Source organism: Caballeronia novacaledonica, assembly GCF_900258035.1.
GTDB lineage: Bacteria > Pseudomonadota > Gammaproteobacteria > Burkholderiales > Burkholderiaceae > Caballeronia > Caballeronia novacaledonica.
Window position 1 is genome coordinate 1 of record NZ_OGTP01000005.1, and the last position, 57671, is coordinate 57671.

At 63.6% G+C, this 57671-nt stretch carries 43 protein-coding genes and 1 pseudogene (1 of these 44 running past the window's edge); 23 read left to right on the top strand and 21 right to left on the bottom strand.

All coding sequences use genetic code 11. The features are described from left to right. From sdhB to gltA, 3 genes and pseudogenes are all read left to right on the top strand, one after another. Positions 1-77, top strand: a pseudogene (gene sdhB / locus NOV72_RS09670) (succinate dehydrogenase iron-sulfur subunit); the annotation flags it as partial. Between the two features lies 1 nt (position 78). Next, positions 79-372, top strand: coding sequence for an FAD assembly factor SdhE (locus NOV72_RS09675; protein ID WP_106854383.1), 294 nt, complete (start codon positions 79-81; stop codon positions 370-372). A gap of 136 nt (positions 373-508) precedes the next feature. Then, positions 509-1810, top strand: a complete 1302-nt coding sequence (gltA, locus tag NOV72_RS09680) for a citrate synthase (RefSeq protein WP_106854384.1) — start codon at positions 509-511, stop codon at positions 1808-1810. Between the two features lie 80 nt (positions 1811-1890). On the opposite strand, the gene NOV72_RS09685 is transcribed toward gltA, so the two are convergent. Both NOV72_RS09685 and NOV72_RS09690 read right to left on the bottom strand, forming a co-directional pair. Beyond that, entirely contained in the window at positions 1891-2211 is a 321-nt protein-coding gene (locus tag NOV72_RS09685) for a type II toxin-antitoxin system PemK/MazF family toxin (RefSeq protein WP_106854385.1), read from the bottom strand. Beyond that, on the bottom strand, positions 2205-2453 hold the full coding sequence (locus NOV72_RS09690; protein WP_106854598.1) for an AbrB/MazE/SpoVT family DNA-binding domain-containing protein: 249 nt from the start codon (positions 2451-2453) through the stop codon (positions 2205-2207). The genes NOV72_RS09685 and NOV72_RS09690 overlap by 7 nt, the downstream gene beginning before the upstream one ends. A gap of 295 nt (positions 2454-2748) precedes the next feature. On the opposite strand from NOV72_RS09690, the gene leuC reads away from it, so the two are divergent. The 16 genes from leuC (at position 2749) to purF (ending at position 19475) form a co-directional block, all read left to right on the top strand. Beyond that, a complete protein-coding gene (gene leuC / locus NOV72_RS09695; RefSeq protein WP_106854386.1) occupies positions 2749-4158 on the top strand; it encodes a 3-isopropylmalate dehydratase large subunit in 1410 nt (469 codons plus the stop codon). Between the two features lie 24 nt (positions 4159-4182). Further along, positions 4183-4833 (top strand): 3-isopropylmalate dehydratase small subunit, encoded by a 651-nt coding sequence (leuD, locus tag NOV72_RS09700; protein ID WP_106854387.1) that lies wholly within the window; start codon positions 4183-4185, stop codon positions 4831-4833. A 29-nt stretch (positions 4834-4862) separates the two neighbouring features. After that, the gene (leuB, locus tag NOV72_RS09705) at positions 4863-5930 is read left to right on the top strand and encodes a 3-isopropylmalate dehydrogenase (protein WP_106854388.1); all 1068 of its coding nucleotides are present in this window, start codon (positions 4863-4865) and stop codon (positions 5928-5930) included. A 145-nt stretch (positions 5931-6075) separates the two neighbouring features. Continuing rightward, complete coding sequence (locus NOV72_RS32225; RefSeq protein ID WP_181290955.1) at positions 6076-6231, top strand: hypothetical protein; 156 nt, start codon at positions 6076-6078, stop codon at positions 6229-6231. A gap of 82 nt (positions 6232-6313) precedes the next feature. Next, complete coding sequence (asd, locus tag NOV72_RS09710; protein WP_106854389.1) at positions 6314-7435, top strand: aspartate-semialdehyde dehydrogenase; 1122 nt, start codon at positions 6314-6316, stop codon at positions 7433-7435. 143 nt (positions 7436-7578) lie between these two features. Further along, positions 7579-9576, top strand: coding sequence for a FimV/HubP family polar landmark protein (locus NOV72_RS09715; RefSeq protein WP_106854390.1), 1998 nt, complete (start codon positions 7579-7581; stop codon positions 9574-9576). A gap of 1 nt (position 9577) precedes the next feature. Continuing rightward, positions 9578-10381 carry a tRNA pseudouridine(38-40) synthase TruA gene (gene truA, locus NOV72_RS09720; protein ID WP_106854391.1) on the top strand — a complete coding sequence of 268 codons (804 nt, stop codon included), beginning with the start codon at positions 9578-9580 and terminating at the stop codon, positions 10379-10381. Next, positions 10378-11046 (top strand): phosphoribosylanthranilate isomerase, encoded by a 669-nt coding sequence (locus NOV72_RS09725; protein WP_106854392.1) that lies wholly within the window; start codon positions 10378-10380, stop codon positions 11044-11046. The genes truA and NOV72_RS09725 overlap by 4 nt, the downstream gene beginning before the upstream one ends. Before the next feature lie 48 nt (positions 11047-11094). Then, positions 11095-12288 (top strand): tryptophan synthase subunit beta, encoded by a 1194-nt coding sequence (gene trpB, locus NOV72_RS09730; protein WP_106854393.1) that lies wholly within the window; start codon positions 11095-11097, stop codon positions 12286-12288. Between the two features lie 11 nt (positions 12289-12299). Then, the gene (locus NOV72_RS09735; RefSeq protein WP_106854394.1) at positions 12300-13178 is read left to right on the top strand and encodes a DNA-methyltransferase; all 879 of its coding nucleotides are present in this window, start codon (positions 12300-12302) and stop codon (positions 13176-13178) included. A 78-nt stretch (positions 13179-13256) separates the two neighbouring features. Beyond that, positions 13257-14060, top strand: a complete 804-nt coding sequence (gene trpA / locus NOV72_RS09740) for a tryptophan synthase subunit alpha (RefSeq protein ID WP_106854395.1) — start codon at positions 13257-13259, stop codon at positions 14058-14060. 70 nt (positions 14061-14130) lie between these two features. Next, positions 14131-15003: an acetyl-CoA carboxylase, carboxyltransferase subunit beta gene (accD, locus tag NOV72_RS09745; RefSeq protein WP_106854396.1), complete on the top strand. Its 873-nt coding sequence runs from the start codon at positions 14131-14133 to the stop codon at positions 15001-15003. Positions 15004-15077: 74 nt separating this feature from the next. Beyond that, a complete protein-coding gene (gene folC / locus NOV72_RS09750; RefSeq protein ID WP_106854397.1) occupies positions 15078-16388 on the top strand; it encodes a bifunctional tetrahydrofolate synthase/dihydrofolate synthase in 1311 nt (436 codons plus the stop codon). Between the two features lie 41 nt (positions 16389-16429). Beyond that, on the top strand, positions 16430-17242 hold the full coding sequence (locus NOV72_RS09755; RefSeq protein WP_106854398.1) for an SPOR domain-containing protein: 813 nt from the start codon (positions 16430-16432) through the stop codon (positions 17240-17242). 9 nt (positions 17243-17251) lie between these two features. Then, positions 17252-17785: a CvpA family protein gene (locus NOV72_RS09760; RefSeq protein ID WP_106854399.1), complete on the top strand. Its 534-nt coding sequence runs from the start codon at positions 17252-17254 to the stop codon at positions 17783-17785. Positions 17786-17927: 142 nt separating this feature from the next. Further along, the gene (gene purF / locus NOV72_RS09765; protein WP_106854400.1) at positions 17928-19475 is read left to right on the top strand and encodes an amidophosphoribosyltransferase; all 1548 of its coding nucleotides are present in this window, start codon (positions 17928-17930) and stop codon (positions 19473-19475) included. A gap of 75 nt (positions 19476-19550) precedes the next feature. On the opposite strand, the gene NOV72_RS09770 is transcribed toward purF, so the two are convergent. The 10 genes from NOV72_RS09770 to NOV72_RS09810 all read right to left on the bottom strand — a co-directional run bounded on the left by NOV72_RS09770 (position 19551) and on the right by NOV72_RS09810 (position 31927). Next, positions 19551-20312: a helix-turn-helix transcriptional regulator gene (locus NOV72_RS09770; RefSeq protein WP_106854401.1), complete on the bottom strand. Its 762-nt coding sequence runs from the start codon at positions 20310-20312 to the stop codon at positions 19551-19553. Between the two features lie 11 nt (positions 20313-20323). Continuing rightward, positions 20324-20665, bottom strand: a complete 342-nt coding sequence (locus NOV72_RS09775) for an FKBP-type peptidyl-prolyl cis-trans isomerase (protein WP_035502329.1) — start codon at positions 20663-20665, stop codon at positions 20324-20326. A gap of 96 nt (positions 20666-20761) precedes the next feature. After that, a complete protein-coding gene (locus NOV72_RS09780; protein WP_106854402.1) occupies positions 20762-22177 on the bottom strand; it encodes a hypothetical protein in 1416 nt (471 codons plus the stop codon). 106 nt (positions 22178-22283) lie between these two features. Beyond that, the gene (locus NOV72_RS09785) at positions 22284-24635 is read right to left on the bottom strand and encodes a polysaccharide biosynthesis tyrosine autokinase (RefSeq protein ID WP_106854403.1); all 2352 of its coding nucleotides are present in this window, start codon (positions 24633-24635) and stop codon (positions 22284-22286) included. A 507-nt stretch (positions 24636-25142) separates the two neighbouring features. Then, positions 25143-26207 carry a glycosyl hydrolase gene (locus NOV72_RS09790; RefSeq protein ID WP_245932970.1) on the bottom strand — a complete coding sequence of 355 codons (1065 nt, stop codon included), beginning with the start codon at positions 26205-26207 and terminating at the stop codon, positions 25143-25145. Between the two features lie 25 nt (positions 26208-26232). Continuing rightward, entirely contained in the window at positions 26233-27318 is a 1086-nt protein-coding gene (locus tag NOV72_RS09795; protein ID WP_245932971.1) for a glycosyltransferase, read from the bottom strand. 98 nt (positions 27319-27416) lie between these two features. After that, positions 27417-28496 (bottom strand): glycosyltransferase family 4 protein, encoded by a 1080-nt coding sequence (locus NOV72_RS09800; protein WP_106854406.1) that lies wholly within the window; start codon positions 28494-28496, stop codon positions 27417-27419. A gap of 12 nt (positions 28497-28508) precedes the next feature. Next, on the bottom strand, positions 28509-29672 hold the full coding sequence (locus NOV72_RS09805; RefSeq protein WP_181290956.1) for a glycosyltransferase: 1164 nt from the start codon (positions 29670-29672) through the stop codon (positions 28509-28511). A gap of 515 nt (positions 29673-30187) precedes the next feature. Next, positions 30188-30349 (bottom strand): hypothetical protein, encoded by a 162-nt coding sequence (locus tag NOV72_RS32230; RefSeq protein ID WP_181290958.1) that lies wholly within the window; start codon positions 30347-30349, stop codon positions 30188-30190. Positions 30350-30646: 297 nt separating this feature from the next. Further along, the gene (locus NOV72_RS09810; RefSeq protein ID WP_106854407.1) at positions 30647-31927 is read right to left on the bottom strand and encodes a flippase; all 1281 of its coding nucleotides are present in this window, start codon (positions 31925-31927) and stop codon (positions 30647-30649) included. 801 nt (positions 31928-32728) lie between these two features. Between NOV72_RS09810 and NOV72_RS09815 the strand changes: the two genes are divergently transcribed. Beyond that, positions 32729-33853 carry a sensor histidine kinase gene (locus NOV72_RS09815; protein ID WP_342753384.1) on the top strand — a complete coding sequence of 375 codons (1125 nt, stop codon included), beginning with the start codon at positions 32729-32731 and terminating at the stop codon, positions 33851-33853. Positions 33854-33914: 61 nt separating this feature from the next. Further along, entirely contained in the window at positions 33915-35279 is a 1365-nt protein-coding gene (locus NOV72_RS09820; protein ID WP_106854408.1) for a hemolysin family protein, read from the top strand. Positions 35280-35310: 31 nt separating this feature from the next. On the opposite strand, the gene treY is transcribed toward NOV72_RS09820, so the two are convergent. The 8 genes from treY to glgA form a co-directional block, all read right to left on the bottom strand. Next, entirely contained in the window at positions 35311-38223 is a 2913-nt protein-coding gene (gene treY, locus NOV72_RS09825) for a malto-oligosyltrehalose synthase (protein ID WP_106854409.1), read from the bottom strand. Then, entirely contained in the window at positions 38220-40427 is a 2208-nt protein-coding gene (malQ, locus tag NOV72_RS09830; protein ID WP_106854410.1) for a 4-alpha-glucanotransferase, read from the bottom strand. Before malQ ends, treY begins: the two co-directional genes overlap by 4 nt. Beyond that, on the bottom strand, positions 40424-42322 hold the full coding sequence (treZ, locus tag NOV72_RS09835; RefSeq protein WP_106854411.1) for a malto-oligosyltrehalose trehalohydrolase: 1899 nt from the start codon (positions 42320-42322) through the stop codon (positions 40424-40426). The genes malQ and treZ overlap by 4 nt, the downstream gene beginning before the upstream one ends. A 37-nt stretch (positions 42323-42359) precedes the next feature. Next, positions 42360-44585 carry a glycogen debranching protein GlgX gene (glgX, locus tag NOV72_RS09840; RefSeq protein ID WP_106854412.1) on the bottom strand — a complete coding sequence of 742 codons (2226 nt, stop codon included), beginning with the start codon at positions 44583-44585 and terminating at the stop codon, positions 42360-42362. Positions 44586-45296: 711 nt separating this feature from the next. Further along, positions 45297-47522, bottom strand: coding sequence for a 1,4-alpha-glucan branching protein GlgB (gene glgB / locus NOV72_RS09850; protein ID WP_106854414.1), 2226 nt, complete (start codon positions 47520-47522; stop codon positions 45297-45299). Next, positions 47509-50895, bottom strand: a complete 3387-nt coding sequence (gene treS, locus NOV72_RS09855) for a maltose alpha-D-glucosyltransferase (RefSeq protein WP_106854415.1) — start codon at positions 50893-50895, stop codon at positions 47509-47511. Before treS ends, glgB begins: the two co-directional genes overlap by 14 nt. Before the next feature lie 79 nt (positions 50896-50974). Then, positions 50975-54376, bottom strand: coding sequence for a maltotransferase domain-containing protein (locus NOV72_RS09860; RefSeq protein WP_106854416.1), 3402 nt, complete (start codon positions 54374-54376; stop codon positions 50975-50977). 362 nt (positions 54377-54738) lie between these two features. After that, positions 54739-56397 carry a glycogen synthase GlgA gene (glgA, locus tag NOV72_RS09865; protein ID WP_106854601.1) on the bottom strand — a complete coding sequence of 553 codons (1659 nt, stop codon included), beginning with the start codon at positions 56395-56397 and terminating at the stop codon, positions 54739-54741. A gap of 42 nt (positions 56398-56439) precedes the next feature. Here glgA and NOV72_RS09870 point away from each other — a divergent pair, with 42 nt between their 5' ends. Beyond that, complete coding sequence (locus NOV72_RS09870) at positions 56440-56679, top strand: hypothetical protein (protein WP_146149972.1); 240 nt, start codon at positions 56440-56442, stop codon at positions 56677-56679. A gap of 10 nt (positions 56680-56689) precedes the next feature. Here NOV72_RS09870 and NOV72_RS09875 read toward each other — a convergent pair whose 3' ends face one another. Beyond that, a complete protein-coding gene (locus NOV72_RS09875; protein ID WP_106854418.1) occupies positions 56690-57346 on the bottom strand; it encodes a DUF1345 domain-containing protein in 657 nt (218 codons plus the stop codon). 274 nt (positions 57347-57620) lie between these two features. On the opposite strand from NOV72_RS09875, the gene NOV72_RS09880 reads away from it, so the two are divergent. After that, positions 57621-57671: the 5' end (the start) of a metallophosphoesterase gene (locus tag NOV72_RS09880; protein WP_106854419.1), read on the top strand. It continues 687 nt past the right edge of the window; 51 of the gene's 738 nt are visible here — the first part of the coding sequence; the start codon lies at positions 57621-57623; the stop codon falls past the right edge of the window.

The following is a 57671-nucleotide window of genomic DNA, read 5'->3' on the forward strand; positions in this document are numbered from 1 at the left end:
ACGTGTGCCCCAAGGGGCTCAATCCGACCAAGGCGATCGGCAAGATCAAGGAATTGATGGTGCGCCGCGCTGTCTGAGATGGACTATGTGATGGTCGACAACCAAGACAACTCGCATCAGTCCGACCCCCTTCGCCGGGCACGCCTTCGGTGGCGCGCGCGGCGCGGCCTGCTGGAAAACGATCTGATCTTCGATCGCTTCTTCAGCCGATATGAGCATGACCTCAGTGACGCCGACGTGGCCGCTTTGACCCGCCTGCTGGAACTGAGCGACAACGAACTGATGGACTTGCTGCTGGCGCGCACGGAGCCGGAAGGCGACCTGGCGACGCCGGATGTGATCCGCTTGCTGGAAGTGCTGCGCACCGTGTGATTTCGGCAGGAATTCGCGGAATTTAGCAAAATAGGCCTGTTGCAATGCACACAGGCCGATCGAACAGTTTTGCAGCGCAGCTTCCGTCGTGCAAATTATCGAAAACCTGTATCCATACTTCGATTGAGGATGTGCTATGACCCCGTCAGATGTTAAAGCCACGCTATCGTTCAGCGACAATTCGCCGAGCGTCGAAATGCCGATCTACAAGGGCACGATGGGCCCGGACGTGATCGACATCCGCAAGTTGTACGGTCAGACCGGCAAGTTCACGTATGACCCGGGCTTCATGTCGACGGCGGCGTGCAATTCCGCGATCACGTACATCGACGGCGACAAGGGTGAGCTGCTGTATCGCGGCTACCCGATCGAGCAACTGGCCGTGAACGCCGACTTCCTCGAAACCTGCTATCTGCTGCTGAAGGGCGAACTGCCGAACGACGCGCAGAACAAGGAATTCGTGGACACGGTCACGCGTCACACGATGGTGCACGAGCAGATGCACTTCTTCTTCCGCGGCTTCCGTCGCGACGCGCACCCGATGGCGGTGTTGACGGCTGCGGTCGGCGCGCTGTCGGCGTTCTATCACGACTCGCTGAACATCAACGATCCGCGTCACCGTGAGGTGTCGGCCATTCGCATGATCGCGAAGCTGCCGACGCTCGTCGCGATGGCATACAAGTTCAGCATCGGCCAGCCGTTCGTGTATCCGAAGAACGAGCTGTCGTACAGCGCGAACTTCATGCACATGATGTTCTCGAACCCGTGCGAAGAGTACAAGGTCAACGACGTGCTCGTGCGCGCGCTCGACCGCATCCTGATCCTGCACGCGGACCACGAGCAGAACGCGTCGACCTCGACGGTGCGGCTCGCGGGTTCGTCGGGCGCGAATCCGTTCGCGTGTATCGCGGCCGGTATCGCGTGTCTGTGGGGTCCGGCGCACGGCGGCGCGAACGAAGCCGCGCTGAACATGCTGGAAGAGATCGGCTCGGTCGACCACATCCCCGAGTTCATCAAGCAGGTGAAGGACAAGAACTCGGGCGTGAAGCTGATGGGCTTCGGTCACCGCGTGTACAAGAACTACGACCCGCGCGCGAAGCTGATGCGCGAGACGTGCCACGAAGTGCTGAACGAACTCGGCCTGCACGACGACCCGCTCTTCAAGCTCGCGATGGAACTCGAAAAGATCGCGCTGGAAGACGAATACTTCGTGTCGCGCAAGCTGTACCCGAACGTCGATTTCTACTCGGGCATCGTGCAGCGCGCGCTGGGCATCCCGACGTCGATGTTCACGTGTATCTTCGCGATGGCGCGTACGGTCGGCTGGATTGCGCAGTGGAACGAGATGATTGCAGATCCGGAGCAGAAGATCGGCCGTCCGCGTCAGTTGTTCATCGGTCAGACGCCGCGTGAAGTGAAGCCGCTGGCGAAGCGTTAAGCTGGATTACGGTTGCAGGTAGTACGTTCGAAGGCCCCGGCGGGTGACTGCCGGGGCTTTTTGCGTTTTGGTGATCGTTCCTAATCCGCGAACACTTCTCGCAGCGTGAGGAGCGCGCCCGACAGCGCGTTATCCGCAACGGCGCCTTCTTTTCTGACCAGTCGAGCCTTGTCGACCGTGCGAAGCTGATCCAGAAGAATGAGCCCCTGCTTCCGCTTGAATAACACCGGAATGCGAAAGGGCGCCGACGTGCCTTTCGACGTCATCGGCGCCACGATGACCGTTCGCAAATGGTCGTGCATCTCCGGAGGCGAAACCACGACGCACGGACGCGTCTTCTGTATTTCGCTCCCCAGCGTCGGATCGAGCGCGACGAGCCAGATATCGCCGCGCGCTACCATTCGAGTTCCGCGTCGTCTTCGTTGGCGAAATCGCCCAGTACGAGCGCATCCTCATTTTTCTTCGCGATCAGCTTGCTGGCTTCGGCCCAGCCTTCACGCGTGCTGTTTCGCGGCCGACGCAGCACGATCGCGTCACCTTCGACATTCATCTCGACTTCGTTCTCCAGGCCGAGCTGCGTGAGAAACGGCTTGGGGATCAGGACGCCTTGAGAGTTTCCTATCTTTCGGAGGGTCGCTTTCATGAAATCAAACATGAGTGGCTTTACTGATAACAATGTTATAACCTCCTTCGGAATCGTGTCAATGCGCAAGCATTCAGGCGCACACTGAGCGTAAGACGCGATCACACGGCCGACCAGTCGACCGGATGGCATAGCCGGGTACTCCCCGTCCAGGTACCGACACCACCACCTTAACTATCTGTTTTTACGAGGTTTTTTCTCGGAGCCTAGTATCCACGCCGCGTACGATGGTGGCATAATCGATCGGACAAGCTGCATATCCAAATCCCCGCAGTCACATACGAAAGCGCTCACCATGGCACAGACTCTCTACGACAAACTGTGGAACACGCACGTGATCCACACGGAAGAGGACGGCACCTCGATCCTCTACATCGACCGTCACCTGCTGCATGAAGTGACGAGCCCGCAGGCGTTCGAAGGCCTGAAGCTGGCCGAGCGCCCGGTGTGGCGCATCAGCGCGAATCTGGCCGTGTCCGATCACAACGTGCCGACGACCGACCGCTCGCACGGCATCGCCGATCCGGTTTCGAAGCTGCAAGTCGATACGCTCGACCAGAACTGCGATAGCTACGGCATCACGCAGTTCAAGATGAACGATCTGCGCCAGGGCATCGTGCACATCATCGGGCCGGAGCAGGGCGCGACGCTGCCCGGCATGACCATCGTCTGCGGCGATTCGCACACGTCCACGCACGGCGCGTTCGGCGCGCTCGCGCACGGCATCGGCACGTCGGAAGTGGAACACGTGCTCGCCACGCAGACGCTGCTGCAGAAGAAGAGCAAGAACATGCTCGTCAAGGTCGAAGGCGCGCTGCCGCGCGGCTGCACCGCGAAGGACATCGTGCTGGCGATCATCGGCAAGATCGGCACGGCGGGCGGCACGGGTTACGCGATCGAGTTCGGCGGCTCGACCATCCGCGCATTGACGATGGAAGGCCGCATGACCGTCTGCAACATGGCGATCGAAGCAGGCGCGCGCGCCGGCATGGTCGCCGTGGACGATACGACCATCAATTATCTGAAGGACCGTCCGTTCTCGCCGCAGGGCGTCGAATGGAATCAGGCGGTCGAATACTGGCGCCAGTTCAGGTCGGACGACGGCGCGCAGTTCGATCGCGTCGTCGAATTGAATGCGGCCGAAATCGTGCCGCAAGTGACGTGGGGCACGTCGCCGGAAATGGTCACGTCGATCGACGGCCGCGTGCCCGATCCCGAGAAGGAAAAGGACCCGGTCAAGCGCGACGCGATGGAACGCGCGCTGACCTACATGGCATTGCAGCCGAACACGCCGATCGAATCGATCAAGCCGGACAAGATCTTCATCGGCTCGTGCACGAATGCGCGCATCGAAGACTTGCGCGCGGCCGCGTATGTCGTGAAGTCGCTGGGCAAGCGCGTCGCGTCGAACATTCGTCTCGCGATGGTCGTGCCGGGCTCGGGACTCGTGAAGGCGCAGGCCGAGCGCGAAGGCCTCGACAAGATCTTCACGAACGCCGGTTTCGAATGGCGCGAGCCGGGCTGCTCGATGTGCCTCGCGATGAACGCGGACCGGCTGGATGCGGGCGAACGTTGCGCATCGACGTCGAACCGCAACTTCGAGGGCCGTCAGGGCGCGGGCGGTCGCACGCATCTCGTGAGCCCCGCGATGGCCGCCGCCGCGGCGATCGAAGGCCACTTCGTCGACGTTCGCAAGCTCGCGTGATCAAACGGGATACAGAGAAAGATCATGGAAAAATTCATTGTGCATAGCGGCCTCGTCGCGCCGCTCGATCGCGACAACGTCGATACGGACGCGATCATCCCGAAGCAGTTTCTGAAGTCGATCAAGCGCACCGGTTTCGGCCCGAACGCGTTCGACGAATGGCGTTATCTCGATGTCGGCCAGCCCGGCCAGGACAACGGCAAGCGTCCGCTCAATCCGGACTTCGTGCTGAATCAGCCGCGTTATCAGGGCGCGTCGATCCTGCTCACACGCAAGAACTTCGGCTGCGGCAGCTCACGCGAGCACGCGCCGTGGGCGCTGGATCAGTATGGCTTTCGCGCGATCATCGCGCCGAGCTTCGCGGACATCTTCTATAACAACTGCTTCAAGAACGGCCTGTTGCCGGTCGTGCTGACCGAGCAGCAGGTCGACAAGCTGTTCAACGAGACCTATGCGTTCGTCGGCTTTCAGTTGACGATCGATCTCGAAGCGCAAGTCGTGCGCACCGGCGACGGCACCGAGTACGCGTTCGAGGTGCCCGGCTTTCGCAAGTACTGCCTGCTGAACGGCTTCGATGACATCGGTCTCACGCTGCGTCATGCGGACAAGATCAAGCAATACGAAGCCGAGCGCCTAACGAAGCAGCCGTGGCTGAATAACCGGCTCGTTGGATAAATCGAAACGCGATCAAGAAGGAAGAGACGATGAAAATCGCAGTATTGCCCGGCGACGGGATCGGTCCGGAAATCATGGCCGAAGCGGTCAAGGTGCTGAACGCGCTCGGCGAAAAGTTCGAACTGGAAGAAGCGCCGGTCGGCGGCGCGGGCTACGAGGCGAAGGGCCATCCGCTGCCCGACTCCACGCTGGCGCTCGCGAAGGACGCCGACGCGATCCTGTTCGGCGCGGTCGGTGACTGGAAGTACGACAAGCTCGAACGCGCGCTGCGTCCCGAACAGGCGATTCTCGGTCTGCGCAAGCATCTGCAACTCTTTGCGAACTTCCGTCCGGCGATCTGCTATCCGCAACTGACGGGCGCGTCGTCGTTGAAGCCGGAGATCGTGTCGGGCCTCGACATTCTGATCGTGCGCGAGCTGAACGGCGACATCTATTTCGGCGCGCCGCGCGGCCTGCGCGACGCCCCGGACGGCCCGTTCGCCGGCGCGAAGGAAGGCTTCGACACGATGCGCTATTCCGAGCCCGAAGTGCGCCGCATCGCGCACGTCGCGTTTCAGGCCGCGCAGAAGCGCCAGAAGAAGCTGACGAGCGTCGACAAGGCCAACGTGCTGGAAACGTCGCAACTGTGGCGCGACACGATGATCGACGTCGCTCGCGAATATTCGGACGTTGAGTTGTCGCACATGTACGTCGACAATGCCGCGATGCAGCTCGTGAAAGCGCCCAAGGCGTTCGACGTCGTCGTGACCGGCAACATGTTCGGCGACATTCTCTCCGACGAAGCCGCGATGCTGACCGGCTCCATCGGCATGTTGCCGTCGGCGTCGCTCGACAAGAACAACAAGGGCCTGTACGAGCCCTCGCACGGCTCGGCGCCGGACATCGCGGGCAAGGGCGTCGCCAATCCGCTCGCGACCATCCTCTCGGCCGCAATGATGCTGCGCTACTCGCTCGGCCTGACTGCGCAGGCGGAGCGCATCGAAAGCGCGGTGAAGAAGGTGCTGGAGCAGGGCTACCGCACCGGCGATATCGCGACGCAAGACGGCAAGGTCGTGGGCACGAAGGAAATGGGCGATGCGGTGCTGAAGGCGCTGTAATTGCCGAAAAGACGATCGGCGGTTGCGGGCAAAAGAGCGCCGATCGTCTCGTTTTACCGATGTTCACGCACAATCCGCACGATTTTCATACGCGTGCCACGCGCGCGTGACGAAAACATCGGGTTATCGTGTATATTCTTTGGTCATGGCGAAGAACTCTCAATTCTCTCTGGTTTCCATCGGACGCGGCTCGTTTGCCGCCGTGACGGAACTCGCCATCGGCACGCGCATCGCCACCATTATTGGCGGCGTCAAAACGCGCATTACGAAAACCTCCATCAAAGCGATCACGATTCGCTGATCGTCCCTCGTGTCCGAGCGTCTTCCCCGCGCGGCCACGCCGGGTAAAGATGCGGGGAAGCTTTCACAGTCAAGGGTTAGTCATGAACGTAGGTCTCGTTGGTTGGCGCGGTATGGTCGGCAGCGTCCTGATGCAACGCATGCAGCAGGAAGGCGATTTCGACTTGATCGAACCGGTGTTTTTCAGCACCAGCAATGCGGGCGGCAACGCGCCGTCGTTCGCCAAAAACGAGACGAAGCTCAAAGACGCGACGAGCATCGACGACCTGAAGAAGTGCGACGCCATCATCACGTGCCAGGGCGGCGACTACACCAACGAGGTGTATCCGAAGCTGCGCGCGGCGGGCTGGAAAGGTTACTGGATCGACGCGGCCTCGGCGCTGCGCATGAAGGACGACGCGGTCATCATCCTCGATCCGGTCAATCTGAACGTCATCAAGGATTCGCTCGTGAAGGGCGGGCGTGACTTCATCGGCGGCAACTGCACGGTCAGCCTCATGCTGATGGCGCTCGGCGGGCTGTTCCGCGAGAACCTCGTCGAATGGACGACCGCGATGACGTATCAGGCCGCCTCGGGCGCGGGCGCGCAGAACATGCGCGAACTGCTCCAGCAGATGGGCGTGCTCTACGGTTCCGCGAAGGAAGATCTGGCCGATCCGTCTTCGGCCATTCTCGACATCGACCGTCGCGTGCTCGCCGCGATGAACGGCGAGCGCATGCCCGTCGACAACTTCGGCGCGCCGCTCGCGGGCTCGCTGATTCCGTGGATCGACAAGGATCTCGGCAACGGCATGTCGAAGGAAGAATGGAAGGGCGGCGCCGAAACCAACAAGATTCTCGGCAAGCCGGCCGTGGGCACGCCGGGCTCGATTCCCGTCGACGGTCTGTGCGTGCGGATTGGCGCGATGCGCTGCCACTCGCAGGCGCTGACCATCAAACTCACGAAGGATGTGCCGCTGGACGAAGTGCACGGCATCCTCGCGTCGGCGAACGACTGGGTGAAGGTCGTGCCGAACGAGCGCGAAGCATCGATTCGCGATCTGTCGCCGGCCGTCGTGACGGGCACGCTGACGGTGCCGGTCGGTCGTCTGCGCAAGCTGGCGATGGGCGGCGAGTATCTGTCGGCATTCACGGTCGGCGACCAATTGTTGTGGGGCGCGGCCGAACCGCTGCGTCGGATGCTGCGCATTCTGCTCGACAAGTAAAGTAAACTACGCGGCTGGAAGCGCGTGCCAAACTCGAAAGCGTCGCGGTTCTCGCGACGCTTTTGTCGTTTTTGTGCAGCTTTATTGCAGAACTGGGTCTGTTGAACGGTTTTGCGCCAATTTTTGCCGTACCCGGAGCCTCAATGATCCATCGACCACGCCGGTCTCTTCTTTCGTCATCGCGTGCGGCGTGCGCCGCGGCTACTTTCGCGGCATGCGCGATGTTCTGGGCGAATCCCGGCGATGCGCTCGCCCAGGCGAGCGGCGCCGCCCCCGCCGTGACGGGGCAGACGTACGCGGTCAAGCCGGGCCAGTCGCTGAACGACGTCGTCAGCGAGATCACCGGATCGAAAGACCGTGACGTTCGCGCCAAGGCGGCGCGCGCGCTGTTCGACGCCAATCCGAACGCGTTTGGAAATCACGATATCAACAAGCTGAAGCTCGGCGCGGTGCTGAATGTGCCTGCCGAATTGAGCGGTGCGGCGGCGTCGGGCGCTGCTTCGGCGCCCGAGACGCAGCAGAACGCGCCCGCCGAGACGCCTCCGCCGGCGTCCGAGAGCGCGGACACGATGGCATCGGCGACGCCGCCCGCTTCGGCCGTCGAGCCGCAGGCCAGCGCAACGACGGCGCAGGAGCCGGCGGCGTCCGAGCCCGCATCGGCGGCGATCGCCATGCCCGCCAGCGAACCTGCGCAGGTGGCGTCAACGCCCGCTAGCGGCAGCGGAAGCAAGGGCAGCGGCGTGACGGCGGCGACCATCGGCCTCTCGCCGATCGTCATCGCCATCGTGATCGCGGCGGTCGCATTCCTGCTGCTCAGAGTGCGTCGCGGCAAGAAGCGGCGCGTTGCAGCAAGCAACGAGGACGTCGATCGCACGCCGCAGGCGTTTTCGAGTCCGGACGAAGCCCAATCCGACGCCGCCGCACGCAACGGCGCGGCGAGCAATGCGTCCGATCGCACGGGACTGGCTGCGGCCGCCGCGAGCATCGGCGAAGCGGACGCAACTCAGGCGCCCGCCGTCCCGTCCGACGATGAACTCCCGCCGACGACCGAGGCGACCAGAGCGCCCGTCGAGGCGGACCGCGCTGCGCAAGAGGCGCCGTTCGTCCCGGCGGCGCCGGCGGCCCGTCATTCTGATTTCGTGCCACCGCAAGGCGCAGCCGAAACCCGCGACCAGCACGAGCAGCATGCGCGCGAGATCGCGGCGGGCGAGGCGGCGCGTCGCGAAGCCGAGAAATGGGAAGCCGAGGAGCGTGAAGCCGCCGCGCGCCAGGCCGCCATGCGGGAAGCTGAAGAGCGTGAGACTCGCGCCCGCGAAGCCGCCGCGCGGGAAGCGCTCACACGCGGGCCGGCCGATCACCCATCCGGGCAACAAGAGGACGAGCTGCGTCAAGTGACCGAGCGCGAAGAACAGGCGCGCGAGGCAGCCGCCCGCGAGATCATCTCGCGCGAGGCCGAGTTGCGCGAGTTGCAGGCGCGTGCCGCCGAAGAGCAGGCCGCCGAGCAACGCGCCGCCGAGCAGCGCGACATCGAAGAGCAGGCGGCGCGCGAAGCCGAAAAATCCGGTATCGCGCCGGACGAAGAGCCGGTGCTTGCGCATCGTTTTCCGATGCCCAAGTTCCCTCAGGACGCGATTCAGGCAATGGGCTCGCTCGACATGGAACTGCCGCCGCGCATGGAACTGACGCTCAAGCAGCCAGAAGCGCCGGAGCCTGTGATCGAGACGGCGTCGCCGGACGCCGGCACGCAGCCGATCGAGCGGGCGCCGTTCGTTCCGCAGCCCGTCGCGCTGACGGATTCGCCGCCGCAGACGCAATCGCAAGCTCAGTCGGTCGCCTCGCAAATGGAAGCGGGCACGGCTGGCGCGGCCTCGGTTGCCGGTCTTGGCGCGACGAAGTTCGGGCCGCTGAGCCTCGATTTCGAACTCGGGAACGCATCGAGCGCGACCGAGCAACTGCCTCCGCTGACGTCCGCGCAACTTGCGACGATCGCGCGCAATAAGCTCGAATTGGCCGCTGAATACATCGAATTGGGCGATCTTTCCGGTGCGCGCACGCTGTTGCAGGAAGTGATCGAATCGAACGATCCCGCGACGCGTCAGCAGGCCGCGACGCTCTTGTCGACGCTCGCTCCGCATTCCTGAGATGCGGATCGCGTTAGGCATTCAGTACGATGGCTCGGCTTTTTGCGGCTGGCAGTCCCAGCCGCACGGCAAGACGGTGCAGAACGAACTGGAGCGCGCGCTCGCCGAATTCGCGCAGACGCCGCTCCAGACCGTCGTTGCCGGTCGCACGGATACGGGTGTGCACGGTCTCGGACAGGTCGTCCATTTCGACACCGCGCTCGATCGCACCGAATTCTCCTGGGTGCGCGGCACGAACGCGTTTCTGCCCGATACCGTCGCCGTGCAATGGGCGAAGCCGATGCCCGACGACTTCCACGCCCGCTTCGCCGCGTTCGAGCGCACGTACTATTACGTGCTGTATGTCAATCCGGTGCGTTCGCCCATGCTCGCGAAACGCGCGGGCTGGGTACACACGCCGCTGGACGTCGACGCGATGCGCAGTTCGGTCGCGTGCCTGATCGGCGAGCACGATTTTTCGTCGTTCCGTGCGGCCGATTGTCAGTCGAAGACGCCGGTCAAGCACCTTTATCGGATCGACGTGCGCGAACAGGGCGATTTCATCCACTTTCGCTTTCGCGCCAACGCGTTTCTGCATCACATGGTGCGCAATCTGATGGGATGCTTCGTCGCGATCGGACGCGGACGTCATCCTGCCTCGTGGATGGCCGACGTTCTCGCCGCCCGCGACCGCCGCACCGCCGCGCCGACCTTCATGCCTGACGGGCTGTATCTGGCCGAGGTCGGCTATCCTGAACACTTCGCGGTGCCACCGCCGCATATCGCCAGCATGCCCTGGAGCGCCATTTGGGCAGAGCCGACATGACCGAACGAGATTTGCATCGTACCCGCATCAAGCTATGCGGACTGTCGCGCGTCGAGGACGTGCAGCACGCCGTCGCGCTGGGCGCGGACGCCGTGGGCTTCGTCTTCTATCCGCCGAGCCCGCGCTCGGTGAGCGTCGCGCAGGCGGTCGAACTGGCGCGGCACGTGCCGCCGCTCGTGTCGGCCGTGGGGCTGTTCGTCAATGCGACGCCCGAGTGGATTCGAGAAGTGACGTCGAACGTCCGGCTTTCGCTGCTGCAATTTCATGGCGACGAAACGCCCGAACAATGCGAAGAACTCGCGGCAATCGCGGGTTTATCCTATTGGCGCGCATTGCGAATTGGGGCTGATGCGTCCACAAGCCATTTGATAGAATCGTCAATCAAGTTCAAAGCCGCAGGCGGCCTTCTGCTCGACGCTCTCGTCGAGGGCTTCGGCGGCGGTGGAAAGGTATTCGATTGGTCACTTATCCCAACAGATCTCGGGCATCGGGCCGTTTTGAGTGGTGGGTTGAACGCGCAAAACGTCAGTGACGCCATTCGGCGCGTGCGCCCGTACGCGGTCGATGTCTCGAGCGGCATCGAAGTGCCGGGCGCCAAGGGCGTGAAGGATCCCGCCCGAATGGCGGCGTTCGTACGCGCGGTGCGCGAGGCGGACGCCGGGTGAAGTCGACGTGCGCCGCGCTGCCGGCCACGTAACCGAGAGAGTGACGTAATGTACAACTTGCCAGACGAAAGAGGCCACTTCGGCCAATATGGAGGCGTGTTCGTCTCCGAAACGCTCATCCACGCGCTCGATGAACTGCGCGTCGCGTATGAAGCGGCACAAAAAGATCCCGATTTTCTCGCCGAGTACGAGTACGAGCTCAAGCATTACGTGGGCCGTCCGTCGCCGATTTATCACGCGAAGCGCTGGAGCGAGATGCTCGGCGGCGCGCAGCTTTATCTGAAGCGCGAGGATCTGAACCACACCGGCGCACACAAGGTCAACAACGTGATCGGTCAGGCGCTCCTCGCCCGCAAGATGGGCAAGCCGCGCGTGATCGCCGAAACCGGCGCGGGCCAGCATGGCGTGGCGACGGCGACCATCGCCGCGCGCTTCGGCATGGAGTGCGTGGTCTACATGGGCGCGGAGGACGTGCGTCGGCAGGCGGCGAACGTGTATCGCATGAAGCTGCTCGGCGCGACGGTCGTTCCGGTCGAATCCGGATCGAAAACGCTCAAGGATGCGCTCAACGAAGCCATGCGCGACTGGGTCACGAACGTCGAGAACACGTTCTACATCATCGGCACGGTGGCGGGCCCGCATCCTTATCCGATGATGGTGCGTGACTTCCAGCGCGTGATCGGCGACGAATGCCGCGTGCAGATGCCCGAAATGACGGGCCGTCAGCCGGACGCCGTCATTGCGTGCGTTGGCGGCGGATCGAATGCGATGGGCATTTTTTATCCGTATATCGACGATAAAGACGTCAAGCTGATCGGCGTCGAAGCGGCGGGCGACGGCATCGATACGGGCCGTCACGCCGCATCGCTGATGGGCGGCAGTCCCGGCGTGCTGCACGGCAACCGCACGTATCTGCTGCAGGACGAAAACGGCCAGATCATCGAGACGCATTCGGTGTCGGCGGGTCTCGATTATCCGGGCGTCGGCCCCGAGCACGCGTGGCTGAAGGATGCGGGGCGCGCGGAGTACGTCGGCATCACCGACGACGAAGCGCTCAAGGCCTTCCACGACTGCTGCCGCATCGAGGGCATCATCCCGGCGCTGGAGTCGAGTCACGCGCTCGCTTACGGCGCGAAGCTCGCCAAGACGTTGCCGCGCGACAAGGTGCTGCTGGTCAATCTGTCGGGCCGGGGCGACAAAGACATGCACACGGTCGCCGAGCGATCGGGCATTCAGTTCTGAGCGCCTGACCAATGCGCACCGTCATCGACGAGCCCTTGTCCGTCGGCGCTCTCCAGGGCGCCGGCAGCGACATCCGCAACCGCGATTTCCTGGCCGATGCCGAACATATTCCCGATGCGTCGATCGATCTGATCGTCGCGGACCCGCCCTATGGTCTGGGCAAGGACTACGGGAACGATTCGGACATGCTGTCCGGCGACGCTTTTCTGGAGTGGACGTATCGCTGGCTCGATCTGGCGATCCCGAAGCTCAAGCCGAGCGGCTCGCTGTACATCTTCTGCACGTGGCAATACTCGCCTGAACTCTTCGTGTTCCTGAAGCGCCGTCTTCTGATGATCAACGAGATCGTCTGGGACCGGCGCGTGCCGAGCATGGGCGGAACGACGCGTAAATTTACGTCAGTGCACGATAACATCGGCTATTTCGCGGTATCGAAGGATTATTACTTCGATCTCGATCCGGTGCGCATCCCTTACGACGCAGAGACGAAAAAGGCGCGCTCGCGCAAGATCTTCGAAGGCAGCAAGTGGCTCGAACTCGGCTATAACCCGAAGGATGTCTGGTCCGTGTCGCGCCTGCATCGGCAGCACGCGGAGCGCGTGGATCATCCGACGCAAAAGCCGCTCGAAATCGTCGAGCGCATGGTGCTCGCCAGTTGTCCGCCGGGCGGACGCGTGCTCGATCCGTTCATGGGCAGCGGCACCACGGCGGTCGCGTGCGCGCGTCATGGCCGGCAATTCGTCGGTTACGAGATCAACGCGGATTACTGTGCAATCGCGGAAGGCCGCATCGCGGAGGCGCGGACCGCGCGGCTCAAGGCGGATAAGCCAGCCCCGGTGCGCCGCAAGACGCTCGCCGCAACCGACACCACTGCGCAAGCCGCCGAATAGCGTCTTTTTCGTCGCTAATCGCGTCAGATGCGTGCAAAAAAGCATCGGACGCCAACGAATACGATCCAGAGAATTCTCATGTCCCGTATCAAGAACACATTTGCGGCACTCGCCGCGCAGGGCAAGAAAGGGCTGATTCCGTTCATCACCGCCGGCGATCCGAATCCGGAGCAGACCGTCGAGTTCATGCACGCGCTCGCGAAGGGCGGCGCGGACGTCATCGAACTCGGCGTGCCGTTTTCCGATCCGATGGCCGATGGTCCCGTGATCCAGCGTTCATCCGAGCGCGCGCTCGCCCGTGGCGTGACGCTGAAAAGCGTCCTGGCCGACGTCAAGCGCTTCCGCCAGGCCGACGACGAGACGCCGGTCGTGCTGATGGGCTACGCGAATCCGATCGAGCGCATGGGCGCCGACGCCTTCGCGAAAGCCGCGCAGGAAGCCGGTGTCGACGGCGTCCTGGTGGTCGATTACCCGCCCGAGGAAGCGGAGAGCTTCGGCGCGTCGATGCGCGCGGCCGGCATCGATCCGATCTTCCTGCTCGCGCCGACCTCGACGGACGAGCGCGTCGCGGCAGTCGGCAAGATCGCGAGCGGCTATGTCTACTACGTTTCGCTGAAAGGCGTGACCGGCGCGGCAAATCTGGACGTTTCCAGCATCGCGAGTAAAATCCCGGCCATCAAGTCGCATGTGCCCCTTCCGGTGGGCGTCGGTTTCGGCATTCGCGACGCCCAGACCGCGCGCGCCGTCGCCGATGTCGCGGACGCCGTCGTCATCGGCAGCCGCCTCGTGCAGTTGCTCGAGGAGGCGAAGCCGGATGCCGCGGCCGCGTCGCTGACGAGCTTCATCGCCGAAATTCGTCAGGCGCTCGACGCCGCACAGTAAAATACGCGCCGCCGCGGGCCGTCCGATTCGGACGTGCGCCGCGCGGCGACCGATCAGTCAAGGAAAAACGATGAGCTGGCTCGACAAACTGCTGCCGCCGAAGATCAAGCAAACCGATCCCAAAAGCCGCAAGGGCATTCCGGAAGGCCTCTGGGTGAAGTGCCCGTCGTGCGAGGCGGTGCTGTATCGCAACGACGTCGAGGCGAACCTGCACGTTTGCCCGAAATGCAGCCATCACATGCGCATCGGCGCGCGCGAGCGCCTCGACCGGCTGCTCGATCCGGAAGGCCGCTACGAAATCGGCCAGGAAGTCGTGCCGGTCGACGCGCTCAAGTTCAAGGACAGCCGCAAGTATCCGGATCGCCTTAAAGAAGCGATGGAGGACACCGACGAAACCGACGCGATGGTCGTCATGGGCGGCGCAATCCACACGATTCCGTGCGTCGTCGCGTGCTTCGAGTTCTCGTTCATGGGCGGCTCGATGGGCTCGGTAGTCGGCGAACGCTTCGTGCGCGGCGCGCGCAATGCGATCGAGCAGAACGTGCCGTTCATCTGCTTCACGGCGTCCGGCGGCGCGCGCATGCAGGAAAGCCTGCTTTCGCTCATGCAGATGGCCAAGACCACTGCGCTTTTGACCAGATTGTCGGATGCGAAGCTGCCGTTCATCTCCGTGCTGACCGACCCGACAATGGGCGGCGTGTCGGCGAGTTTCGCTTTTCTCGGCGACGTCGTGATCGGCGAGCCGAAAGCGCTGATCGGCTTCGCCGGCCCGCGCGTGATCGAGCAGACCGTGCGCGAAAAGCTGCCGGAAGGTTTCCAGCGCGCCGAATTCCTGCTGCAGAAAGGCGCAATCGACATGATCGTGGATCGCCGCAAGATGCGCGAAGAACTCGCCCAATTGATGGCGCTGATGACGCGGCAACCCGCCGATTCCGTCGCCTGAGTCGCTGACATGCAGCGCTGCGCCGCGCGAGAGCCTTGGTTCCGCGCGGCGTTTTGCTTTTCCCCATCTCGAAAATGAACACTTTCCCCACCCTCGACGCCTGGCTCGCCCATCTCGAAGCGGCGCATCCGGTCGGCATCGACATGGGTCTCACGCGCATCGGCAAGGTGAAGGACGCGCTCGGCTTGCGCTTCGACTGCCCGGTGATCACGGTCGGCGGCACGAACGGCAAAGGCTCGACGTGCGCGATTCTCGAAACGATCCTGCTGCGCGCGGGTTATCGCGTCGGTTGCCATACGTCGCCGCATCTGCTGTCGTTCAACGAGCGGGCGCGCATCGACGGCGTCGAAGCGACTGACGCCGACCTGCTCGAACATTTCGAGGCGGTGGAAAAGGCGCGCGCGAGCTTGTCCGAGCCGGTTTCGCTGACCTATTTCGAATTCACGACGCTCGCGATCCTGCATCTCTTCGCATCGCGCGGGCTCGACGCCGTGATCCTCGAAGTCGGCCTCGGCGGGCGTTTGGACGCGGTGAATATCGTCGATACGGACTGCGCGGTGATCACGAGCATCGACATCGACCATACGGATTATCTCGGCGACACGCGCGAGAAGATCGGCTTCGAGAAGGCGGGCATTTTCCGGCCGGGCAAGCCTGCCGTGTGTGGCGACCCGTCGCCGCCGCAGAGCCTGATCGATCATGCGGAGGCGACCGGTGCGGACCTCTGGCTCGTCGGCCGCGATTTCCGCTACGAAGCGCAACCGGGCAACGAACGCCAGCAATGGAGCTATATCGGCCGCGAGCAGCGTCGCCCGGCGCTGGCGTATCCGGCGCTGCGCGGCGCGAATCAGTTGATCAACACGGCGGCGGCGCTGGCCGCGCTCGAGTCGCTGCGCGGGCATTTGCCCGTTTCGGCTCAGGATATCCGCCTCGGGCTCGCCAACGTCGAGCTTCCGGGCCGCTTCCAGGTGCTGCCGGGCAACCCGCAGATCATCCTCGACGTTGCGCATAATCCGCACGCGGCCGCTGTGTTGTCGCAAAATCTCGGCAACATGGGCTATTTTCCGTACACTTACGCGGTGTTCGGCGCAATGCGCGACAAAGACATCGAAGGCGTCGTGAAGCAGTTGAAAAGCGAGATCGACCACTGGAACGTGACCGCGCTGCCCACGCCGCGCGGCGCGTCGGCGGAACAACTGGAGCACGCGTTGCGCGAGATCGGCGTCAACGACGGCCCCGACAGCAGCGTTTCTCGCTTTGAAACACCGGCCGCAGCTTTTCAAGATGCGTTAAGGCGGGCGTCCGAAAATGATAGAATTTTGGTCTTCGGCAGTTTCTACACGGTAGCCGGCGTCATGGCCTACCGTCGAGCGCAGCATAACTAGCGTCATCATTCAGACGGTTGGCCGTCGGCACCAAGCGATACATGGGACTCTTTTCGTTCGGCAAGAAAGACGACTCCGGTCGCGACGCATATTCCGATTCCTCGCGCGGCACGCGTCACACCGTCCGCACCGATCGCCGCACGCGCCGTTCGGAGCGCACCGACGCCGACGCGATGATGCTCGATCCCACCTTGCCCGAGAAGCAGCGCGCGCGCCGCAGGCTCGTCGGCGCGATCGCGCTGGTGCTGGCCGCCGTCATCGTCCTGCCGATGGTGCTGGATTCGCGCCCCAAGCCCGTCACGGACGACATTTCCATCGACATTCCGAATCGTCCGGCGCCTGTCGCGAAGCAATCGCGCGACGCCAACGAAGCGGACACGCAAGCCGGCGTCGCGCATGACGCGCCGGCGGGCGCTTCGAGCAGCGCTTCCGCCGGCGTGACGCAGCCGCAGGCCGCCGCGCCCGCCGCCACAGCGCAGGCGAAGCCCGAACCCACGGAAGCGAAACCTTCGAAACCTGCCGCCGCCGCGAGCCAGAATGCAAAGCAGCAGGCCGCGGAGTCTTCTGATGAAGCCAACCCGGCCGCGGGCGCGGCGAACACGCCGTCGTCGCCGGCTGGCAGCCGTTTCGTGCTGCAAATCGGCCAGTTCGATGACGAAACCGCCGCGCAAAACTGGGTCAACAAGTTGAAATCGGCGGGCGTGCCTGCATATCTCGAACATCGCAAGCAGTCGGATGGCGCGACCAAATCGCTGTTGCGCGCGGGTCCGTTCCCCGATCGCGCGTCGGCGCAGGCGGCGCTCGTCAAGGTGCGCCAGGCCGGACTCGGCGGCGGCACCAAGGCATCGAACTAAGCAGAATCGATGTTCACCGCTTTCGACTACGGCGTGATGGCCGTGATTGGTTTGTCCGCGCTGCGCGGCATGTGGCGCGGCCTGTTGGCCGAGGCGTTCGGTCTGGTCGGCTGGGTGGCCGCCATTCTGATTGCCGGGCGCTTCGTCGGGCTCGTCGTGCCCTATATTCCGTCGACGTGGCCCGGCGGCGCGCTCACGCAATGGCTCGTGGCGTTTCTGCTGGTGGTCGCGGCGGTGCTGCTTCTGTCGAGCGTGCTGTCGGCGCTTCTGACGCGCATCACGGAAGTGACCGGCCTGCGCGGCGTCGATCGCTCGTTGGGCTTGCTGTTCGGCCTCGTGAGAGGGGCTATATTGGTAGTGGTTCTGGTCGCCCTCGCTGGCCTGACCGAACTGCCGGAAAAGGATTTTTGGCGCAATGCGCTGCTGCGGCCGATGGCCGAGCAAGGCGTGCGCGAATTGAAACCGCTGCTCCCCGATACGCTCGCCGCGTATGTGCACGTCGCTCCCGAACCGAGCGCCTTGGCGCCAGACGCCGCACAATAGACGAACGGCCCGCTACACGAGGAACACGCGACGGCTCGATGACGCTTCGACCGGCCTCGTTTCGGCCGGATGTCGAGAGAAGCGTCGATGAGATCCGGGCCACGCCTTGTCTACCCGTTTCGACTCTTTGAAGGACCATGCCATGTGCGGCATCGTAGGTGTAGTTTCCCAGACTCCCGTCAATCAGCTGATCTATGACAGCCTGCTCCTGCTCCAGCATCGCGGACAGGACGCGGCGGGCATCGCCACGGCGAACGGCAACAACTTCCACATGCATAAGGCCAACGGCATGGTGCGCGACGTGTTCCGCACGCGCAACATGCGCAGCCTGCCGGGCAACGTCGGCATTGGCCAGGTGCGTTATCCGACCGCCGGTTCGGCATCGAGCGAGGAAGAAGCCCAGCCGTTTTACGTGAACGCGCCGTTCGGCATCATCCTCGCGCATAACGGCAACCTCACGAACTGGATGCAGTTGAAGGACGAGATGTTCCGCATCGACCGCCGGCACATCAACACCGCGTCCGACACCGAAGTGCTCCTCAACGTGTTCGCGCACGAACTGCAACTCGCGAGCTCGGGCCTGCAGCTCGACGCCACCGCGCTGTTCAAGGCGGTCGCGGGCGTGCATCGCCGCGTGAAGGGTTCGTATGCGATCGTCTCGCTGATCGCGGGCTACGGACTCGTGGCGTTCCGCGATCCGTTCGGCATTCGTCCGCTCGTGCTCGGCAAGCTGGAAACGGCGACCGGCGTCGAATGGATGGTCGCGTCGGAGTCGGTGGCGATCGAAGGTATCGGTTTCGAGTTCGTGCGTGACGTGGAGCCGGGCGAAGCCATCTTCATCGACGCGGAAGGCAATCTGCACAGCCACCAATGCGCCGAGAAGCCCGAACTCAATCCCTGCATTTTCGAGCTCGTGTATCTCGCGCGTCCGGACTCCTGCCTCGACGGCGTGCCGGTCTACAACGCGCGTCTGCGCATGGGCGATTACCTTGCCGAAAAGATCAAGCGCGTGCTGCCCGACGTGCCGATCGACGTCGTGATGCCGATTCCCGATTCCTCGCGCCCCGCCGCGATGCAGGTGGCGGCGAAACTCGGCGTCGAGTATCGCGAGGGCTTCTTCAAGAACCGTTACGTGGGCCGCACCTTCATCATGCCGGGCCAGGCGGTGCGCAAGAAATCGGTGCGCCAGAAGCTGAACGCGATGGGCATCGAGTTCAAGGGCAAGAATGTGCTGATCGTCGACGATTCCATCGTGCGCGGCACGACCTCGCATGAAATCGTGCAGATGGCCCGCGATGCCGGCGCGAACAAGGTGATCTTCGCGTCCGCCGCGCCGCCGGTGAAATTCCCGAACGTCTACGGCATCGACATGCCGACGCGCGGCGAACTGGTCGCGCATGGCCGCAGCGACGAGGAAGTCGCGCGCATGATCGGCGCCGACTATCTCGTCTATCAGGACGTGGAAGACCTGAAGAACGCGATCCGCGACATCAACCCGGCGCTGAAGCAATTCGAAGCCTCGTGCTTCGACGGCAACTACATCACCGGCGACGTGACGACGGATTATCTCGATCGCATCGAAACCGCGCGTCTCGCGCCGCAATCGCAGTCGGATCGCGATGCGGCAAGCGAAGCGCAAGAGGGCGGCATGACGCGCTCACAGTTGCATCTGCAACTATCGGTGGAGTAAAGTTTTCGGCGCTTCACACGAGCCCGCTTCGTCTGCAAGGACCAGGCGGGTTTTTTTACGTCGCGAGCAGGCGGGCTAGGACGTGAAGCCGCCGTTGCGCCATTGCCCCGGCGACATGCCGAAGCGTTTCGAGAACGCGTGCGTGAACGCGCTTTGATCGGCGAAGCCGACGTCGAGCGCGATATGCGTGAGCGATACGCGCGGGTCGGCGAGCAGCATCAGCGCGGTGTCGAGCCGCAAGCGATGCAGATAGCGATGCGGCGTCTCGCCGAACGCTTCGTTGAAGAGCTGATGAAAGCGCCGCATGCCGAAGCCGCAATGCGCGGCGAGATCGGCGATGCGCAGCGGCTCGGATAGATGCAGACGCAACCATCGGTCGATGCGCGCGAAGTCCAGCCCGCGCATCATGTCGATGGAATCGCCGGTGTCGTGCATGAGCGCGCCGCAGAGATGCGCGGCGGCTTGCCATGCGAAGCGATCGGAGCAGTGCGCGGCGCCGCTCGCACGATGCGCGACCTCGGCGACGGCCCGCGTCACGCGCGGATCGATCGCGACGGCGCGCGCCCGCTCGAAGTAACGCTCGGGCACCGCGACGGACGTGGCGGGCAGATCGAGCACGAGCTGGCGATTGTCGCCGTCGGCCCAATAGTCGTGGCGCGCGCCGGCCGGGATGATCCACGCGCCGCTGCAATCGATGCGCGCGCCGTTGCCGTCGACGGCCATTTCCATCGACCCGTCGAGGCCGAGCACGATCTGATGAAAGTCGTGCACGTCCGACGCCTGCGCCGCCTGATAGCGGCGCAGCGACACGGCCGGACGATGAAGCGGCGCGCTCATGCCGTCTTCGCTCAGACGTCCAGCAGTTCCACTTCGAACACGAGCGTCGCGTTCGGCGGAATCACGCCGCCCGCGCCGCGCGCGCCGTAGCCGAGTTGCGGCGGAATCGTGAGACGGCGCACGCCGCCGACCTTCATGCCCTGCACGCCTTCGTCCCAGCCCTTGATGACCATGCCGCCGCCCAGCACGAAGGCGAACGGGTCGTTGCGGTCCTTGCTCGAATCGAATTTCTGGCCGTCCGTGAGCCAGCCCGTGTAGTGCACGCTGACCGTCTTGCCCGCGACGGCTTCAGCGCCTTCGCCAACGGTGACGTCTTCGTATTTGAGACCGGAATCGGTCGTGACAATCGACATGGTTGCTCCCTGGTTGCCCGGCCATCGACGATGGATGGCCGGTGGTCGAAACCCTCATTGTAGAACGTCGCAGGGAGCGAAGTTGCGCTCGGGCGCTCAGAGATGACGCCCGCGCGGGCCGAAGCGCGAGCCGATGCGCGGCCCGATCTCGGGCCTGACGTGCCGGCCGATCGCGGTGCCGATCGATGCGCCGTCCTGCGCGTCCCGCATCGCGGTTGCGGCGGCACGGTCGCCGACATGCTGCCTCGCGAGCTTGAGCGCGCGCACGCGCACGTACGCCATCGCGACGAGCGTCCACGGCGCGAGATAGGCGAACTCGGGCACGGACACCATCATCATGGTCCAGGTCGCGGCGCAGCACTGGCGCAGCGCCATGCCGCGCGGATCCCAGTCGAGCTTGAACGCCGGGAAAAGCATCAGCGCGCTGATGAAGACCGTGCCGACGATGCCGGTATTGACGAGCAGCGTCGAGAACAAATCGGTCGAGCGGATATAGCCGAAGCCGATGCCGAAGATCTGATTGAGCGGCGACGCATTGAACCACAGCCGCATCGATTCGACGAACAGCAGCATGCGGTCCGAGCCCGACTCGGTCTTCTGTTCGAGCTTGTCCGTCACCATCTGCTTGAAGAGATCGGCGATGTAATCCTGCAGCAGATACGCGATCAGGCACAGCACGAAGAGGCCGATCAGCGCCTTGACCGGATTGATGCCGAGCTTGCGCACGCGGATGAGCGAATACACCGCATAGCCGATCAAGACCGTCGACGACGTGGTCATCAGAAGCGACAGGCCGATGATCCATACCGGCCAGCGCACGCGCGACGTCGCGTTGAAGTAGATCCAGAACGGGAAGATGGACATCGCGTACATCGACGGTTCGCCGGTGAGCGCCTTGAGGCGCTGGACCGGAAAGCCCTTGATGTCGATCTGCTGGAACGAACTGCCGTTCACGGTGCCGTCCGAGCGCACGATGCCTTTACCGAACTGATCGCCGAATGCGCGATTCGAGACGAAGTCGCCCGGCTGGCCCGTGACGATGTAATAGGCCACTTCGAACATGCCGTACAGCGCGAACAGCGTGACGGCGGCGAGAACCCATTGGTCCCACGTCGGCTTGTAGTAGTGGTACACATAAGCCGCATAGAGCACGACCGCCGCCACGTAAATGGACTGCGTGAACATGCTCTTGCGCATGATGAACGTGAAGGGATCCTTGTCGTCGACGAGCACGATCTTGCCGAAGTCGGGATCGAAGGGCGCCATCACGTCGGCGAGCTGCGACGTGCAGACCATCAGCAGCCACACGAGGATCGCCGCGCCCACGAAGTGCATCCAGTGCTTGCGCGCGCGTCCGCCGAACAGCAGCACGAGCGGCACGGAGAGGAAGCACATCAGATAGCCGATCGTCGTGCCTTGAATCGATGGCATGACGAGAAACGACGTCACCGGCATCGCGAAGGCCCAGAGTCGGTAGTAGAGGTCGGTCAGCGCCGCTTTTTCTTTCATCATCGAAGGTTGGATGGGCCCGCGTCAAAGCGGGCTTTCTGTCGCCAATGCAAACATAAAGCGCCGCGTGACAGGCACGCGGCGCGATGCCTTCAACGTGCGCAAGCTGTCATTGCGCCGACTTGAACGCGCTCGTATACGCCGCCGCATAACCATAGCTGCGGCGATTGCTCGGACGTCGCGGAATCGCATTGAAGACCGAGCCGACGAGCCTGCCGCCCGAACGCTGCACCTTCTTCACGGTTTCCTCGATCTCTTCCTCGCTCTGGATGCCCGAGCGCAGCACGAGCACGGTGGAACCCGCATCGCTCGCGACAATTGCCGCGTCGGTCACGACGAGGAACGGCGGCGTGTCGAGGATCACGAGGTCGAACTGATCGCTCATGCGCGCAAGCATGTTGCGAAAGCCGGGCATCATCAGGAGTTCGGAAGGATTCTCCGGATAGCCGCCGCACGACATGAACGACAATCCCGGCACGCCGACATAGCGGATCGCGTCGCCGAGCGCCAGCTCGCCCTTGAGCACTTCGGAGAGACCGCCCGGATTCGACTGCTTGAAGAACGAAGCGATGTGACCGCGCCGCATGTCGCCGTCGATCAGCAGCACGCGCAGCCCGATTTCCGCGAGCAGCACCGACAGATTCGCCGCGACGAAACTCTTGCCCGCCGACGGAATCGGGCCCGTCAGCATCACGATGTTGTTCGGCGCATTGGCGAGGTCGCGATACAACTCGGTGCGCACCGCGCGCAGCGCCTCGATCGCCGGATCGTGCGGGTAGCGCGTGGCGAGCACGCGGGCATCGCGATCCGTATCGGCGACGTGCGGCATCGCGAACGCGTCGTGCTCAGGCCGATGAATGTGCGCCAGCGCCTTCGGTGCGTCATCGTTTCGCGCGCCGGAGAAGCTAAGCGGCGCATGCGCGACCGGCGATACGGCGATCTCGTGATCGAGCATGGCCTGCTGACGGCTGTACAGCACTTCGCCCAGCACGGGCACCGAGAGACGGCGCTCGACGAACATCGGATCGGTCACGCCGATCATCGCGTGACGGCGCAAGAAGATGAAGAACGTGCCGATGAAGAAGCCAAGACCCGTGCCCGCGACGATCACGAGCAGCTTGTTCGGCTTCACCGGACGATACGGACGCAGCGCGTTATCGACGATATGCGCGCCGCCGCTCGTGCTCGCGCGCCGCACGGAAAGCTCTTGCGCCTTGTTCACCATGCCCATGTAAATGGTTTCGGCCACGCGCGCATCGCGCGTCAGGGTCGCGTTCTGGCGCTCGGACGCGGGCATGCTGTCGAAGCGCTGCTGAATCTGCTTGTTCGATGCCTCGAGTTCCGCGATCTGCTGATCGAGATTGCTCACTTGCGGGCTGCTGGGCTGGAAGCGCTGCAAGGCCTGCGTGCGCTGCAGTTTCAGCGTCGCCAGTTGTTGCATCGACACGATGCTGCCTTGCAGATACGCCTGCGCCTCGTTGAGCGGCTGCACCGACTGCGATTTCGAACGGAACGTGCTCAGATTGCCTTCGGCGCGGCGCAGATCGCTTTCGAGGCGCGGCAATTCTCCGCGGATGAATTCGAGCGTCTTCGTGTCGTTCGCCTGGCGAGCCTGAACGGCGGCCGTCAGATAGGCCTGGCCGAGCGCGTTCGCGACATCGGCGGTCAGGGCGGGATCGTCGGCGTTGAAGGTGATCTGCACGACGCCCGTGTCTTTCGCGGACTCGGCCACTTTCATCGACTTCTTCATGAGCGCGATGGCGTCGAGCGTATTGAGGCGCGTCACGTCGAAGTGCACGCCCGGGCGGCCGAGCGCGCTGTCGACGAGAATCGACACGCCATTCGCCGACGCCGGACGGCCGATCGTGCCACGCAGAAGCATCGCGCCGTCGGGGTCGCGCAGTTCGTACCGGTTGTTGTCGAGCAGCACGAGATCGAGCTTCTGGTCTTCGAGCGCGGGCGGCACGTCGAGGCGGCCGATCTGCAGCGACTCGCCGCCCCAGCCATACGCATCGAGGCCGAACCACGCGGGAGAAAGATGTCCTTTCTTCGCGAACATATCCGCGATCTGGCCCAGCACAGGGAACGTGCTCGGCTTGACCTTGACGTCGAAGCGGAACTGCTTCACGACGGGTTCGAGCACCGAGCGGCTCTGCATCACGGATATTTCCGCAGGCGCGAGCTGATTGACCGTCGGTTGCGCCTGCTGCATCTGCATCTGGTTTTGCGGCGCGATGCCGAGCGCGTTCGGATCGGGCGGATCCACGCGCACGACGACGTCCGAGGAGTAGATGGGCCTGGCAAGGAACGCGTAGGCGGTCGCGAGCGCGGCCGTGATCCCGATGAACAGGACGAGCATGCCAAGGTGATCGCGCAGCAGCCTGAGCATGTCGCTCGCGGTGAATTCACCGTCGTCCTTGCCGGGGCGCGAAGATCCGGAGTTCACATAGAGGGTGTTCAAAAGCGCTGTCCTCAATTCAATAAGTTGACCGTTAAATCCCGGATGGGGAAAAAACAGCGAGTCCGCGCGGCCTATTCGCGGTGCGACTTACGTGTTCTTGATCCGGCGCATGGCCGTTGGAACTTCCAGACTCAAGACGCGAGAGGCTCTGAAAAGCGGGCGAAGCATAAGTGCTTCGCGCGTGCCGCTTCGAGATCGCATGACGAAGCACGTCGGCTCATCGGATTGCGACATGTGCCTGAAGCACACTCCGTGCCTCGACATCGCGCATCGAAATTCGGCGGATGAAACTCGCGAATGCCGCTGCGAATCGCTCTCGACCAAACGATTTGATAAGTCTGAAAATAGAGCGTCGGACCCATCTTCCGGACGCCAACTGCACGCGTCTGTTATGTACCGAACGTTCGGAGGTTGTCAGAGCGGGTACGTCACTTGCGCACGCACGCTTTCGCGCGATAATCACCGGTTTTGCCCGCACTTCATTTGTATCATCAAAGTGTGAACATCTCACGGCATCGGGTTGACCTTGATGAAATCGCGCACGGTATCGAAACGTGCCTTGCGCGTCTTCCCGTCATCGTGAATCACGCCGTAGTTGCCATCGCCGCCGTAGCGCTGGTCGTCATAGAGCTCGTATAAGGTCACGTTCTGAATGTCGTAAGTCTTCGCGAGCGACACGAATCCTTGCAACGCATCCTTGCCGACGAGATAGCCAGCCGGGTCCGCGTGCGTCGGCCGCACGCCGTATTCGGTGATCCATATCGGTTTGCCGTAGCTGTCGCGCAGGCGCTCCAGCACGTTGACTTTCTTGTCGCCGGCCGCCGTGATCGAACCCATGTTCGAATACCAGTGCCACGCGGTGATGTCCCAGTGCGGAACCGGATGACCGCGCGTGCCGTCGGGCTGCGTGCCTGCGTAGAGCATATCGGTGAAGCCGTAATGCAGCCAGCTAAACGATGTCAGCAGGATTTTCGCGTCCGGGTTCGTTTCACGTATGCCCTTGATCAAGCCGAGGATCGAGCCGCGCGCTTTCATGAACATCGCGTTGTCGTAGTCCTGCGGATGCTCGCCGCTGCGGTCCGAGCCGCGTATCGTCCAGTTGTCGTATTCGTTGCCGACCTGATAGTACGTAACGAGCCCCTTGAGAACGCGGCCCGCCGTCTTGCCGAGCGCATAGCCGCGCTCGAAGGTCTCCTGCTCGTTCGCGCGCTTTTCCGGCTCGAAGGGCGTGACGAGCGCGAGCACGCCGACGCATTGCTTCGCCGCCGCGCGCGCGAAATCCGCGACCATGTGGGCGCTTTGCTCGCTCGATACGTCCTGCGCATACATCGTGACGCCGAGATCGCGCAGTTGTGAAATCTGCAAGTCGTAGTCGCTCATGCCATACGCGCCATGATGCTCGAGATGCCCCGCGATGCCATAGAACACGCCTTTCGAGCCATCGCCGCAGGCGATTTTCGGTGAAGCGGCGCTCGCCGATTGCCTGCTCTGGTGCGAATCGGACGTGCCGCTGCGCGCATAGATCAGCACGGATGCGCAGCAAAGCGCACCGAAGAGGGATACGGCAGCCAACAGATTTCGCATCGTTGTTCGGCCCTCAGACCTCATGCAGCAAGACGTTTTTCGCTTGCTCGTCGAATGCTTCGCGCGAGAAGCGACGCCTGAATTCGCGCGCGAGCGGGGCGAGCGGAAGATCGCGCGACGCGAAGATGCGCTCGACGAATGCATCGTGATCGTGCGCGGGGAACAGCAACGCGTCGGGCAGATACGCATCGAGTCCCGACACGCGCGACGTCACGATCGGCCGTTGCGCGAGCACCGCTTCGATCATCACGAGCGGCACGCCTTCATACGCGGATGGCAGCACGAGCGCATCGCTCGCGACGATCCACGGCAGCACGTCTTTCTGCGGCCCGACCATGCGCACGCACGCGGACAGCGCCGGGCTCGCGTCGATCGTCGCTTGCAGGCGCGCCGCGTCCGGTCCTTCGCCGACGATCAGCACGAGCGTACGTGCGAAGGCATCGGCGTGACGTTCGATCGCCTCCATCAGAAAGCCCTGCCGCTTCTGCCGGAAGTTGAGCCGGCCGATATGCGCGATGATCGTCGTGCCGTCGACGGGCAGGCCGAGCGCGGCGCGCGCCGCCTGTTTCGTGAGTGTCGAGCGGCTGAAGCGATCGTCGACATAGTTCTCGAGAATCGTTGCGCGCGCATGGGGCGCGAGCGCCTTCAGCTTGCCGCGCAGATGATCGTTCAACGTGACGTATTCATGCGGCGCGCGATAGAGCGCGCGTTTGACGAGCCATTTGATCTTGCCGGGACCGCCCGTGTTCGCAGGCGCTTCATCGACGAGCGGCAGATAGCTCACCGCCGTCGTGCGCGCCCGGCGCGCGGCGAAGAGTCCGGCAAGACCGGACGCGATCGTGCCTTGCGCGATAAGCAGCTTGTTCAGCCGCAGCGCGCGCAATTTCGTGGTTGTCGCGCGGACCGTGCGCCACAGGGCGAAGACGTTGCCGCGTATCGATTCGGCCGTATGCGCAAGCCCGACCGTCTTCACTTTCGGATGAGCGTGCGCCAGATCGCAGACATAGCGATACAGCGGCTCGTTCGCAATCGGCACGAGGATATGCAACGTATTCACCTGCGTGCTCGCAATGAGCGCGAGCATGAACCGCTTGAGCATCTTCTCGTGGCCGCCGTTGATGCCTGAGTCACAGTAAATCCCCACCTTCACCCGCTTTCCCCCTTTGAACGTCCCGGTGTTTCAGATACAGCTTGCCATCACGCCTTGTCGATGAACTGCATCAGCAGGCGCGCGCTTTCCGTCCAGCGGAAGCGTTCGGCGTGCGCGAGGCCGCGGCGTTTCAGGTCTTCGCTCAATTCCGGCGAAGCGAGCAGCTCGCGCAATTTAGTCGAAATATCTTCGACGGAGTACGGATCGCAATAGATCGAAGCATCGCCGCAGGTTTCCGGCAATGCGCCCGCGCGGCCCACGAGCGTCGGGCAGCCGTTGCGCATCGCTTCCAGCGGCGGAATGCCGAAGCCCTCGTAAATCGACGGATAAAGGAAGCAGGCGGCGCGCTGATAGAGCGCTCGCAGCTTTTCATCGCTGACATAGCCAGCCTGCTTGATATTCGGCGCGCTCGACAGATCGTGCGCCTTGCCGAAGATCGCGGCATTCTTCATTCCCACGATCACGAGATCGATGGAAGGATCGTCCAGACGCATGAACGCTTCGACGAGACGCTTGAAGTTCTTCGTCGGATTCATGCTGCTCACGGCGAGCACGTAGCGGCGGTTGGTGAGCTTCAGTTCATCGATCACGGATGCATCGGGCATGATGTGATCGAGATGATCGGCGGCAAGCGGCACCACGCCGATACGCTCCGCCGGCACGCCGACATGATGCGCGAGCCGGTCGCGCGAGAACTGCGAATTGGTCAGCACGCAACTCGACGTGCGCGCGAGAATCCAGAACATCACGTGATACCAGGTGCGAAACTTCCACGAGAAGTGCGCGGGCGTATCGAACACCGCGGCATCGTGCATATAGATGATCTGATTCGCGCGAAAGATGCTGCCCGAGTTCGAGAGATTGACGATACGCGAGCGCCCGGCGAAGAGCGGCAGCACGATCTGCTCCCAGAAGACGCCCTTGCCGAAGCCGAGCTTCACGGTCTCGACGCCTTGCACGGGATCGAGTCCGTTTTGCGGCGGAACCGCGAGCGTCACGTGAGAACCTTGCGGCAATTGCACGAGCGCGGCGACGAGTTCGCGCGCCACGCGCTGCACGCCGGTGGTCTTCTGGCTCGTGAAGCGGCCGTTATAGACGAGCTTGTTGCTGGCGATGGATGTGTCCATATTCTCGGGTCGTCAGAACTGTGAGTCGGAGCTGGTTTCATAGGCGATTTCGTCGGCTTTGGCGTTGGCGTCGAGCGGCGCACGCGCCTGCCTGACGGCGTCGAGCTCGTACATCGAAAGCCATTGACGGAAAATCGCGTCCATCGAAAAGCGCTTGCTTGCGGAGGCTCTCGCCTCGGCGCCCATGCGCGTGCGCAGTGTCGGGTCGTCGCGCAACAACGCGAGATACTTCGCCATCTCGTCCACGCTCGATGCGACGAAGCCCGTCACGCCGTGCTGAACGACATCGCGGTTGCCGACCACGTCGGTCACCACGGCGGGAATGCCCGCGACCTGCGCCTCGATGAGTGCGACAGGCATGCCTTCCCACCGGGACGTCTGCACGTAGATATCGAGCCCGGACGTGAGTTCGAGCGCGCGATCGCGCGTCACCCAGCCGCTGCACGATACGGCGCCGTTCGGTGTTCCCGCAGGCAACTCGCTTACATTGCCGCCGATCCACAGGAAGCGGACGGACGCATCGTGCAACTCGGTTGCGAGCTTCACGAAGGCTTCATGATTCTTCTGGAACATCGCGCGGCCGCTCATGCCGACGACGATATCGCTGGCGCTTCTATCGATGCGCGGCGGAATCTCCGGCACGTTCACGCCGTTCTCGATCATCCGCGCGCGGCGCGCATGCATCTTCGTCTCGATCTCGGAAAGCTCGCTATCCGAACACGCGACGATGGTGCCGCCCAGCCGCGCAGCGATACGCTCGAAGCTCAGATAAGCGAATTGCTTGACGGGCGAAACATCACGGCGAAGGAAGGCGAGGCCGTGCGGCGAATAGAACACGCGTGCGCGCGGCGCCGCGATGCGCGCGGCGGCGCGTCCCAGCACGCCCGCCTTCGACGAATGCAGATGAATGACGGACGGATCGCATTCCTTCAGCTTGCGGACCAGGTTCCGCAGACTGCTCAGATCGTTTTTCACGCTCACTTCGCGGAACATGCTGACGTAAGTTAGCTTTACCGCAGGATGAAAGAGCTTCGCGAAGTTATTCGGTGTTTCCTGCCGGATGGAATGAAGGATCGTTACGCCGACGCCGGCCGCCGCCGCGCGGTTCGATAGCTGGGTCAGCATGGACAGCACACCGCCGCCGAAGGCTTCGGTGATATGGACGATCTCTTTCATATTCAACTCTTCGATTGGCATTTCGCCGAGCACCCGCGGCGACACGCAATGAGAAGGAATGGCCTAATCGTTATGGAAATGACGCGACACACTTGCCGGGGCGAACGCATCCACGGCGGCTTTGATGGCCGCCTGGCGGAACTTGAAAAGCCGGGATGTGCGTGCTGGAGTACTAATCGCGCGGTGTAATACGCGGGCGATAAATACACACGAGATCCGGCATAGCATTACGCGTTCCTTGCGCACAAGGATGCGAGGAAACCGTCAAGCCTGATAAACAAGCCTGGATTTACCTGCCGCAAATTCCCGGACCAGTCAAATTGGCCGGATGGGCGCCCCGATGTCGGTCTTTGCGAAGACTATTTTGCGTCGCGCCGATGAAATGGCTTTTGCGGCGAGACGTAAAGCCGATAGATCAAGCGGTCTGAACTTCCGGAAGCCGAAACGCTGGTTTGCCGGTGCGAGCACTTTCCTCAGCCCGTGCCCGGGGAGTCATGAATACGAATCGCTGAGGTTCACTTCGTGGCGGGAGCATTCTGCTGAGCAATCGCCGTTTCACATATCTGTAGAAGGATTTGCAGATCCTTGAGTGGCACCGCGACCGATTGCATGCGCAGGCTCTCCGCTTGATCCGCCAACTTTTGCACGTGCTCGACTGACGTTTCGTCCGTTTCCATTCGGCAGGCTCGCTTAATTAAACACTGTTTGGACCATTAAGATATAGGCTCGAACCGTATGGGTCGGTTCGTTGACTCACATACTTAAATGCAACTTTCGGTGTAGAGCGCAATCAAATGCGCCGAGTGCGCAGTCGAGGTGCAATAAAACACCTCGTAAAAGGCACTCGTTTGAAATACCCGTTACCAATTAGAATCAGTTGTTACTGTTTATAACACGTCAATTTCCGGATTGCCCAAAGCGTCAAATAAGCCTTGCGCCGGGCCTAATCATCAAATCGAATTTCTACATACGGTTCACGTGGTTCCGGAACCCGCCCCTCCGGTAATCGGACGGGGACGCTTGAGCAGCGACACGCCTTGCAGATGCAGCGTGAGGGCCATCGCCGCGGCGGCCATCGTCTCGACGATCAGCGCCGTAGCCGCCGCACCCTGTTCGCCGAAGAGCTTTGCCAGCACGGCGAGCAAGCTGAAATTCAGCACGGCGGACGCTATCAGCACGCGGCTGAATTGCGCTTTCATGCCGAGCGGAAGCATGGTCTGAACACCGAAGAGATCCGTGAGGCCAGCCATCAACGGGACAAACGCCATCCAGCGCAACACCTCTACGGTAGGCAAGAACTTCGGTCCATACAAGAGTTTTACCGCAAGTGGTGCGCCGAAAAAGATGCAGACGGAAATCATCGAGACGATCAGGCCTTGCACGACGAACATCTTGCGCAGGAACGCGAATGCATCGTCCTTCGCATGATGCATCAGAAAGCTCACGCGCGGGTAAGCCGCGGTCTTGAGCGGCGACAGCATGTTCAATGCCGCGCGAATCAGTTTGTCCGCCGCGGCGAAGTAGCCGGCCGCGACATTGCCCGAAATGAACGTGAGCAGCACGATGTTGCTCGATGCATAGATATCGACGACCGAAGTCGCCATGAAAACGGCCCAGCCATCCTTCAGACGACCGCGGATCGTGCTCAACGAAACGGGCGCGAAGTCGAGCTCGCGCCGGAAGTACAGATACGTGCAGATCGAAATGCCCGATAACAACGGCACGAGCGCGTTGACGGTCATCGCGATGTACACATCTTCGCGCTCATGCACGAAGAGATACATCGCGGGAATGCTGAGCGCACGTCCGATGAATACGAAGAGGCTCAACATGCCGAGATCTTCGATGCCCTGGAAGTACCACGTGGGAATCAGCATCGCGCCGATCGCCATGCCATAGCCGATGAGCAGCAGCTTCCGATACTCCTCCAGATAAGGTATGAAGGACGTCAGCGCGATCACGACGAAGAGTCCCGCGAACGCGAGCGCGGCCTGAGTGACGATGGTCTCCCAGAAGATCTTCGAGCGCTGCTCGCGGCTCGCCCGGTTGATCGAGATCTTCGGCGTGGCGGTCAGCGAGAAGCTGTAGTTCGTGATCGAGATGAAGTAGGCAGTAAAGGCCATGCCGAACGAAAGGCGTCCGTATTCGGCCGGACCGAGAACGCGTGTGAGCCAGGGCAGCGTCAGAAGCGGTGCAAGGTACGTGGACACCTGCAACGTCATCAGGATCGTGAAGTTCTTTCGGAATGAAGCCATTGAGCGGTTTTTTCCCCGACTGAAGCGCAGCGTGTTTTATGACTATGACGCAGGGTTGTGAATCCTGCTGGCTTGCCCGTTTCGGGCGAGCCTTTGCATGACACCGCATGGAGCGGATAGTTTCGCCTGTGCGACGTGTCGTCGATGCGACGCGGGGCCAAAGAGGTTTGCGTGCCCGCGCCTTGGCCTGGCTTCGGGGCACTTGATGTTGGACGAAATGCGCCGGTTCCGGATTGTCGATAACTTCCGGAGAAGGCGCAACCGTGTGAAAGAACCATTTAACAAGAGAAATGTGACTTTATCAGTGGGGTTGCGCACGCAAGACCGGTTCCATGGCGCGATCGTTCGGTTGAAATTTGCGCGAAGTGCTGGTAGGGCATGGGCGACGGTCTGCGCATTTCAAACGCGAATCGCGCAAGAAAGTCCGAATAGCGGGACGACATTTTCGCCCTCGAAAGAAAGAACAAACCGGGCTCGATGTTCGTGACGGGACATTCGCTGGCGAGAGCAATTTCTGTTCAGGCATATCGCGCGATAAGCATCCGCAAACCAGGCTTTATATCGGATCTTCAAAAATAGAATTAATAGCAATGCGATATTTTCCATAGCCCCGTGCGCCCATAAGAAATAAAAGCATGAAGCGCGGTTCGAACGATCGTGCACGCGAATTGCTACTTGCCGCGCAGCGCTTCGCTGCCGCATGCGTCGTAGGCGCTCACATATAATGACCTGCAACACTTCACCCGACGGCCTGTTTTTAGCGACATCAACCGCATCACCGACACACGCAAGGATCCAATCGTGACAACGTCTTTTTCCGGTACGGTCGAGCCCGAAGGCGACAAGGCCTTCGATGCGGCCGTCGCAGGAAACGACGGCGTGCTGGTGCTCGACGCCGCCCAGCGATGCCTTTCCGCCGACGCCGTCCTCACGCATCTCTTCGATCTCGATCCGGCCGCGCTGAGCGGCCGTTTGCTTGCCGACACCCCGTTGCCTCGCCCGCTCACCGCTGCGCTCGCCGAGGCCGCCGACGCCGCGCTCGCGGGCAATGGCACGCGCCGCGCGCACGTGACGTTCGGCGAGGGCGACGCGACGCGCGCCTTCTCGATCATCGCGCTGCCGGGCGCGGATTGCGTGACGCTGGTCGTATCGTCGGCGGCGGACGCATCGGACGACGAACACGGCGGCGCCGACCGGGTCGCGCATCTGCGTGCCGAAGCCGCGCTCTTCATGCGCGATCACGTGCTGTCGGTCGTATCGCACGATCTGCGCGGACCGCTCAACGCGATCCATAGCTGGGGCTACGTGCTCGAAAGAAAGGTCGACGCCAACGATCCCGCCGCGCAGCGCGCGCTCGCCGGCATTCGCTCGGGCGTCGAGCAGCAGGTGAAGCTGATCGAGCAATCGGTCGATACGACGCGCGCCGAAACCAAGACGCTGCAAGTCGCGCTCGCGCCTGTCGCGCTGCGTCCGTTGCTCGAAAAGTGCGCGGCGCTCGCGCGCGCAAGCGTCGCGCGTGCCCGCGGCGTGACGATCGAAATCGATTCGCCGCTTGCGGAAGAGCAGCTCGAAGGCGATGCCGAGCGTCTCCTGCAGACGCTCTGGCTGATGCTCGCATTCGCCGCCGAGGCGAGCCCGTCGGGCGCGACCGTGCGCGCGTCGAGCAACATCGAAGGCAGCATGTGGCGCACGGACGTGCGCTTCAGCGCATCGGCGCAGGCGCTCGGCGATCCGGCGTCGCCGCATGTGCTCGAAGCCTTTGCGCGGCGACAGGCGCTGGAGCCGCGCGAAGGCGGGCGCATCGCGTGGGGCCTCGCACTGTGCAAGCGCGTATCCGAAGCGCATGGCGGCGCGTTCGAGCATAGCGATATCGTCGACAACGCCGAGGTCACGCTGTCCGTGCGCGTGCCCGTCGCGGGGATGTAAATTGACTTTCGATCAGCTGTCGCCCATATACTGACGCTTTCCACTTTCGAAGAGAGTTGCTTTGGCTCAGGTTGTCGCGCTGATCGGCGCATTGTTGCTCGTCGCATTGAACGGTTTTTTCGTCGCGGCGGAATTCGGGCTCGTCAAGCTGCGGTCCACGCGCGTCAAGGCACTGGCGCGCACCAATGGCCTTCCTGGCCGCCTGCTTGCGAAGGTGCACGGGCAACTCGACGCCTATCTTTCCGCGTGTCAGCTCGGCATCACGCTGGCATCGCTCGGGCTTGGCTGGATCGGCGAGCCTGCGTTCGCAACACTCCTGCATCCGCTCTTTTCGCTGCTCGGCGTCGAATCGGAGCAACTCATCGAAACGGTGTCGCTCTTCTTCGCGTTCACGGTCATTTCGTTTTTGCATATCGTCGTCGGCGAACTGGCGCCGAAGTCGTGGGCCATCCGCCGAGCGGAGCAGGTCGGCCTGTGGCTCGCCACGCCGCTTTACGGCTTCTACTGGGTGATGTACCCGTTCATCTGGGTGCTGAACACGAGCGCGAATTTCGTGTTGCGGCTCTTCGGCATATCCGCCGAACATGGTCACGATGCGCATTACTCCACCGACGAACTCAAGCTGATCCTGCGCGGACGGCGTCACGGCGGCGCGTCTTCGTATAACGAGGACGAGTGGAACACCATCGCGCATTCGCTCGACTTCAGCCGCATGACGGTGTCGGACCTGATGCGTCCCGCGCATGAACTCGTCGGACTGCGCAATGATTTGCCGATGCGCGACAACCTCGCCGTGGTCTCGCGGCATCGTTTTTCACGGTATCCGCTTTTCGCCGATGCTTCGGGCGAGCGCGTGATCGGCATGATTCATCTGAAGGACTTGCTGCTTGCGGGCGATGGCGGTCAGCGTGGCTTCAACTTCAGCTTTTCGAAGGACTCCGCCGAGAAGATCGACAAGCTTTCGCGGCATGTGCGGCCTGTGCAATACGTCGCGCCGAATCTGTCGGCGCTCGAACTGTTCCGGCGTTTTCGCAAGGGCGCGCCGCATCTCGCGATCGTCGGGCGCAAGGGCGCGAAGCCGATCGGCTTCATCACGCTCGATAACCTGCTCGGCGCGCTCGTGGGCCAGATTCACGACGAGTTCCGTCAAGGCGATGCCGACTGGTCGCGCATGGACGACGGCACGTTGATGGGCAAGGGCAGCTTGCCGGTCGTGTCGCTGGAGCGGGCGCTCGGCATCGATATCGACGAAGGGCGCGCGGAGTCGGTCGGCGGACTCGTCATCAATGCGCTCGGCGATTTGCCCACCGAAGGGCAACGGGTCGGGTTCGATCGGTTCGATATCGTGGTCAAGAAGATGAAGGGACCGAGAATTGTCCTGGTGCGGGTTTATCCACGCGAAGAGCTGCTCGAGGAAGCGGGGTGAGCGCCTTTGCGCCGGACCCCGAAAGCACCAGTCAACTCTTGGGCACGCCTTCTTCGACGAGCAAAGCCACCGGCATCGCCGCCAGCGCATCGCGCAAGAACAGCCTAGCTCCATCGGCCTTCGGCGCATTCGGACTCAACCAGTCGAACAGCGCCCGCGAATGCAGCGCCTCCGGCAGCACGACGAACGTATCGCCCCAACGCTGCGCATCGACGAGCGGCATGTCGCGCCCATCGTCCAGCAAGGGCGCCGCGAGCCGCGTCGCAATCACGATGGCAAACGCGCTTCCGGCGTGGCGCGCATAGGCAATCACGCGCCCGGCGTGTTCGCCTTGCACGTCGAGCGGCACGTACTCGCCTTGAGCGAACAATGACTCGCAATGCTTGCGCAAAGCCAGAGCGCGCCCCGCGAGCGCCAGTTTCACGCGCCCGTCGCGCCAGTTCGCCAACTGCTCCGAAGGCGGTCCTTGCTCTTCGACTTCGGCGAGCCACTGCCGACGCAATTCATAATCGACAGGCCGGCGATTGTCGGGATCCACGAGACTGAAATCCCACAGCTCCGTTCCCTGATAGAGATCAGGCACGCCCGGCGATGTCAGTCGCAAAAGCGTCTGCTGAAAACTGTTGATCGCGCCCATCGGCCCGATCCGCGCGGCGAACGCCGACAACTCCTGCAAGAAACCGTTGCGCCGCTGCGGCGCGACGATATCGAACAGAAAGTCCTTGCATGCGTTCTCATACGCTTCGTCGGGCGCGAACCAGCTCGTACGCAGCTTCGCCTCGCGCAGCGCCTTCAATTGCCATTCCGCGACACGCTCGGCAAGCGCGCGAACACCCGCTTCGTCGTCGGGGTCGAGCGTGGTCGGCCAGCATCCGACGAGCGTCTGATACAGCATCGCTTCCGCCGCCGGGCCCGGCGCCCAGTCGTGGTTATCGGCCGGGCCGCGTCGCAGCGGCGTGTTCAACGTGGACCACTGCCTGAGTGTCGCCGCCCATTCATCGGGGATTTCGCTCAGCGCCGCGATGCGCGCGCGCACGTCCTCGCCGCGCTTGTGATCGTGGGTCGCGGTGCAGAGCATCGCGTGCGGAAACGCATCGAAGCGTTCGCGATTGCACGCGTGAAATTCGTCGACGGACAACGCGAACTCGCCCGGGTCCGCGCCGACTTCATTGCGCGAAATGAGGCGTCCATAGCGATAACACGCCGTATCTTCGACGGCCTTCGCCGCCACCGGCGACGTCAGTTGCGAGAACAACGTCTGCGCCGCGCGACGCTGCGAGCCGCTCGACGACGGCGGCGTCTGACTTGCCTGCGCCTGAGTGCGATCGCGCTCGCGATTACGCTCCGCGGCGCGATCCCGCCCGCGTTCGGGACGCTCGTTGCGCTCCGGCTGCGACGGCAATTCATCGGGCAGCTTGCCGCCGAGCCATTGCGCGACCTGATCGAGCACGACATGATCCGCACGCGAAAGCACGGCCCGCGCGGCTTCGAGCGCCTGCGCGAAGAAGCGCTCGTCCTCGGGACTGCGCACGCCGCTCACCGGATAAATGCGATACACCGGAAACTGCACGACGAGTTCCGCGACCACACGCCTGATCGACGTGAACGTGAAATCGCGCGTGGTGTGCGCATCCCGCGCGATGCGATGCAACGCGCGCGTCACGCGATCCAGTTCCGCCGACAGATTCTCCGCGAGTATCTTGCGCCGCGCGGCGAGCGCTTCGTCGGCGAAACACGCGCTCTCGCCCGTGATCTCGGCCCACAGCGCGGCGAGCGGCGCCGCGCCCGCCGGATCGTGCAGCAGCGCGCCGACATCGTTCATGAAGTCGTAGCCGGTCGTGCCTTCGACTTGCCAGTCGCGGCGCAGCGGCTCGCCGCGCGCCAGTATCTTTTCGACGACGAAATACGTGTGCCCATTGCCGTTCCGCAACGCCTCCGGCCGTTGCGCCGACAGTTCCTCCAGCCGCGCGCGAAGGCGCTGGCAATATTCGCGCGGTTCCGCGAGGCCATCGACATGATCGACTCTGACGCCGTCGATCAGACCTTCGGTGAAGAGCCTGAACACGAGCGCATGCGATGCCTCGAACACCTCGGGCCGCTCGACGCGCACGCCGCCGAGCGTGCTCACGTCGAAAAAGCGCCGCCAGTTCACTTCGTCGGCGGCGGTGCGCCACCATGCGAGCCGGTAATGCTGGCGCTCCAGCAGCCGGTGCAGCCGGTCGCGGCCCGCGGATGTATCGGGCGAATGCGCGGCGAGGATCGCCTCGATCGCGGCCTGGCCGCCCTCCGTCTGCGCGATGGTGACGAGCGCCGTGCGCGCATCGGCGGCGCGGGGCTGATCGGCGGGCTGCGTCGTCAGGCCGACGAAGCGTTGCGCAAGCTCAGGCGCTTCCTGAAACACGGCGGGGTAATCGACCGGGCAGACGGGAAACACGTTCGAGTAATACGCGATGACGAAACGCCCTTCGTCCGCGCGATACGCGAGCCGGATTTTGCCGGCCTGCAATTCGTCGCCATAGGCGCCGCCGAGAAACGGCGCGAGCACCTTGCCGCGCAAGGCCGGATCGGGCGAATGCCAGTCGACGTCGAAGAAACGCGCGTGCGCCGCGTGGCGCCCCCATTCGAGAATGTCCTGCCACCACGCGTTTTCCGCTCCGCCCACGCCCATGTGATTCGGCACGATATCGACGATGAGCCCCATCTCGTGCGCGCGCAGCTTCTCGACAAAGCGCCGCAGACCGTCTTCGCCGCCCAGTTCGGGATTGACCTGCGTGTAGTCCACGACGTCATAGCCATGTGTGGAGCCGGCGGTCGCGGTCGTGATCGGCGACACATAGGCGTGACTCACGCCGAGGCGCGCGAAGTAGTCCACGTGCGCGGCGGCATCGTCGAAAGTGAAGCCCTTGTGAAGCTGAAGCCTGAGCGTGGAACGCGGTACGGTCATGGTGATTCGGATTTCGATGTGGGTTCGTTCGGTTGCACGGAGCGCCTGCGCGCGGTGTCGACGGCGAGCAGGCGGTCGGAAAACGCGTCGTCGAGAAACAGGTCGTCGACGGGCAGGGCGAGCCGCCTGCGCCAGTTCGGATGCTCGTCGATCGAGCCCGGCAGATTCGGCTGCTCGGCGAGCGCGAGCAAGTCTTCGAGCGGATAAGTGACGAGCGGCGCGGGCGTCGCGGCGACGAACGCGAGCGCTTCATCGACGGGCGCGTTGCCGATATCGGGCGCATCCACGTCGCCGGGCGCGATGCCCGCGTCCTGGAACGCGCGCCACAAATGCCCGCGATCGACGCCGCGCTCTTCCAGCGCCACTTCGACGGCATCGCGGCCATCGGCGCGCGCCATCGTCTGGCCGATTTTCGAGCGCCACACGATGTCCTCGCCGCGCCACCATCCGGTGACGGTCGGCAGGTCGTGCGTCGTCGTCGTCGCGGTGACGCCGCTGTCCCATTCGCGCGGCGGCTTGAAGCCCGGGCCGTCCACTTCGCGCTCGAACCACAGCACGCGAATGCCCAGCAAGCCGTGCTCCTGCAAGCGCTCCGTAAAGCCGGGCGGCACGGTGCCGAGATCTTCGCCGATCACGATCGCGCGATGCCGCCACGATTCCAGCGCGATGAGCCGCAGCATGTCCTCCAGCGGATAGCGCAGATACGCGCCGTCCTTCGCGCTCTCGCCTTCGGGCACGAGCCAGAGCCTGCGCAAGCCGAGAATGTGATCGATGCGGATGCCGCCCGCGCGCGCGAACGCGCAGCGCAGCATGTCGATGAACGCCGCGAAGCCCTGCGTGCGCATCGCGCGCGGCGAGAACGTCGTCAGTCCCCACGACTGCCCGGCCTGATTGAAGAGATCGGGCGGCGCGCCGACGGACACGCCCGTGAGCATTTCATCGCGATACGACCACGCGTGACTGCCCGCGCTGTCGCATCCGACCGCGAGGTCCGCGACGAGTCCCACGGCCATGCCCGCATCGCGCGCGGCGTGCTGCGCGTGCATGAGTCCTTTCGCGGCGAGCCATTGCGCGAAGAGATGGAAGTCGACTTCGCGGCGATTGGCGTTCGCGAATTCCGTCACCGCGTCGCTGCGCGGATCGCGCAAGGCTTCGGGCCAGTCGCGCCAGTGGCCTTCGCCGTTCTCCGCGAGCTGCGCGGCCTGCAATGCTTCGAAGCGCGCATGATCTTCGAGCGGGCGGCCGCCCTGATCGACGAAATCGGCGAAGTCTTTCGCGAAGGGCGACTCGCGGTCTTCGGAGAAGGTATCGAAGAGCGCGCGCAGGATCGCGAGGCGCGCTTTCGATGCGCGCGGCCAGTCGATCAGCGTGAGACCTTCGAGTTCGGCGAGTTCCTTCGCCACGCCCGTTTTTTCGATCGCCGCGCGGGCCGCGGGTGCGCCGAGCACGGCGGCCGGATCGACATGGGCGATGTTGAGAAAGAGCCGCGACGACGGCGAATAGGGACTGAACTTGTTCGGCTCGGCGCTGAACATCGCGTGCATCGGGCTGATCGCGACGGCATGTCCGCCGCGCTTCGCGGTCTGCGTCGCGAGCGACGCCAGCGCCGTGAAATCGCCGACGCCGCCATCGCCATTGCGGCGCAAGCCATACACTTGCGCGGCGACGCCCCACAGCGGCGGCGTTGCGCCCGCGTCTTCGTTCAAGGCGCGCCACGCGTCGTCGATCGTGTAACAGCGCGCGGGCGCGACCGCGAGCGTCGTGCGATGGTCGTTGATGACGAGCGTGTGATAACCCGGCTCCGCGATCGGCGAAAGCAGCGCGATCTCGCCCTTGGGCGACGTGAAGCGTCCGTCGATCACCGCGCCGCTTTCCAGCTCGATGCGATAGCGCGCGCCCGACTTCGCCGCCGACACCGGCAGCGCGATGCCGCGATCCACTTCGGCGGTGATGAGCGGCGGCAGCTTGCGTCCGCTCATTTCGGCATCGACGGCGGCCATGCTCTGCCTGATCTGCGCGGCGTTGCCGCACGGCAGGCCGAGCTTTTCGAGCAGGATGCGCAGCGTCGTCTCCGGCACGCGCTGCATGTTCTTGTGCGCGTTCTGCCATTCGATCTCGAAGCCCGCGCGCTCCGCGAGCGCTTCGATGCTGCTCACGGGGCGCGCCGCGCCCGTTTTGGGCGTCTTGCTTGCGGCGGCGCTCACGAGACGCTTCCTTCGGCCGATGCCGGTTCGAAGCGGCGCGCGTCATGCGCGATCGCGTATTCGTTCACTTCGCCGGTGAGCCAGGCGAGGAACGTGCGGCCGTCCAGCTCGCCGTCACGCGCGCGATCCTGCGCGCGCGCGGGCGTCTCGAAGACGATCTTGCCCGGCGGCTGCTCCTTCAACGCGATGGCGCGCTCGCCGAGATTGAGTGCGACGGAGAGCGTTTCGCCGTCGCCCAGCTTCCAGCGCGCGACGAGCGCCTTGTCGCCGAGCACGTCCGCGCCGAGCGATTTCGCGCCCTTCAGACGCGGCGTGACGAGCTTCGCGCGCACCGTGAGCGCCGAGCGATAAAAGTGCAGCCATTCGAGCCGGCCCGCTTCGTCCTGTTTGTCCGACAGCTTCGGCGAGGACATCTCGAAGGTCATCTTGTCGTTCGGATCGGGAATCTGCGCGCGGCGCTTTTCGTCGCTGAACGCGGAGAACTTCGCGAACTCCTTGCGGCGGCCTTCGCGCACCGCGTCGGCGAGCTGATCGTGATAGTCCGTGAAGAACAGGAACGGCTGCTTCGAACCGTATTGCTCTTCCATGAACAGCAGCGGAATTTGCGGCGACAGCAGCAAGAGCCCCGTCGCGGCGAAGAGCGATTCGTCGTCGGTCAATGAGCGCAGGCGATCGCCCATCGCGCGATTGCCGATCTGATCGTGGTTCTGGAGGAACATCACGAAGCGCGTCGGCGGCAGATGCGCGCTCGGTTCGCCGCGCGGCTTGCCGTCGTGTATCGGCGACGGATCGCCCTGATACGCGAAGCCTTCCGTCAAGACGCGCGCAAGTTTTTCGATCGGCTTGTCGCAATACGCGCCGTAGTAGCTCTCGTCTTCGCCCGTCAGAAGCACGTGCAGCGTGTTGTGGGCGTCGTCGTTCCATTGCGCGTCGAAATGCGTTTCGAGCAGATTCGCCGTGTTGTGCTCGTTCTCCAGCACGAGATGAACATGACGGCCCGCCTCGACGGAACTGCGCACGCGTTGCGCGAGCTCGCGCAGCCATTCGTCGTCGTTGATCGCGTGCACCGCGTCGAGGCGCAGGCCATCGAAACGATATTCGTTGAGCCAATACAGGGCATTGTCGAAGAAAAGATCGCGCACTTGCGGGCGCTCGAAATCGATCGCCGGGCCCCACGGCGTGTGCACGCCTTCGCGGAAAAATGTCTTCGCGTAGGCGTTCAGATAGTTGCCGTCCGGGCCGAAGTGGTTGTAGACGACGTCGAGAAAAACCATCAGGCCGAGGCCGTGCGCCGTATCGACGAGTTGCTTCAGTTCCTCGGGACGGCCGTACGCCGAGTCCGGCGCGTAGGGCAACACGCCGTCGTAGCCCCAGTTGCGCGTGCCGGAGAAATCGTTGAGCGGCATCAGTTCGATCGCCGTCACGCCGAGTTGCGCGAGTTCGGGCAGGCGCGCCGTCACGCCCGCGAAGCCGCCCATCGCGCCGACGTGCAGTTCGTAAAGCACGGTTTCTTCCCACGGCCGGCCGTGCCAGTTCGTGTGCGTCCAGCGATACGCGCGCGGGTCGATGACTTCGCTCGGCCCATGCACGTCCTGCGGCTGAAAACGCGACGCGGGATCGGGCACCGCGAGATCTTCGTCGAGCCGATAGCGATACAGCGTGCCCGCGCCGCCATCCGCTTCGGCTTCGAACCAGCCGTCGCCGGTCGGCTGCATGTCGACGCGTTCGGACGTGCCGCCCGCGCGCTGGATTTCCACTTGCACGGCATCGCGCGATGGCGCCCAGAAGCGGAAACGCGTGCGCGGATTTTCGCGCACGGCGCCCGTCAGGTGAGCGCCGAAAGGAAGGCAATACGCATGATGATGCTTGTGCGGATCGATCGGACGTTCGGACATGATTTCCTGCCTGTATTGCTGCGATGAAGTGCGTCTGTCAGTGTGGCGAATCGATTTCGGGTTCGCGATGCGAAGGCACCGTGCCGGGATCGGGCGGCAGCGCCGTCAAAAGACGCGGACCCTGATGCGCGCCCGCCATCCACACCGCCTGCCAGTCCGCCTCGCCGGTCGGCTCCGCCAGCATCACGACGATACTGTGCGGGGCCAGTTCCATTTCGCTGCCGACGAGCGGCCGCGTTACCGAGTCGGGCTCCGCGCTATCGAGGAGCACGTTCCATTCCAAGTGAGGCGCGGGCGGCGTGAACGTGAGCGCCTGCGACGATGCGTTGAACATGATGAGCAGCACGTCGATTTCGCCGTCGACGCCCGGGCCTGCGCGCCGCAGCGTGAGCGCGCGGCCTTCGGCGTCCTGCCATGCTTCGATCGCGAGCGCGTTGCCGCGTTCGTCGAACCAACTCACATCGTAAAGGCCCGGCAGCACTTCGCGGTCGCCGTAAAGGAAGCGCGTTTCGCGCAGCACCGGGTATTTTTTGCGCAGTGCAATAACGCGCGCGACGAACTCCGTCATCTCGACGCCCCGCGCGCTTTGCGCCGCGTCCCAGTCGAGCCAGGAAATCTCGTTGTCCTGGCAATAGGCGTTGTTGTTGCCCTGCTGCGTGCGGCCGAATTCGTCGCCGGCGAGAAGCATCGGCGTGCCGAGCGAGAGCAGTGTCGTCGCGACCATCGAGCGGGCGAGACGCGCGCGCACTTCGAGGATCGCGGGATCGTCGGTCGGGCCTTCGACGCCCCAGTTCGCGCTGCAGTTTTCGTTGTGGCCGTCGTTGTTGCCTTCCTGATTCGCGTCGTTGTGCTTGTGCGAATAGGCGGTGACATCGGCGAGTGTGAAGCCGTCGTGTGACGCGACGAAGTTCACCGACGCCCACGGCTTCCTGAAGCGGCGATTGAAGAGTTCCGCCGAACCGGTGAGGCGCGCGGCGAGATCGGGGCGCATGCCGGAATCGCCGCGCCAGAAACGTCGCACGCCATCGCGATACTTGTCGTTCCATTCCGCGAAGCCCGGCGGATGATTGCCCACCTGATAGCCGTCCGGCCCGATATCCCACGGCTCGGAAATCAGCTTGCGCGTGGAGAGGACGGGATCCTGGCGGACCGCGTCGAAGAAACCCGAGCCCGGATCGAAGCCGTGCCCTTCGCGGCCGAGCGTTACGCCGAGATCGAAACGGAAGCCGTCGATGTTGAACGCGGTGCACCAGTAGCGCAGCGAATCCATGACCATCTGCAGCACGCGCGGATGCGACAGGTTCACCGTGTTGCCGCAGCCGGTTTCGTTGATGTAGTGGCGCTCGTCGCCGGGAATCAGGCGGTAGTAGCTCGCGTTGTCGAGGCCGCGCCACGAGACCGTGGGTCCGAGTTCGTTGCCTTCGCACGTGTGGTTATAGACGACATCGAGAAACACTTCGATGCCCGCCGCGTGCAACTGGCGCACGGCGATGCGCATTTCGTTCAGCCGATGCGTCGAGAGATACGAAGGCTCCGGCGCGAAGAACGCGGCGGTGTTGTAGCCCCAGTAGTTCCTGAGGCTGCGTTCGACGAGAAAGCGGTCGTTCAGAAACGCGTGCACCGGCAGAAACTCGACGGCGGTGATGCCGAGCTTCTGCAAATGCTCGACGAACCACGGCGACGAGAGCGCCGCGAACGTGCCGCGCTCGTGCTGGCGGATGTCGTTGCGCATCATCGATGCACCGCGCACGTGCGTTTCATAGACGATGGTTTCGCCCCAGGGCGTGTCGGGGCGCACGTCGCGCGACCAGTCGAAGGCGTCGTCGGTGACGATGCACTTGGGCATGGCGGGCGCGGAGTCGCGCCGATCCATCGACATGTCGAGCCGGTTCGAATGCACGCGATAACCGAAGAGCGCGTCGGACCAGCGCCACGGACCGACGAGTTTTTTCGCGTAGGGATCGAGCAGCAGCTTGTGCGGATTGAAGCGATGCCCTTGCTGCGGCTGATACGGGCCGTGGGCGCGGAAACCGTAGACGGTGCCGGGATGCGCGCCGGGCAGATAGCCGTGCCAGATTTCGTCGGTGCACTCGGGGAGATCGAAGCGCATCAGTTCCTTGCGGCCGGTGCTGTCGAAGAGACAGACTTCGATGCGATGCGCATTCGATGAAAACACCGCGAAGTTGACGCCCAGACCGTCCCAGTTGGCTCCGAGCGGGTAGGGGGCGCCCGGGAGCAACTTGTCGGGGAGTGCATTTGGCATTGGGCCTATCCTCGGAGGTTTGACTTGAGTGAATTTCTTGGGCTTTGTTTTCGCCGGATCCCGTGTTTTTTGTGGTCTATAAGCGTTGCCCCTGTGCGGGGCGGCAGTCACTTTCTTTGCTGCTGCAAAGAAAGTAACCAAAGAAAGCAGCTTTTCCATCCAAAGTGCTTCATGCCGGCCGCGGCACAGGAGATTGGCTGAATGGCCCCCAGAGTAGCGAGTGCCCTCGCAAGCAGAACACGGCTTGGCTCGCGCACGGTCTGACGCATCGCACCGCATAACAAACTGGTTCAGCACCAATAGCTCCGGCCCGCTTCGCGGCCGACCGGTCCATCGGGTCGGCGCGCGCTTTCTTGCTAACGGTTCCATCTCACTGCATTCGTACTTCGTCGGTTTCCCTTGCAGACCCGGCGGCAGCGCGCAGCGCTGTGCCGATGCTTTTTCGTGCTGAACCAGCGCGCTGCAAGTTATGGCTCGTCAGACCGTGCGCGGTCCAAGCCGCGCGAGTTTTGTGAGGGCACTCGCTATAGCCGTTCCATTCAGCCGATCGCCTGTGCCGCGGCCGGCATGAAGTGCTTAGGCTGGGGAAAGCTGTTTCTTTGGTTACTTTCTTTGCAGCAGCAAAGAAAGTGACTGCCGCCCCGCACAGGGGCAGTGCTAATAGACCAATAACAAATCGGGATCCGGCGACAAAGAACACAAACACCCCCTTCAATCCCCCCGCAAAACAATCGTCGCCAACGGCGGCAAGGTCAACGCTGCTGACTGCTCCCTCCCATGACCAGGATAGTCATCCGTATGAATGACCCCGCCATTCCCCGTATTCGACCCGCCGTAAATGGACGCATCGGAGTTGAACACCTCGCTCCATCGCCCGCGCCGCGGCAAGCCAATCCGGTAAGCCAGCCGCGGCACCGGCGTCATATTGCACACGACGACGACTTCGCGCCCCTCCGCATCCATGCGCCGATACGCATACACGCTGTTCGCATTGTCATCCCCGACGATCCACTCGAACCCGCGCGCATCGCTGTCCAGCTTGTGCAACGCAGGCTCGCTCGTATAGAGATGATTCAGATCGCGCACGAGCTTCTGCAAGCCGCCGTGCAGCGAGTCATCGAGCAAATGCCAGTGCGGAGATTCATCGTGATTGAACTCCGCGAACTGCCCGAATTCCCCGCCCATGAACAACAGCTTCTTGCCCGGATGCGTCCACATGAAGCCGAAATACGCGCGCAGGCTGGCGAACTTCTGCCACCGGTCGCCCGGCATCTTGTTGATCAGCGATCCCTTGCCGTGCACGACCTCATCGTGCGACAAGGGCAGGACGAAGCGCTCGGAATACGCATACACCATCCCGAACGTATAGAGATGATGGTGATACTGCCGATACACCGGATCTTCCTGCATGTAATGCAGCGTGTCGTGCATCCAGCCCATGTTCCACTTGAAGTCGAAGCCGAGGCCGCCGCTCTCGACATTCGCCGTCACGCCCGGCCATGCCGTCGATTCCTCGGCCACGGTGATCGCGCCCGGAATCTGCCGCACTTCATGATTCAGCCGCTTCAGGAACGCAATCGATTCGAGATTCTCGCGCCCGCCGTAGATGTTCGGCACCCACTCGCCCGCCTTGCGCGAATAGTCGCGATACAGCATCGACGCGACCGCATCGACACGCAGTCCATCGACGTGATAGCGCTTGAGCCACGCCAGCCCCGATGCGATCAGGAACGCGCTCACCTCGTTGCGGCCGAGGTTGTAGATCATCGTGTTCCAGTCCTGGTGATAGCCTTCGCGCGGGTCCGCATGTTCGTAGAGCGGCGTGCCGTCGAACTGCACGAGACCGTGCGCGTCGTTCGGAAAGTGCGCCGGCACCCAGTCGATGATGACGCCGAGCCCCGCCTCGTGCGCGCGGTTCACGAACTCCGCGAACTGCTCCGGCGTGCCGAAGCGCGCGGACGGCGCAAACTGCCCGAGCGGCTGATAACCCCACGAGCCGCCGAACGGATGCTCCGCGATCGGCATGAATTCGAGGTGCGTGAAGCCCATGCCCTTCGCGTAGGGAATCAGGCGCTCGGCAAGCTCGTGCCAGTTCATGCCGCGATTGGCTTCCTCGGGCACGCGCAGCCACGATTCGGCGTGCGCCTCGTAAATCGCGATCGGCGATTGCGGCGTCTGCTTGCCGCCGCGCGTGGCCATCCAGTCGGCATCGGTCCATGCGTAGTGATCGATCGCATCCGCATCCGCGACGACCGATGCCGTCGAGGGCGCCTTCTCGCTCTGCATCGCGCAAGGATCGGCCTTCAGCGGCAACGTGTGGCCGTCGCGCGTGACGATCTCGTACTTGTAGCGCGTGCCCGCGCCGATGCCCGGAATGAAAAGCTCCCACACGCCCGCGCCGTGACGCAGGCGCATCGGATGACGGCGTCCGTCCCATGTGTTGAAATCGCCGACCACGGACACGCGCCGCGCATTCGGCGCCCACACCGCGAAGCGCACGCCCGCGACGTTGCCGTGCGTGACCGGCCGCGAGCCGAGGCATTCGAGCACCGCGTACGGGTCCGCTTGCGAGAGGCGCGCGAGCCATTCATCCGATAACACCGGGCCGAACGCGTACGTGTCGTGCGTCTCTTGCGGCGTGCCGTGCCAGTCGATTTGCAGGCGATACGCCGCCGGCCGCTCGACGAAGCCCGCGTAAAGCCCCGCTTCGTGGATGCGCGCGAGCGCGCCGATGTGCTCGCCATTGCCCGCATCCATGACGCTCACCGACGATGCGCCCGGCAGGAACACGCGCACGACATGTCCCCGGTCGGTTTCGTGCAGGCCGAGCATCGAGAACGGGTCGGGATGCCGCGCTTCGACGAGTGCGTCGATGTCGAGCGGATTGAGGCCGTGCGCCGGATTCCTGGCATCCGCCGGATCGCTACGATTGTTCATGGTGGGTTCCATCCGGATTGTCCTTGGTTGCTCCGAACACGGGTCGCGTGCCCGGAGCGGGCGGCTCGCCCGTGTCTCGCAGCAAGCGGCTCGCGAGCGACGCGAGACCCCGCAACGGAAGGCCGATCCAGGTCGGCCGGTTCGCTGCTTCGTAGCGGATTTCGTAAGCGGCCTTTTCGATCAGGAAGAGATCGAGCAACGGTTCGAACACGTCTTCGGCCGCGATCGTTTCAGGCGACGATGCGATCGCCGCCATGTACTCCCGCAAGAAGCTCTCCTCGGCGAAGGCGCGGAACCGCTCGAACAGCGCGCGCTTGCGATCCGCCGTCTGCGCGGGCGCGTTTTCCGTCGTCGATTGCGCGGCCGCGCTCGCATACGACAGCGAACGCATCAGCCCCGCGACGTCGCGCAACGGGCTCGTCTTCCTGCGGCGTTCGTCGAGCGCGCGCGCGGGCTCGCCTTCGAAGTCGATCAGATACGCGTCGCCCTGCGCCATCAGCACCTGGCCTAAATGGAAATCGCCGTGGATGCGGATGCACAGCGCATCGGCGCCGGGCGCGACGAGCTTCTTCACGGCATCGACGAGCAGCGTGCGGCGATCGAGCAGGCTCTGCGCGAGGAAACGGTCGTGCTCGCCGAAGTCGCCGATCTTCTGCGCGAGAATGTCGAGCGCCGATTCGAGCAGCTTGAGCGTGCCGTCGATCCAGCCCTTCGCGTCTTCGGCCGTCGCGCGTTGCGGCGTGAAGGCTTCGTCCTCGGTCGGCGATGCGAGCGCGACATGCAGTTCGCCGAGCCGCTTGCCGATCACGCCCGCGATGTTGCCGTAGCCCGCGAAACCTTCCGCCTGCGCATCGCGTTCCTGCGTGTGCTCTTCCGATTCCACCGCGACCGCGAGTTCATCGACGGTGCGGCGCAGATAGTCGAGCGCGTAGTTCCAGGCGTCGCCCTGATTGTCGATGAAGCCCTGCAGGATGACGAGCGTATGCGGCACGCCCTGCGGATCGACGCGCACGACTTCGCCGAACAGCGGGCCGGTGTTCGCATAGCCGAGCTTCGTCAGATAGCGGCTCATCTCCGCTTCGGGATGAATGCCGCCGACCACGCGCCGCACGAGCTTCAACACGACCTTGTCGCCGATCACGAGCGAGCTGTTGCTCTGCTCGGCCGCGAGCCAGCGGATCTCGGGCAGATCGGCGGGATAGTAGTTGAGTTCGTCGAGGCGTTCGGTCGGGATGAAACGGATCTCGCTCTTTTGCACCGTCGGCACGACCGCGCGTTCCTTCAGCTTGCGCATCACGCCATAGGTGAATTGCGGCACCGAGAACGCATCGGTCAGATGCCCGATGTTGCGGTTGCGGCGCACGCGCGCCAGCGCGAGCTGCATGTAGAGCGGCGATGTCGTCTCCGTGCCCCACGCGATGGAAAGCGGCAGCACGTAGCGCTCGCAATGATCGCCGACATCGGCTTCGATCTCGGTGAACGCGAAACCCGCGTTTTCGATCGTCGTCAGCGCGGCGAGCCGCACGCCATGCAGCTTCTGATCCTTCGACGCGAACCAGCGGCGCTTGCTCAAATAATTCGGCAGCACTTCCGATTCGAGCAGGCGCACGTTCTCCGGTGTCGGCCCGGTCTGGCCCGCGCGAATCACCATCGTCACGAATTCGGGCAATTGTTCCGAAGGCGCCTGCGCCCACGCGGGCCGCATGTTGCCCGGACAAAGCTGGAACCACAGGAAGCCGTACGGCGGGAAGGTCAGCAGATACGTGAGCTTGCCGATGGCCGGGAACGGCGAATCGGCGGTCATTTCGAGCGGCACCGAACCGTCGAACTCCGAGAGGTCGAGTTCCACCGCCTGCGGCGCGCGCGACAGATTCGCGACGCATAGAATCGGCGGCTCGCCTTCGAGCTCGCGCAGATACGCGAGAATCTTTCTGTTCGCGGGCCGCAAAAAGCGGATCGTGCCGCGCCCGAACGCATGCTTCGCGCGGCGCACGGCCAGCATTTTGCGCGTCCAGTTCAGGAGCGAATGCGGATCGCGGCTCTGCGATTCGACGTTCACCGCGTCATAGCCGTAGAGCGAGCCCATCACGGGCGGCAGCACGAGCTGCTCGGGATCGGCGCGCGAAAAACCGCCGTTGCGGTCGGACGACCATTGCATCGGCGTGCGCACGCCGTCGCGGTCGCCCAGGTGGATGTTGTCGCCCATGCCGAGCTCGTCGCCGTAATAGATGACCGGCGTGCCGGGCATCGACAGCAGCAGCGAGTTGATCAGTTCGATGCGCCGGCGATCGCGCTCCATGAGCGGCGCGAGACGCCGGCGAATGCCGAGATTCAGGCGCGCGCGGCGATCGCTCGCGTACGTGTTCCACAGATAATCGCGCTCTGAATCCGTGACCATTTCGAGCGTGAGTTCGTCGTGGTTGCGCAGGAAAATCGCCCATTGATTCGTCTCGGCGAGGTCCGGCGTCTGCCGCATGATGTCGGTGATCGGGAAGCGGTCCTCGCTCGCGATCGACATGTAGATGCGCGGCATCAGCGGGAAGTGGAACGCCATGTGGCATTCGTCTTCATCGCCGAAATATTCCTTCACGTCTTCGGGCCACTGATTCGCTTCCGCGAGGAGCATGCGATTCGGATATTCCGCGTCGATGGTCGCGCGAATCTTTTTCAGAATCTCGTGCGTCTCGGGCAGGTTCTCGTTGTTCGTGCCTTCGCGTTCGACGAGATACGGCACCGCATCCAGCCGCAGCCCGTCGATGCCCATGTCGAGCCAGAAGCGCATCACGGAGAGCACTTCCTTGAGGACCGCGGGATTGTCGAAGTTCAGGTCGGGCTGGTGCGCATAGAAGCGATGCCAGTAATACTGGCCCGCGACCGGATCGTGCGTCCAGTTCGACGGCTCCGTGTCGATGAAGATGATGCGCGTCTCTTCATACTTCTTGTCCGTATCGGACCACACGTAGTAGTTGCGATGATTCGATCCCGGCTTCGCATGCCGCGCGCGCTGAAACCACGGATGCTGATCCGACGTGTGATTGATGACGAGCTCGGTGATCACGCGTATGCCGCGCGCGTGCGCTTCCTGGATGAAGCGCTTCACGTCCGCGATCGTGCCGTAGTCCGGATGCACGTTGCGGTAATCGGCGATGTCGTAGCCGTCGTCGCGGCGCGGCGACGGATAGAACGGCAGCAGCCAGATCGCATCGACGCCCAGCTCCGCGATGTAGTCGAGCTTCGCGAGCAGGCCGGGGAAATCGCCGATGCCGTCGTTGTTCGCATCGAAGAAAGACTTGATGTGAACCTGATAGATGATCGCGTCCTTGTACCAGAGCGGATCGTCGCTGAGAATCGAGGCTTTCTTGTTGCGCTTCACCCTTGTATCCACGGTTTCGCTCCAATATGCATGGGCTGGCTGCGGCCCTTGTTATGGGTGTGCTTGCTGGCTCAGGCGTTCATTCCTCGTCCGGCTGCGGCTTCGGCAGGCCCCACGTCGGCGAAATGCGCCAGATCGCGAACGGCAGCGAATGCGGATTGAGCCGCACGTGCTGACGCCGTCCGCGCCATTCGAATCGCTCGCCGGTCACCTGATCCTCGACCGCGAGCGCATCCCATTCGCGCACGCCCCAGCGTTCGAGCGTCTGCCACGGCAAGTCGATATCCGCGCCTTGCTCGTTGAACGGATCGAGATTGATCGCGACCAGCACGACGTTGTCCCGCGAAGCGTTGGCTTTCTCGAAGAACAGGACGTGATCGTTATGCGCGGGCAGGAAGTTGATGCCGAGATGCGTCTGCAACGCGGGATTCGCGCGGCGAATGCGATTGAGCGCGGTGATCTCGGTCACGATGTTGCCCGGACGATTCCAGTCCCACGCCTTGATTTCGTACTTCTCGGAGTCGAGATACTCCTCGCTGTTCGGCAGCGCGGCCGACTCGCAGAGTTCGAAGCCGCTATACACGCCCCACAGGCCCGATAACGTCGCCGCCAGCGCCGCGCGAATCACGAAGCCCGGACGCCCCGAGCTTTGCAGAAAGCGCGGATTGATGTCCGGCGTGTTCACGAAGAAGTTCGGGCGGAAGAATTCCTTCGCGTCGGTCTGCGTGAGATCGTGCAGATAGTCGATGAAATCACGCTTGCTCTCGCGCCACGTGAAGTATGTGTACGACTGCGAGAAGCCGAGCTTGGCGAGACGGTTCATCACGCGCGGCCGCGTGAACGCTTCGGAGAGGAAGATCACGTCGGGATGGCGCGCGCGCACGTCGCCGATCACCCATTCCCAGAACGGGAACGGCTTCGTATGCGGATTGTCGACGCGGAAGATGCGCACGCCCGCCGCGATCCAGTGCAGGAAGACGTCGCGCAAACCGATCCATAAATCGGGCTTCGCGTCCTGCGCATAGAAGTCCGGATTCACGATGTCCTGATACTTCTTCGGCGGATTCTCCGCATAACGCAGCGTGCCGTCCGGACGCCAGGCGAACCACGTCGGATGTTCCTTGAGCCACGGATGATCGGGCGAGCACTGCACCGCGAAGTCGAGCGCGATCTCGAGACCATGTTCGTGCGCGGCTTCGAGCATGCGCTTGAAGTCGTCGAGATTGCCGAGCTCGGGATGCAGCGCGTCGTGGCCCCCTTCCTTGCCGCCGATCGCATACGGGCTGCCGACATCGCCCGGTTGCGCGGTCAGCGTGTTGTTCTTGCCCTTGCGGTTCGCGACGCCGATCGGGTGAATCGGCGGGAAATAGAGCACGTCGAAGCCCATCTCGCGGATGCGCGGCAACTTGCCGATCACGTCGATGAACGTACCGTGACGATTCACGTCGTCGCTCATCGAGCGCGGGAAGATCTCGTACCAGCTCGCGAAGCGCGCGGCGGCGCGTTCCGCATCGACGCGATACACGACCGGATCGCGCGACAGGAACGGCCGATGCCGCGCCGCCGCGATGGCCTTCGCGGTGGCCGGCGCGAGCGTGAGTTCGAGCTTGCGCGCGTCGTCGCCCTTCGTGAATTCCTTGACGATCTTTTCGAGCGGCTTGCTGTCGGCGTCGGGGTCGTCGGCGGTCTTCACTTCGGCGAGAATCAGCGCGAACAGATGCTTCGCTTCCGCGACTTCGAGCTCGACGGTCTGTCCGGCCTTCAGTTTCTTCTGCATGTGATCGACGAGCGACGCGTAGTCGTCGCGCCACGCCATCACGACGAACTCGTGACGGCCCACGCGTTCGAGCGGAATGCGCGCGGACCACAGGTCGAGGCCGGCGGGCTGCACGGCGCGCATCGGCGCTTCGTGCCAGCCGGTTTCGTCGGCGGCGCGCCATTGCACGGCGGCGGCGATCTTGTCGTGGCCTTCCGCGAAGATCGCGGCCTGAATCTCCAGCGCCTCGCCGACGATGCGCTTCGCCGGAAAGCGCCCGTGATCGACCGAAGGCGTCACGCTTTCGATCGACACGCGCGGCGCGGCGACCGCCTCGGCGACCGACTTCTTGTCGGCGGACTTCGCGCCGCGCTTCACTTGCGGCTGCGCGAGCAGGATGAACGGCTCGGCCTCGGCGCGGAAGAGCCGCACTTCGCCCGCCTTCAGCATGAACGGCGCGAGGCGTTCGGCCTTGCCCATGGCATCGTCGATGAGCGCGAAGCGCGTGTAGTTGCCCGGCACCGATTCGAGCAGATGCAGCGTATCGACATGCACCGGCGCGACGAGGTCGGGATTGATCACGGCAAGCACGGCGTCGTTGCTGTGACGCAGATCGCCGCCATCCGCGCGGATCAGCGCCGCGTACGGCGTGCCCGCGCCCGTCAGCGCCCGCAGTTCGCCGACGCTCGACAGCGTGCCGACATTGCGTTGCAAGTCGTTCGCGCGTTTGACGCGCGCCGTGAGGTCGATGCGCTTCTCGTTCTTCGCACGTTCGTATTCGGCCGCGATGCCGTATTGCGGCGACATCGGCAGGCCGACGCCGTACTCGAAACCCATCGGCACGAGAATGCCCGTGCCGAGCGCGGCGGCGGTGTCGAGGGCGCGCGTGTATGCACGTTCGACGAGCGCGGTGTCGCTCGTGTCGGAGAGATCGCTGATGAGCCGCGCGCCGAACGGTTCTTCGGGAAACGTCACCGTCGATGCAATGCGCGACAGCGCCGCGTGTTCATCGAAGAGCCACGCGCTCTTGAAATCCCACCAGCGCGTCGATGCGAACACGGCATCGAACGCGGCGTCGGCGAGGCCATGCAGATCATGGCGCGTGACGCCGACGGTCCATGCGAGCCAGCGCGTCTCGGGATGCTTCTCGCGCACCGCCGCGCCGAGCCTGCGCCACACGTGCGCGGGCACCGCATGCGGCGAATCGAAGCGAAAGCCGCCGACGCCCGCGTCGGCGAGCAGGTTCAACTCGCGCGCCCACCATTCGGTCAGATGATGCGCGGCTTCGCCATCGGCGAAGTTCGCCCACGCGACATCGCGCCGGCTCGGCGGCTTGCGCGGATCGAGCCGCGCATCGGCGCTCTCGAACGGCTGGAACCAGTGTTTGTTGTCCTGATAGAGCCCGCCTTCCGCGCTCACGCGATCGATCACGACATCGACGAGCAGCGTGAGCTTGTGCTTCTTCGCGGCGTCGGCGAGCTGGCGCAGGCCATCGGATGCGCTCGCATCGGATTCGAAGACGGCATGCAGCCGATGATGATCCGCGACCGCCTCGCGATGCCCGTTGCTGCCGGGCACGAACGGCGAGCCGATCAGGACGTGATCGAAGCCGAGCGCGGCCGCATGCCGGAACTGGTCGGGCCAGTTCGCGAGCGGACCGACGAGCAGGGGATCGATGAAGTAAATACGCGGCGCGTACGCATGATGAGCTTGATGGTTTTCCATCGTTCGTCTTTTCCAGAGTCGTCCTGCGGTGGCGGGGATGCGGGCATCAATCGCGATCACGCTCACGGGCCAAACTGCTGAAGAGCCGGTCCGCGCATACGGAATCGCGCGGAGCTCAGGCGGAACTCAGATTACACCTGGCGCCGCGTGAATCGACGCCTGCCTGGCCGCGTATCGCGATGCACCGTGCATCGAGCGCTGGTCGCGCTCACGGTGGGCGCCACGATCCCAAGTGATTACCTTTGGGGCGTTCCCTTCGGTCAACGCACGGGGCACGGCAGCACGTTGCGTGCCGCGCCCGGCGAGTGCCCGGTTCGGCTTTGCATCAAGGCACTACTATGGAACAACTGCGCCGCACGTGCTCACGCGGTGCGCGCAAGCGAATGCGCGTCCTGCACATGAGCCTGCGCGGGCGTATGCATGATGTCGTCGGGCACGCGGCGGGCGCGCAACGTCGAACGGCTCGGACGCGCGTCGCTCAGGCCGACGTACAGTGCGACCATCTTCGTCAGGGCTTCGTTCCATCCGAAATCGCAGGACATCGCGTTGCGCTGCAGCGCGCGCCACACTTGCGGACGCATGTAGGCGTCGAGCGCGCGGCTCGCGGCGTTGATGACATCGTCGGCGCGTTCGCCATCGAAGAGAAAGCCCGTGGGGGCGTGCGAGGTACGCGCCGCGGGCATCGACGCGACAGGCGTGTCATGCGTGCCGTCGCGCAGATAAATCGCGGGACGCAGCGCGTCGCGCACGCCTTGCGCGGCGTTTTGCGCCGCATCGGCGATCGTATCGGCGAGGCCGCCCACGCGCGACGCGACCGGCAGCGTGCCGTAGCGCATCGCGTACATCTGCGTCAGGCCGCACGGCTCGAAGCGGCTGCCGTGCAGCAGGAGATCCGCGCCCGCGTGCAGGGCATGCGCGCGCCGTTCGTCATATCCGATATACACGCCCACGCGATCCGGCCATTCCTGGGCGAGCTTCCTGAAACCCTTCTCGATATACGCCTCGCCCTTGCCGATCACCGCGAGTTGCAGGCGCGGATGTTTTTCGAGCAAACGCGGCAGCGCTTCGAGCACGACATCGGCGAGCTTCTGGCCGGTCATGCGGCTGCCGATCGCCATGAGCGGCGCGAACGGATCGACGGGCAAACCGAACCTGCGTTGCAGCGCGCGCTTGCAGGCGTGCTTGCCGCGCATGTCGTCGAACGAATAGTTGCGTTCGATCAGCGGATCGGCGGCGGGGTTCCACGTACCTTCGTCGATGCCGTTGACGACGCCCGTCAGCTTGTCGGCACAGCTTTGCAGCACGCCTTCCATCAGATGACCGAAACGCGGCGTGAGGATCTCGCGCGCGTAGGTTTCGGAGACGGTCGTCACGCGGTCCGCATGCACGATGCCCGCTTTCATCAGACTCAGCGCGCCGTAGAACTCGATGCTCCGCGGATCGCTGAGCGCATGAACCAGCCACTTCTCCGGCACGCCGAGCGACGCACCAAGCGAGAGCGCGTAGTTGCCCTGGAATGCGAGATTGTGGATCGTGAATACGCTTTTCGCGTGCACGCCCGCGTGTTTCATCAGCAGCGGCGTGAGGCCCGTATGCCAGTCGTGCGCATGAACGATGTCCGGCTTCTTCACGCCGCGCACGCCCTCGGCGATTCTGACGGCGGCCGCCGAGAGCGTCGCGAAGCGGATCGCGTTGTCGGGGTAGTCGCGGCCCTGCGCGTCCTGATAGAGGCCGGTGCGCGCATAGAGCGCGTCGCAGCGCAGCAGCAGCACCGGCACGCCCGTCTCGGGCATGCGGCCGCGCAGGAGCGCCGCATCGCCGCCGGGCAGGCCGGTGAGCGTGCCGACCTTGCTCAGACCTTGCGCCTGAGCAACTGCATTCGGGTAAGCGGGAAGCAGGATGGTGGCATCGACGCCGGCTTCGCGCAGCGCGGCAGCGTAGGCGCTGACCATGTCGCCGAGTCCGCCGGTCTTGGCGAGCGGGACGGCTTCGGAGGCGACCAGCAGAACGTTCAAAGGCAAAGTGGGCTCCTGAAAGAGCAACGCGCGGGCGACGAGCCGCGCATGCGAGCGCTGATCGGGGTTTCGTCTGAAATGGCTGGCGCAGTGCAGCAATCGGTGTGCCACGGGCTCGGGCGTGTGTGCGGCGTATCGCATTTCATGCGCGCCGATGACACGGCAAGACCGCCGGCGCGCGCGTCCGGCAAGGCGCGAAACGGCACGAGCGTGCCGCGTGTAAAACTGACTGCGGCGCGCGTCGCGTTTTTACACGGCGTATCCGACGAGCTTATTGAGCGCGCGTGACAGCGTCGTTTCAGCCGCCGACCATGCTCGCGGCGATGTTGATCGAGAGCCCGAGCACCGCGAGATTGAAGAAGAACGACATGACCGCCTGTCCGAGCGCGGTGCGCCGCGCGGATGTCGATGCGAGCGCGACGTCGGCGGTCTGGGACGCGACCGCGATCGTGAAGGAGAAGTAGAGGAAGTCCCAGTAGTCCGGCTTCAGATGACGGTCGGGAAACTTGAGCGCGGGATCGTTATCCGGCGACTGGTAGTAATGCCGCGCGTAGTGCAGCGTGAACATCGTGGGAATCAGGAACCACGCGCCGAGCATCGTTGCGCCGGTCAGCAGATAGTGCGGCAGCGCCTGGGCGCCGAGGCTTTTCGCCGTCGCCAGTTCCACGACGATCGCGACGATGCTCGCGATCGCCGCGATGCTCACGACGATCAGCACGGTCGCGGCGTTTTCGTCTTCGCGTTCGGCGAGCGTCTGCACGTCGCTCTGGCGCGCGGTCGCCATCCGCAGCCAGATCAGCGCGAGATAGAGCCACACGGCCGCGTCCCAGCCGATCAGCGCGCGGGCGGTCGGCCGCACGTGCGCCGGAACCAGAGCGGCCACGACGCAGCCAACAGCCAGGCCGACCAAGGCGCGCGGCCGGTTACGCAGAACGGGCGGGAGAAAGGGCTTCATTTTTCTTTTGTCCAATGAGAGCGAGGCGTTCCGATTCACGCGATTATTGCCCGCACGCCTTTCAGGAAGCTGAGTTCATGACGCGATCATCGAGGAACGCATTCGTTCGACGAGGCAATAACTACGGTCCCGAGGGCCGCCGCGCGGCAGCTTTTACGCTTGAATCCGGCCTGCCGGTAACGCCGCTGTAACGAGTGTGGATACGGCTTGCGGACTGCTTGCAAAAGCGAGGCAGCACTCACATTCCGTCATTGAGCAGCGCTATGATTGGCGCATGAATGGTCCTACATGTCCTATCGTCTGCAGGCATCCCGCGAATGACATC

What these genes read in the sequence shown, in the direction of transcription:
- NOV72_RS09675 (WP_106854383.1), top strand. Translation starts at nt 79, where the DNA reads ATGGACTATGTGATGGTCGACAACCAAGACAACTCGCATCAGTCCGAC.
- gltA (WP_106854384.1), top strand. Translation starts at nt 509, where the DNA reads ATGACCCCGTCAGATGTTAAAGCCACGCTATCGTTCAGCGACAATTCG.
- NOV72_RS09685 (WP_106854385.1), bottom strand. Translation starts at nt 2,211, where the DNA reads ATGGTAGCGCGCGGCGATATCTGGCTCGTCGCGCTCGATCCGACGCTG.
- NOV72_RS09690 (WP_106854598.1), bottom strand. Translation starts at nt 2,453, where the DNA reads ATGAAAGCGACCCTCCGAAAGATAGGAAACTCTCAAGGCGTCCTGATC.
- leuC (WP_106854386.1), top strand. Translation starts at nt 2,749, where the DNA reads ATGGCACAGACTCTCTACGACAAACTGTGGAACACGCACGTGATCCAC.
- leuD (WP_106854387.1), top strand. Translation starts at nt 4,183, where the DNA reads ATGGAAAAATTCATTGTGCATAGCGGCCTCGTCGCGCCGCTCGATCGC.
- leuB (WP_106854388.1), top strand. Translation starts at nt 4,863, where the DNA reads ATGAAAATCGCAGTATTGCCCGGCGACGGGATCGGTCCGGAAATCATG.
- NOV72_RS32225 (WP_181290955.1), top strand. Translation starts at nt 6,076, where the DNA reads ATGGCGAAGAACTCTCAATTCTCTCTGGTTTCCATCGGACGCGGCTCG.
- asd (WP_106854389.1), top strand. Translation starts at nt 6,314, where the DNA reads ATGAACGTAGGTCTCGTTGGTTGGCGCGGTATGGTCGGCAGCGTCCTG.
- NOV72_RS09715 (WP_106854390.1), top strand. Translation starts at nt 7,579, where the DNA reads ATGATCCATCGACCACGCCGGTCTCTTCTTTCGTCATCGCGTGCGGCG.
- truA (WP_106854391.1), top strand. Translation starts at nt 9,578, where the DNA reads ATGCGGATCGCGTTAGGCATTCAGTACGATGGCTCGGCTTTTTGCGGC.
- NOV72_RS09725 (WP_106854392.1), top strand. Translation starts at nt 10,378, where the DNA reads ATGACCGAACGAGATTTGCATCGTACCCGCATCAAGCTATGCGGACTG.
- trpB (WP_106854393.1), top strand. Translation starts at nt 11,095, where the DNA reads ATGTACAACTTGCCAGACGAAAGAGGCCACTTCGGCCAATATGGAGGC.
- NOV72_RS09735 (WP_106854394.1), top strand. Translation starts at nt 12,300, where the DNA reads ATGCGCACCGTCATCGACGAGCCCTTGTCCGTCGGCGCTCTCCAGGGC.
- trpA (WP_106854395.1), top strand. Translation starts at nt 13,257, where the DNA reads ATGTCCCGTATCAAGAACACATTTGCGGCACTCGCCGCGCAGGGCAAG.
- accD (WP_106854396.1), top strand. Translation starts at nt 14,131, where the DNA reads ATGAGCTGGCTCGACAAACTGCTGCCGCCGAAGATCAAGCAAACCGAT.
- folC (WP_106854397.1), top strand. Translation starts at nt 15,078, where the DNA reads ATGAACACTTTCCCCACCCTCGACGCCTGGCTCGCCCATCTCGAAGCG.
- NOV72_RS09755 (WP_106854398.1), top strand. Translation starts at nt 16,430, where the DNA reads ATGGGACTCTTTTCGTTCGGCAAGAAAGACGACTCCGGTCGCGACGCA.
- NOV72_RS09760 (WP_106854399.1), top strand. Translation starts at nt 17,252, where the DNA reads ATGTTCACCGCTTTCGACTACGGCGTGATGGCCGTGATTGGTTTGTCC.
- purF (WP_106854400.1), top strand. Translation starts at nt 17,928, where the DNA reads ATGTGCGGCATCGTAGGTGTAGTTTCCCAGACTCCCGTCAATCAGCTG.
- NOV72_RS09770 (WP_106854401.1), bottom strand. Translation starts at nt 20,312, where the DNA reads ATGAGCGCGCCGCTTCATCGTCCGGCCGTGTCGCTGCGCCGCTATCAG.
- NOV72_RS09775 (WP_035502329.1), bottom strand. Translation starts at nt 20,665, where the DNA reads ATGTCGATTGTCACGACCGATTCCGGTCTCAAATACGAAGACGTCACC.
- NOV72_RS09780 (WP_106854402.1), bottom strand. Translation starts at nt 22,177, where the DNA reads ATGATGAAAGAAAAAGCGGCGCTGACCGACCTCTACTACCGACTCTGG.
- NOV72_RS09795 (WP_245932971.1), bottom strand. Translation starts at nt 27,318, where the DNA reads ATGCTCAAGCGGTTCATGCTCGCGCTCATTGCGAGCACGCAGGTGAAT.
- NOV72_RS09800 (WP_106854406.1), bottom strand. Translation starts at nt 28,496, where the DNA reads ATGGACACATCCATCGCCAGCAACAAGCTCGTCTATAACGGCCGCTTC.
- NOV72_RS09805 (WP_181290956.1), bottom strand. Translation starts at nt 29,672, where the DNA reads ATGAAAGAGATCGTCCATATCACCGAAGCCTTCGGCGGCGGTGTGCTG.
- NOV72_RS32230 (WP_181290958.1), bottom strand. Translation starts at nt 30,349, where the DNA reads ATGGAAACGGACGAAACGTCAGTCGAGCACGTGCAAAAGTTGGCGGAT.
- NOV72_RS09810 (WP_106854407.1), bottom strand. Translation starts at nt 31,927, where the DNA reads ATGGCTTCATTCCGAAAGAACTTCACGATCCTGATGACGTTGCAGGTG.
- treY (WP_106854409.1), bottom strand. Translation starts at nt 38,223, where the DNA reads ATGACCGTACCGCGTTCCACGCTCAGGCTTCAGCTTCACAAGGGCTTC.
- treZ (WP_106854411.1), bottom strand. Translation starts at nt 42,322, where the DNA reads ATGTCCGAACGTCCGATCGATCCGCACAAGCATCATCATGCGTATTGC.
- glgX (WP_106854412.1), bottom strand. Translation starts at nt 44,585, where the DNA reads ATGCCAAATGCACTCCCCGACAAGTTGCTCCCGGGCGCCCCCTACCCG.
- glgB (WP_106854414.1), bottom strand. Translation starts at nt 47,522, where the DNA reads ATGAACAATCGTAGCGATCCGGCGGATGCCAGGAATCCGGCGCACGGC.
- NOV72_RS09860 (WP_106854416.1), bottom strand. Translation starts at nt 54,376, where the DNA reads ATGGAAAACCATCAAGCTCATCATGCGTACGCGCCGCGTATTTACTTC.
- NOV72_RS09870 (WP_146149972.1), top strand. Translation starts at nt 56,440, where the DNA reads ATGCGAGCGCTGATCGGGGTTTCGTCTGAAATGGCTGGCGCAGTGCAG.
- NOV72_RS09875 (WP_106854418.1), bottom strand. Translation starts at nt 57,346, where the DNA reads ATGAAGCCCTTTCTCCCGCCCGTTCTGCGTAACCGGCCGCGCGCCTTG.